Source organism: Nonomuraea sp. ATR24 (assembly GCF_041950485.1).
Taxonomy (GTDB): Bacteria; Actinomycetota; Actinomycetes; order Streptosporangiales; family Streptosporangiaceae; genus Nonomuraea; species Nonomuraea ceibae.
The window spans coordinates 1-57671 of record NZ_JBGNUU010000007.1; the positions used below are offsets into that span (position 1 = coordinate 1).

The following is a 57671-nucleotide window of genomic DNA, read 5'->3' on the forward strand; positions in this document are numbered from 1 at the left end:
CGGCCTTGAACTCCGGCGTGAACGAGCGGCGAGGACGCGGCTTCTTCTTCCCCATGCTCTCCATCATGGACATCCTTCCGGGGACGAACCCCTGATCTCGGATGTCCGTCAAACCGGATCAAGCCCATAGATCATCTGCCGGATGCCGCAGTTGATGGCGTAGGCGTAGATGACCAGCATGAGCCGCTCAGCCGGCACCTCGGGGCTCATGTGGCCGGTGCCGGTCGCCGCGGTCACCTTGGCCAGGCAGTCGGTGCGAAGGATCGCCTCCTTGAGGATGTCGATCAGCGGGACTTCACTCCAGCGGCGGGCCACCTCGTATTTGATCCGGCGCAGGTTGTGCGTGGCTCGGGGGACGGCGCTGTTCCTGATGCTCCCTTGGTATGCGGTGAGTCCGGGCTTGATCAGACGGCGGAGGCTGAGGCTTGCAGGCACATCAAGGCGTCGCCGTATGTGATTTCCTAGGACCGCTTCGATGACCTGGTGCTGCGCCTCCAATCCCAATCCGGCTCTCTGTCGAAGCGGTTGCGCACCTCGTCGAACGCGATGATTCTTCCATGATTAGTGTCGAGAAAGCCGTCCTGTTCGGAAATGACGGTCAGCACCAATTTCCTTATGCAGGACACCGATTGATACTCGATGAGAATGGCGCCCAGGTCTTCGCTGGATATGGCCAGATCCTGGAGCTCGCCGTCGTCATAGTCGTCAAGGACGTCGCCAGACAAGTCTATGTTGAACAGGCAGTCCCCGGCGGACAGACGATCGAATATATCTTTTTCTTCATACGTGCCGTACGACTTGAGTCGAGCCGCGATGGCATCCATGACAGCGGTGGTGCCGAGCAGCACTATGGTGGGACGCACGACGGCTCCTGACGACGGAATTCTAAGAATATCCTTTGCGTGCCTAGATTATCATGAACTGGCACGCAAAGGACATCCTTCTAGCTGGGAGTAGAAGCGGCTAGGGTTTGATGACGGACATTAAAGTATCCATGTCCCTTGTCACCAAGAATCCGTTCCTCTCAAGTCCTCGCACCACATGCTTACCAGCCTGCGGCAGATAGATGATGATGGGGTAGTCGGTGAGTTTCTGCGTGGCCAGAGCCTGTTTCAAGGCGCCTTTTCCGCTTCCCGTCTTGACCTGGATGACCGCGTTTTTGGTGACGATGTCGAAGTCCGTGAGCACGCTGCCGTCGGCGCCGACTACATCTATGCCTTGCGCAACCACATGGCCAGGGTGGCGCTTTTCGATCTCTGCCACCAAGTCTGGAACGAGAGGATCGTCGCCCTTGCCGACGATGTGGCGTCCAGCCGTACCTGCCTTCGCGGCCTTGAATCCGGCCCGTACCGATGATCCTACTTTGCCTACTGGGACGACGCTGATTGCAGCCCATATGCAGGAAGCGCCGTCACCTTTCGCGCATTCTACGAAGTCGGCGATGAAGAGCTCGTAGAGGGCGTACGGCTCGGCCTTACCCCATGCGCAGTTCTCATGACCGATTTGTTCGCAGAATCGGAAGTACGCATTGATGTCCTGCCCGGGCGCCGGGCTAGGCGTGGGGTGGGGATTTTCGGCGTCAGTGGCCTTTGGTCCAGTGGATGACGGTGTAGGGGAGGGTTGGGCAGTCGGGGTGGGAGTCGTCGGGTCGCCTGCCGGGCGGTATGCAGGATACTCAGGCCGTACATCCGGTTTGATGTCGCCGCTCGCGGAGCGGCGACCGGTGTTGCAGAATTCACCGGGCGTGCATCCGCTGTGGCCGTCGAGTTCGATGATGTTGATGGGGTTGCCGCCGGTGAAGGCGTAGCGGTTGGAAGTCCAGGGGTCGGTGCCGAGGGAGAGGTCGTTGAGGGCGCCGTTGTAGGTGTCGCGGAGGAGGAAGCGGTTGAGGCCGGGGTTGTAGTCGCGGAACCCCATGTCGTACATGCCGGTGGAGTTGTCCCAGCGCTTGGCGTTGAAGCGGTAGGGGTTGTACTCCTCCTTGGCGGTGGGGTCGACGGGGTCGGGTTTGTCGACGCCGGTGAAGAGTTTGTCGTCGTTCTTGCCGTAGGCGGTGTAGCCGTAGGTGGCGCGGGTGTCGCCGGTCTCGCTGGTGATCTGCTCGACGTCGGTGTGCGGGTTGTAGCCGTAGTAGGAGGACTCCTCGCGGCCTTCCTCGGCGACCTTCACCTGCGAGAGGCGTTCGCCCCAGGGCGAGTATTGGAAGGACTTGGTGAGCTTGCCGGCCACCTCTTCGTCCAGGACCTCGGCGGACATGCCGAGGTAGGAGTAGGTGATGGTCTTGGCGGAGGCGGTGCCTTCCTTCTCCGTCTTCGACGTGGTGCGATCCAGCGGGTCGTAGGTGTACTTGGTCACCGTCGAGGTGACGCCGTCGCCGCCGAGCTTTTCGTGTTTGACGACGTGGTCGAAGCCGTCGTAGGTGTATTTCTCCCAGACCTTGCCGCCGCCCTGGATGGTGCGCAGCCGGCCGTAGGGGTCGTAGGTGTAGGTCGAGGTCTGCCCGCCGGACACCGACGTCATGAGGCGGTTGCGGTCGTAGGTGAAGGTGGTCTTCTTGCCGAGGACTTCTTCTTCCCAGACGTTGCTGTTGGCGTCGTGGGAGTAGGTCTCGGTTTCCGCGGTGCCGCCGGCGACGGGGGTTTTGACGGTCTTGGCGATGCGGTCGCGGGGGTCGTAGGTGTAGGCGTAGACGTGTTCCAGGTAGGCGCCGGGGGAGTCGGCGTTCTGGATTTTGGCGTGGTCGCGGTTGCGGTGCAGGTTGCCCTGGTAGCCGAGGGTGTGTTCGGCGACGACGGTGGCGTTGGGCTTCTTCTCGATCGAGTGCCGCAGGACGCCGGACAGGAAGTAGTCGTAGGTGACGGTGTTGCCGTTGGCCTTGGTCTCGGTCAGGCGTTCGGCGCGGGGGGTGTAGGTGTAGCGGGTGGTCTTGGGGTTGGCGTCGGTGGCGCTCTTCTTGTTGACGACCTCGTCGACCAGGTCACGGACGTCGTAGCGGTAGGTGGCCAGCGTCTTGTCGTGGGTGCGCTGGGTGACGGCGCTGTTCTCGTTGTAGGCGTAGGTGGTGGTGTTCTTGACCGTGCCGTCGAGCTTTTCGACGATGCGGTCGATCTGGTTGAGGTTGGTGTAGGCGATGTCCCACAGGTCGATCTTGGCGGTGGGGGAGTTGTCAGTGATCCGGGTGAGGTTGGCGTTGGCGTCGTAGCTGTAGGCGAAGTCCTTGGCTTCGGTGTCGGACTCGCCGCTGTTGTCGCGCACCAGTTTGACGGCGTCGGCCACGACGGTGCCGTTGGCGTCATCGGTGAGGGTGACGCTGTGGGCCAGACCTGCGGTGAAGGTGTAGGTGCCGAGGTCGACCCAGGTGCCCGGGTTCTGCGTCTGGTCGACGGTGACCTGTGCCTGGCCGCCTGCGTGTTTGATGGTGTAGGTGGCGTTGGTGGCGGTCGCGCCGGCCGGGTAGGCGGCCTGGACCTGGTAGCTGCCCTCGGTGGGGGTGGTCAGGTTCCAGGTGAAGGCCGACTCACCGGTGCCCGCCGGGGCAACGGCGTAGTCGTAGCCGACGAAGCCGGTGGTGGCCGTGGTTTGCGGGCCGACGATGTTGGAGGACGAGTTGCCGCCGGTGGTGGTCCAGGAGCCGACCGTGGTGACCTGGCCGGTGTCGGAGTTGTCGCCCATCACCACGTCGAGGCCGAGGGGGACGCCGTCGTCGGAGTGGGTCTTGAGTTTGCCGTCGGGGTAGTAGGTCCAGTCCAGCGCCCGCTGCGACGAGCCGCCCGCGCTGGTGACGGTGCGGTTGGTCTGCAGGCCGAGCTCGTTGTAGTCGTAGGTGGTCTTGATGTCCCACGGGTCGGTGGTGGTCTTGGACCAGCCGTTGTCCCAGTAGGACATGGTGGAGACGTTGCGGACGGTCTGCCCGTGCGAGGGCGGGTGGGAGATCTCCGTCAGCCGCGACACTGCGTCGTAGGTGTAGAGCACCTTGTCGGGGGTGTTGTAGACCGGGTCGTCGGGGTCGTACGGGTAGATCTGCTCGACGGGCCGGTTGAGCTTGTCGTAGGTGGTCTCGTTGACGAAGTCGGCGGGGTCGTCGGCGGTCTCCACGCCGCGCGGGGTGATGGTCTTGGTCTGGTTGCCGGCCTCGTCGTATTCGAACCTGGTGGTGACGTACTTGATGACGCCGCCGGTCTCGGCGTGCGGGACGCGGGTCTCGATGACGGCGCCGCGCTCGTCGTGGACGGTGATCGTCTTGTTGTTCTCCTGGTCGGTCTGGCCGACGACGAGGCTGTCGAGGTCGAACTCGACGCTGGTGGTGTGGCCGGCCGCGTCGGTGACCTGGGTGACGCGGTGGTTGCGGTCGGGGGTGTAGATCGCCGTGTGGTCGTCTTCGGGCGTGGTGTTCTTGCGCGGGTCGACGACCTTGACGGTGTTGCCGACGTTGTCGTACGTGTAGGTGATCTTGTGCTGGTCGGCGTTGATGACGTCGGTCAGCTGGTAGATCGGGTCGTAGACGTAGGTCGTGGTGAACTCGGCCACGTCCGCGCCGGTCAGGTTGCCCTTGGGCTCGGTCTGCGTCTTGAGGTTGCCGGCCAGGTCCCAGGTGAAGGTGGCCTTGCGGTCGGGGCCGTCGGTGGCGTCCTTGGGCAGGATCGACTCGATGAGCTGGTCGGCGGCGTCGTAGACGGCCGTGGAGACGGCGCCGTTCGGGGCGGTCGACTCAGTGATGTTGTCATTCGGGTCGTAGACCGGGGCCGGGGTGACGATGAACACCGGAGGCGAGGCGTCCTGGTCCTTGGGCACCTTCGACTCGAGAGGCCGTTTGAAGACGTCGTAGGTCTGCGTGGTGGTCTTGCCGAGGGCGTCGGTGACCGAGAGCACGTTGCCGCGCACGTCGTAGACGGTCTTGGTGGTCTTGAGATAGGCGTCGGTGATCGTCTCGGGGTAGCCGGAGGCGTGGTAGTCGCCGAACGTCGTCGGGTTCTCGTTGGCGTCGACGGCCTTGATCAGCTGGCCTAGCGGGTCGTACTCATAAGTGGTGGTGTAGTCGCCCTCGGTGGCCGACTTGACGCCGAGCGGGTCGGTGACCGTCTTCAGGTTGCCGTTGGCGTCGTAGCCGAACTGCCATCTGCGGCCCTCGGGCGATGTCTTCGCGGTCAGGTCGGCGACGTAGCCGTTCAGACCGGTCGCGTACGTGAGCGTGGTGGGCGGGGTGTCGTTGTGGTTGGCCTCGGCGTCGCGCAGTTCCAGCGGGTAGCCGGTCTTCTGGTCGAACGTCCAGGTCGCGTACGCGCCGTTGGCCTCGGTCAGCTTGGTGACGTTGTGGTCGGGGTCCCACTCCAGCGTGGTGGTCTCGTTCTTCGCGTTGGTGATCGACTGTGGCCGGCCGTAGGCGTCGAGCACGTACCTGGTGGGATGCTGCAGCGGGTCGGTGACGGTGGCGTGGATGACGCCGCCCTGCGGGCCGTCCGGGTCGACGTAGTCGAAGCGGGTGACCCCGTCCAGCCGGTCGGTGAGGGTCTCGATCTTCCACTTGTCCTTGGGGTCGACCGGCGCCTCGTAGTACTGCAGGTCGGTGGCGTTGCCGCGCGGGTCCGTGACGGTGACGAGCTTGACGTTCTTGTTGCCCTGGGTGGCGTCGTAGGCGAACCGGAACGTCTTGGCCTTGGCGTCGCCTGCGCCGTCGACCATCTTGGCCATCAGGCCCTTGTCGGTGTAGGCGAAGGTGACCTTGCGGCCGGCGATGTCCGTGATCGACTCGACGGTGTCGATGATGTGCGGGTTGGTCAGCTTGGTGGCTTCGACCTCAGCGCCGTCATCGCCGATGTAGGTGTAGTCCTGGCCCTTCTTGTAGTACGTCAGCGACAGTGTCCGTCGGCCGGCCGCGTCGGTGATGTACTGCAGGAACTTGGTCGGCTTGTTGTTGGACTTACGCCGCTCGTAGGTGAACGACATGGTGTTGCCGTTCTTGTCGACGATCGCCGACTGGAAGCCCTCGTCGTCGAAGAAGAACTGGGTGCGGTCCGGCTTGGTGAACACCCACTGCCGCAACGGGTCCGGCGAGCCGGTCTTCTGCAGATACAGGTGCACGCCGCGCGGGTTCTTGTATGCGCAGTTGGCGGTGCAGGTAGGCGGGTCGCGCAGCCACACGTGCGTGGTGCCGTCGCCGTCGGTCAGCCGCACCTGCGACGGCCAGGGCTGGCCGGGCGGGTGCAGGTGCAGTTGCGAGCCGAGGCGTTGCAGGGTGGAGGTCTGCAGACTCCAGCCGTAGCCCATGGAGGAGGCGGAGGTGTCCAGCGAGTTGTACGTCATCCGGACGAACGTCTGCGCGCCCCGCGACGGGTTGGAGAAGGCGTTGTAACCCCACACCACATTGCCCGCGTACGGGTTGACCAGCGCGGTCGTCCCGGCGCCGGTGTTCTTGCCGGTGTAGGAGTAGAACTTCTCCAGCCCCAGCAGGTCGCTGGTGGGGGAGTCGAGGCGGATCTGCTGCGGCAACTGCGGCAGATGGTGGCTGGCCGACTTCCAGTTGTTGGTGACGGTGTCCTGAAGATCCCACACGACCGTGGCGGCGTCGGCGAGGTTGCCCGAGGTGAGCACCGGCGCCTTGAGCGGCGCCGTCACGGTGATCGTGTCGCGCGGCTCCAGGTCGATCGGCAGCGCGGCGAACTGCTGGGTGTCGCCGGTGACGTCGGTGCCGTCCGGCAGTTTCCAGAAGTAGCCGAGCCGGGTGGTGGCCGCCGGCCAGGTCTCGGTCGTGGTGTTGGTGATGGTCACCTCGACGTTCTGCTGCTCACCGCCGGCCATCCGGGCCGGGGTGGCCGGGGCGTGGTAGGTGAGCGTCGGGTCGGAGTAGACCACCGTCAGCCACGGCCGTACCTCCGGCTCGGCCGCTTCCGAGGAGGTGAACGAGGCGCCGTCGCCGCTGGTCGCACAGGCCTTGCTGCCCTCGCGCTCGGCCCGCATCAGCAGGCCGTGGTTGCCGGCCGGGTCGCTGATCCACTGCTTGACCAGGTCGCTGAACCCGTCCAGCGTCCACCAGCTGGAGTACTCGTAGTCCCACGGGGCCGGGATGAACCCTTCGCCGACCGGCGCGGTCTCGTAGTCGCCGCCGGGCGCGGTCCACGGGACGCCGGGCGCGGCGTTCGTCCACGACGCGGCCGTTTCGTCGAAGCCGCGGGTGAGCCGGTGGAAGCGGATGGTCGGCTCGCCGCCGCGGTGCGCCACCTGGAACACCCGCACGTCCGCCGACAGATCCCTGACCCCTGCCGGGATGACGGAGGTGTCGAACTTCAGCAGCGACCGGGTATTGCCCAAGGCGGTGCCGCCGAAGCCCGCAGACAGGTTCGCCCGCTCGCCCAGCTGGTCGTGCCCTGTGCTCGGCTGGCAGCTGCTCAGGGTGGTGTCGATGGTCGCCGGGATCGTCGCCGAGGAGATGCCCGCGTTCGGCAGGCCCACGGTGATCGGGCCGGACGCCGACGTCTGCCCGTCGGTGCGGACGGCGACCACCCGGTAGGTCGGCCGGGTCCGCGGGGTGGCGGAGGTGTCGGTGTAACTGGTCGCATCACCCGGCAGCGGCGCCACCAGCGTGGCCGGCGAGGGGGTGAAGGCCGCGTCCGTGCTGCGGTGCACCTGGTACTCGGCCACCTCGCCCGGCCCGTCGTACGGCTTCCACACCAGCTCCGCGCCGGTGGCGTGCACCACCAGCGGCCGCCCGAGCTCCACCGACGGCATCCCGTACGTGAGCGTCAGCTTGGGCATCGGGTTCTCCGGGAAGCCCGACCCCCAGTCACCGGCCGCATAGACGGGGCCACCGGCCGCGACCGTCTCGTTGACGGCCTTGACCATGACGCCGTGGTTCGGCACGGTGCCGCTGATCCAGCCACGTGCCAGGTCGGTGATGGTGTAGGTGTGCCAGATGTTGGCCTGTGCCGGCTGGTAGGTGGCGGTGGCCGCCACCGCGCCCATGGCGGTGTTGATTGAGCTCCAGGTAACGGTGGAGGCGTCCCATGCCTGGGTGACCGCCCGGGCCTCCAGCGCCACCGGAGTGTTGTTGCCGGCCAGCGCCTGGTCGTAGTAGAGCCCCAGCTCGGCCTTGTCCAGCACCGCTCCCGGCGGGATCGCGGTCGCCACCTGCGGGAACTGGATCAGCCCGCGGTGCACGGCGGTGCCTGACCGGCCGGCGCCGAGCCGCAGGTCGTAGTCGAAGTTCACGCCCGCCGAGGTGGAGACGATCATCGCGTCGCTGGAGGTCTGCGCGTCCGGAGCCACGACCACGGTCGGATCGATGGTCACCGGCCAGGCCCGCTCGGGCGCGGCCAGCCAGGCCGCGTCCGGTGTGACGGTGATGCTCACCTGGTCGCCCTGCTGGGTCACGCTCTGCGTGACGGCGGACGAGAAGCGCTTGCCGTACGGTGACGCCGGATCGTCCGCCGCATCGATCATGAACGGCTTCGGAATCGTGAACACCGGTGTCTTGCCCGAGGGCGGCAGGAAGTCGATCGACCCGTCAGCCTGAGCCTCGGCCCGCAACCCGTCGGACACGGTGAGGGTGAAGCCATACGACGGGCTGCCCGCCGGGGCCCGCGCCAGGACGATGTTCTCCTTCACCCCGGTCTCGGTGACCTCGTAGACCAGGTCCGCGCCCTCACCCAGCGCACCCCGGTAAGTGACCGTGGAGCCGTCCACCTCCGGCGCCACCTCGCGCGCCGGGCCCGTCACGCCGAGCGTGAGCCGGCGCTCGCCCAGCGTCAGCCGCACCAGCCGATCCGAGCCGGCGCCGAACCGGGAGGAGAACCCCGTCTTGTCGTTGCCGTGCGTGAACCCGTCCTGCGACACCTGCTCCACCCAAGTGTCGACCGGATGCCAGCCGCCGTCGCCGTCGAGGTAGTGCGCCGGAGCGGCCGACACCTCGGCCTGCAGCCGCCCGTCCTCCAGCTCGTAGACCTTGGCGAAACGCGACCGCTTCCCGGTCAGCTCCTTGACCCGCTTGCCCGGCGGCTTCGGCGCCGCCTGCCGCGGGGCGGCCGTGCCTTCGCGGCCCGGCAGGACGACGTTGCCGGTGGGGCGCATCCCACCCTTCGGCTCCTCGGCGAACCAGCCCGCCACCGTGCCACCCAGCCAGGAGGCGAACCGGCTGATCGCCCCAGGCTCAGCCGACGACGCCGCGTACGTCTGCGCCGCGGCGGGAGGCGGCGGCGTCAGCGAAGCCAGCAGGACGAACGCGACCACTGTGGCGACCACGCTCCGTAACCGGCCACGACGCCGCCGGCGCGGCCATAAAGGATCGGGACTTTGATCGGACGACTGCGACATGAGCGCACTCCACTCCCGCACGACCACCGCGAGGAGGCCGCGCATAAAGAGGACCTAAAGATCCGCAGAGCAAAAGCACCCGAATCACGCCATAAACCGGCACAACCGGTCAATGATCACCGAATGTGACCCAGCGCCCTATGCGAACACTCGACCGATAAGCCGTTCGGGAGCGCTTCCATCTGCGATGATCGGTTCGATCGAGTCCGCTCTGGCGCCCTGGCTGCGCGCGTAACAGTCCGTGAACGAGCCAGGTCGCGCTTGACCGACCGCCATCGCGCCGGGAAAGGACTCCCAGCAAACTCACAGCAAACCGACAAATCGGAAGGCGCGGCCGTAAGCATGCCTGACCTGCGCAAAGTCATCTGCCATCCGACAAGCCGCGTCAACACTCTTGACGATCTCCCGCATCCCATGTCTAGATCAATGCGGCCCGTCTGAAGATCCGGAGGTGGAACGTGGCGCCGATCCAGCACACACCCTCGTGACCGTCCACGTCCCGCCGCCGGACCAGCGATCCAGTCGCACGGCGCGATCCCTCAAAACCGCCGTCGTCCTGGCCGGCCTCGTCCACCTGGCTCTCGCCGCCATCCTGCTGACCATCCCCGGCAGCAGCACCACCCTGGACCCGCTCCACCTCCCCGGCGACAACGCCACCACCCCGGCCCACGCCGCCCTGGCCCGCAACCGCACCATGGCAACGCCGACCACCCGGGCGGCCCCCATCGCCTTCGCGCCGCCCCCAAGCGCCCGACCGACCGTCGAGCAGACCACTGAACCGGCTCCGGTCAAGACGCAGCGACGCACGCACACCCCACCACCCAAATACACCCCGTCCCCTACGCGAACTCATCCGACGAAGGCCAGTCATCGGCAAGCGGCTGGGCCGCTCAATGAGTTGTCACGCACTCACCGTCCCTCTCCTACTGCCAGTGCCCGTAAGTCCCTGAAGCCTCACGCCAAGCACACACCCCCTGGCCAGACCCGAGAACCCTCGGCGAAGACGCCTCCCGGCCAGGCGAAAGAGCCGCCTGGTCAGTCCGTGGGAGAAATCAAGAGGCCGACGGACGGGTCGGCTGTCGGTGCCGATGTCCACCAAAGCAGGCAGCGCGGGAATCCCAACCCTGGCCGGCACGGCTAAGCTGGCGCAGCCACAGCGTGAAATAGCGCCGCGCCGCTGCCGACGCAGCCCACGGTCTACCTGCACGGGACCGAGGACAACAGCGTCGTCCTCGACCAGGCCGACCTCGACGCCATCGGCAGGCTGCTGTCCGAAGGCTCCCAGACGGCCTTCATCCAGGGGGCCGGGCACCTTGTCCCGGCCGAGAAGCCTGCCGAGTACAACGCGCGAGTCCTGGAGTTCCTGAAGAAGTGGCCACACGTCGCCGGCCTGCGGAACGTGGCTCGCTGGCCAAATGCCGGCCCGCCGCCAGCGGCGAAACAGGCTGTACACGGCCAGCCAGGAGCCGTACCACTCCGTTACGTCCCGCCACGGCGCGCCGACCGGACCCGCCAGCGGCTCCCGTTGATCAGCTGGCGCTTGCTCCACTGCGATGGCCGACCTGGCCTCTTGGGCGCGGGCAGCGACGGCTCCAGCCGCGCCCACTGCGCATCGGTGAGATCGAACCGCAGCGTAACCGCTAAGGCAGCCGTACACTCCTACCTCGGCTACACCCGCTTCACCCGCGCCGCGGACCGGCTCAGGGCGGCGGGCCTGCCGGTGGCGGTGGAGCTCCTGCCCTTCGAGCTCGCCCCAGCCGACGCGCGCCCGCTGCTGACGGTCCTGGAACAGACCTTCGGCCCGCAAGCGGCCGCCGGAGCGCTCGCCTTTGCCGAACGCGCAGCCCGCGAGGGCCTGCGGCTGGAGTACGGCAAGGCGATCGCCACCGACACCTTCGACGCCCACGGCCTCATCGCCGACGCCCGCGATAGGGCAAGGCCAAGCTCATGGCCGAACGCCTGTTTCGCGCCCACTTCGCCGACGGGCTGCACATCGGCGACCCCGCCACGCGCGCCCGGCTGGCCGCCGAGGTCGGCATCACCACCGGCCACGTGCCTTCCCTGGAAGTGCGCGCCCGGCTCGACCGCGTGCGCCGCCTCGGCATCACCGGCGTGCCGGTCTTCCTCATCGAGAACCTGCCCCGCTCACCGGATCCCAGACCGAGACCACCTTGCTGGCGGCCCTGCGACAGGCCGCAAGTACGGGGGGAGAACACCATGACCGCTGACCCGCTGAGGCTGGCCGTCATCGTCGGCAGCGTCCGCGACGGCCGTTTCGGCCCAACCGTGGCCGGCTGGTTCGCCGGTCAGGCCGAAGCCCGCCCGGACCTCGACGCCGACGTGATCGACCTGGTCGACGTGCCGATCGGCGGAGCGGCCCGTCGAGGTCCGCACCTACGCCGGTACCGGAGGCCCTGGGCGGGCTGACGCCGCGGCCGGGCCGCCCGTGACCACATGACCCTCAAGCCGCTACCGCCGAATCCGGCCCTGGTAACACAGCAGTATCGGCGGCTGCTCAGGGCTGGAAAGGCACCGAACGGCCCCCATACCGTCAACCTATTGAGCGATGCCAAGACGGACGTAGCGCCACTACCCGCACTCCTAACCAAGTATCCCGTCGCGAATGGCTCGCAGTACGGCGTTGGTGCGATCACGGGCTCCGAGCTTCATCAGGATGGAGGAAATGTAGTTCTTCACCGTGCCCTCGGCCAAGCGCACCAGTTCGGCGATCTGACTGTTGGAGTAGCCTTCGGCCACCAGTCGCAATACCTCGAGCTCACGGTCTGTGAGGTCGTCGACGACGACCCCGGCGGCACCGCTGGGCTGTGCTCCGGACCGGATGAACCGCACTAGCCGATCGGTAATGGAGGGGCCGATCAAAGTACCGCCGGAGGCGAGCGACTCAACGGCCCGGGAAAGCTGTTCGACTGTGACGTCCTTGAGGAGATAACCCTTGGCCCCGGCGCGCATGGCGTCGAGAACCAGGGCGTCGTCGTCGAAGGTGGTCAGCACCAGAACAGGAATCTCGATCCCCTGCTCGTACTGCTTCTTGAGAAACCAGAGCCCGTCATGCACCGGCATCTGGAGGTCGAGCAGGACGACATCCGGGCTGTGGGCAGAGCATGCCTGAAGTGCCTCGGCACCGTCGGATGCCTCACCGATCACTTCGATGCCAGCCAGCTCAAGCAGGGTGCGGATACCGTGGCGGACCAGGGTCTGGTCATCAACCACCAGTACGCGCGGAGCGGTGTCTGTCACTTCTGCAGTCGCCGATCATGTGTCGCCGGCAGCCGAGCCTCGACGGTGAACTGTGGTGTGGTGCGGATGGTCAGGTGTCCGCCGAACGGCTTCAGGCGCTCTTTCAGTCCGGTGAGGCCGTTTCCCATGGTGATGCTACCTGGCGTGGTGCCGTCATTGATGCCGGTCAGGGTCAGCGTGCCATCCTCCAATTTCACCGTGAGTGCCAGTTCAGCGGCCCCGGCATGCTTGAGGGTATTGGTGATGATCTCTTGGGCTACTCGCACCAGAACTGTTGATCTCTCTTCGTCGGCTTCCACCTCGGCGTCAACCTCTACGTGTATCTCCAGGCTGGGCACGGCGCGGGCCAGCCGTTCCAAGTCCTGCTGCACGTCAGCCTGGCTGGGCACCCGCAGCTCCCCGACTGTGCTGCGCACATCGGCGAGCACGTCCTTGGCCATACCTCCGGCGCGCCGGAGGTGTTCCAGCACGGCGGGGCCTTCGCCGTGCTGGGCGGCCTCCTTCTCCAGGCGGTGCTGGGCAGCGGCCAGCTCCAGGTTGAGCACAGTGAGCTGGTGGCCGAGCGAATCGTGGAGCTCTCGGGAGATGCGCAGCCGTTCGGAGGAGGCTGCGGAGTCTTCCAGCAGCACTCCTGCTGCTTCCAGTTCCAGGGTCTTCTGCTCCATTTCGGCCCGGAGCAGGGCTTCTCGCGACATCGCATAGGCGGTGGAGACTACGGCCAGATGAACGATGAGATAGAAGACCCCGGACGCGATCGTTTTGACGAGATCCGCGCCGGCAGACCAAGCATACGCAGAGGTCACCGCGCAGTTCAGCACCACCACACAGAGCACCCACCCCATGGGCATCAGGTAGGTGCCCATGGCGGCAATCACGATCAGCAGCGTCACGGCCATGCTGCCGCTGGACGACACGGTCATCAGCAGCACCCAGGAGGTGAGCACAGCACACCCGTACAACAGCAGCTGGCCGGTGCGGCCGGGCAATCGGCTGACCGACAGGTTCGTGGCGGCGAACCACACCGCCAGGGTGGCGGACCATGTCCAGGCCGGCATCGCGAGTTCGTCCATGGCCAGGGTGAGCACGCCAATGACCAGGCTGAGTCCCACAATCGCATGTCGAGCAAAGTCGTCGGCGCGGCGTCCGCCCTTGTGGCCGACGGCCACAGTGGCCGGGGTGTGGGTCATGGCGACCGAGCCTACCTGTGCCCGGTGGACGGCCAAGGTGCCGAAAGTCATGGCCGAAGTCATGACCGTCGGCACCTGCCTGCGGCAGCTCAGGCGCAGAAGACTGATCAGCATGAGCAGCGCAACCAGGCCTTTGGCCATCGATGCCCAGCATCTGGTCAAGCGGTACAAGAACAAGACGGCAGTCGACGACATCAGCCTGCAGGTGCCTGTAGGGGAAACCTTCGGTTTGCTGGGCACCAACGGGGCCGGCAAGACCACGACCGTGGAGATGATCGCCGGGCTGCGCCGGCCCACGAAGGGCAGTGTGCGGATTCTAGGCCTGGATCCCTTCAGCAACGAGGCCGAAGTACGTCAGGTGCTCGGCGTGCAGCTGCAGGAGGCCAACCTGCATGATGCCCTGACCGCTCGTGAGCTGGTAGACCTCTACCGTAGCTTTTACCCCCATCCCCTGGATGCCGACCAGGCCCTCGCCATGGTTGAGCTACAGGACAAGGCCAAGACCAGATTCAGCAGGCTCTCCGGGGGACAGAAACAGAGGCTCTCCATCGCCCTGGCGCTGATCGGTCAGCCTCAGGTAGTCATCCTCGATGAGCTCACCACCGGGCTGGACCCCAAGGCGCGACGCCGGGTGTGGTCGACGATCGAGTCGTTGAAGGATCAGACGGTGATCCTGATCAGCCACGCCATGGACGAGGTGGAACGGCTCTGTGACCAGGTGTTGATCATCGACGCCGGACGCATCATCGCTCGGGGCAGCCCGGCGGAACTCAAAGCACAGGCCACGGCCGCCACCTTGGAAGATGCCTTCGTGCAGCTGACCGGCAAAGCGCTTCTGGACGAGGAGGAAGATTACCGATGACCGCTACCACCACGACGACACCTGCTGTCCACGCTCGTCGGCCAGGGCTCCGAGCGGGGCTGCGGATGATCCAGGCCGAGGCAAGGATGATCACCCGGGACCCCGCGAACGTCATCATCCCACTAGCTGTTCCCGTGCTGCTCCTGGTGATGAACGGCCTCTCGCTGGAAAACCCCGACGAAGAGATCCGGCCCGGTGTCACCGTTCTGGACTTCCACACGGTGCCAGTGGTCCTGGCCCTGGTAGTGACCATGATCGCGGTGATGAACTTCCCCGGCTACCTAGCCACCTATCGCAAGAGCAAAGTACTCCGCCGACTGGCGGTCACCCCGGCATCTCCTGCGATGGTGCTGGTGGCCCAGACGGTGGTCAGTTTCCTCCAGATGCTCTTCGGCATCGCCATCGCCCTCGGAATCGCGATTCAGTTCTTCGACGCCGCCCTGCCCAGTGACGTGCTGGTGGCTGTGTTGGTCCTGCTAGCTCTGTGTCTGGCGATGTACTCCGTGGGCATGATCGTGGCATCAGTGGCTCCAACACCCAACGCGGCAGTCGCCATTGGCCTGGTCGGCTTCTTCGGTATGGCTGCACTCGGCGGCATGTTCGGCCCCATGGAGAACCTGCCCGAGCGGCTGGCCGAAGTCGGCTCCTGGCTCCCCTTCGGTGCTGCCGTCGAAGCCTTCCAGTCCACATGGATGGGCGAGAGCGTGGCCTGGGAGAACTGGGCCAGCATCGGGGTCACCACTGTGTTCGGCGTCGCTGTGGCTTCCGCACTCTTCCGCTGGGAATGATCACGGCGTACCGTTGCTTGGTCCGGGAGTTGCAGATCCGCCCACTGATTGCCCGGCGTGACCCGACAGCGCAAGCCGCTGCGCCGTGAGTTCGACGGCGAAGCGTGCGCTCCCGGCCACCGTGCTCCCGCGTCCGGCGACGTCAGTCCTATCTGCGGGGCGGCTGTCCTGCCCCGCGCACCGAGTGTCTGTTCAAAGGCCGCCTCGGCCGCCGCTCAACGACCTCGAAACCCTGCACCGGCTTCTGTCCCGAGGGTGACGTGCCGCGCCCCTGGGACGCCGCTCCGCCATTCGGTGTCCGTCATGCGCAGTACGCGGCGTCCGATCCAGCCGTAGGCGGCCAGGTGCAGCAGGGCGCCGGTGGACTGGGCGACGGGCGTCTGGTCCATGGTCAGGAACGGCACGAGGGTGCCGGCCAGTGCGGCGGCCGGGACCCACCAGGGCACGGACTTGACCTTGGCCAGGGTCACCAGCAGCGCGGTCAGGGCGAGGTGCAGCGCGAATCCGGGCAGGAGCATTCCGTACACGAAGCCCGGCAGGTTGTTGGCCTGCTGGGTGACCGCTTCGGCCTGGGCGTCGGGCAGGGTCTGGGCCAGGGCCAGGTCGTAGAAGTCGGTGGTGAACAAGGTCAGCCCGAGTCCGGCGCCGATCAGCCCGGTCGCGGTGGCGATCCCGCTTGTCATGGGGGCGCGCCGGCGCAGGAGGTGTCCCAGGGCCAGGACGACCGGGATGAGGCTGAGCGCCGCCCAGATGTAGAGCAGGGCGCTGACCTGGACCGCCGTCGCGTTCGTACGGAAGACGGCCGGATCGTGCTCGGCCCCCGGCGGAGAGGTGAGGAAGGCCAGGAACTCCAGCACCGGCCAGGCGAACAGGGCGATTGCGGCGGCCACCCGCCGGAACGCGTCAGGATCCTTCATCATGCGCAGCCAACCGTCAACCGGTCCCGGACCGCGCGGGGCACTGGTCTCGAGGTCCGGGCGGAATGTCCCGGGCACCGGGCCGGGCTCAACGGCGCGGCGGGACGCCGCTCTGCGCGGCGAGCAGTTCGGCGTAAACGCCGGGCACGGCCATCAACTGTTCGTGGGTGCCGCGCTGCACGACGCGCCCGGCGTCGAGGACCAGGATGAGGTCGGCGTCCCTGACCGTGCTGAGGCGGTGAGCGATGACGATCCTGGTTTGCGGCAGCCGAGCCAGGCGGGCTTCGATGGCGGCCTCGGTGGCGCTGTCGAGGTTGCTGGTGGCCTCGTCGAGGAGAAGCACCCGGGGCCGGGACAGTACGGCGCGGGCCAGCGCCAGTCGTTGCCGCTGGCCGCCGGACAGGCTGCCGCCCTCGGTCAGCACGGTGTCGTACTTCATGGGCATGGACATGACGTCGTCGTGCAGCGCGGCCAGCTTTGCCGCCGCGACGATGCGCTCCAGTGGGGCGTCGGGGTCGTTGAGCGCGATGTTCTCGCGGATGGTGCCGTTGAACAGGGACGGGTCCTGGGTGACGACGCCGAACCGGCGGCGCAGGGTGTGCAGGTTGAGCTCGCTCGCGGGTACGCCGTCGTAGCGGATCTCGCCCTCCACCGGGGTGTGCAGCGCCAGCAGTACCCGGGCCAGCGTGCTCTTGCCCGAACCTGACGCGCCGACCAGCGCGACCTTCTGGCCGGGACTGATCGACACCGTCACGCCACGTAGCGTCCAGGGACCGCGGGGGTCGTGGCGGAAGCCGACGCCGTCCAGCTCGATGCGGCCGCGCAGGCGCCGCACCTCGATGCCCTCCCGGGCGCCGGCGACGCCATTGCCGCCGTGGCCCGGCTGGCGGTCGATGCCGGTGTCGAGCGCCTGGTTCTGCTGTCCGCCCGCAACCAGGATGAGGCCATCCGGTGCGAGGACGCCGTGACGAGCCTCCCGGTCGAGTGGACCATCCTTGCCCCGGCCTCCTTCAATCAGAACTTCGACGAGGGCGTGTTCCTCGAACCGCTGCGTCAGGGCGTGCTGGCACTGCCCGCAGGCGACAACGCCGACCCATTCATCGACGCCGACGACATCGCCGATGTCGCGGTGGCGGCCCTCACGGAGAACGGCCACGTGGGTGAGCGCTACGAGCTGACGGGCCCCCGGCTGTGGACCTTCGCCGACGCCGTCGGCGAGATCGCCCGGGCGATCGCCGGGAGCTCCGCTACGAGCCGATCACCCGAGACCAGTTCGCCGACGCGATCGTCGGCGACGGTGCCCCACGCGAGTTCGCCGAGCCGCTGGCCACGCTCATCTCCGAGTTCTTCGACGGCCGCAACAGCTCGCTGGCCGACGGTGTCGAACGTGCCCTCGGCCGCAAGCCCCGCGACTTCGCGGATTGGGTGGCCGAGATCGCCCCCACGGGCGTGTGGAACGCGCCCTGACGCGGGTGAACGCGCCCAGTCGCTGACCGGCACGGGACAGACCTCGTGCCGGTGCTCCCCTCTCTTCCGGGCGACTGCAGTTCCACATGTTCGGCGCCTTCGATGAGTTCCTCCGTGAGCTCATCGTCGAGGGCACCCTGGAAGGCCTGGCCTCGGCCCGCGCCCCCGGTCGCGTCGGCGGCCGCCCACCGGCCCTGGACGCTCGCGGGATCGGGATGGCCCGAACCCTGTACGACACCAAGGGTGCCGACGGCAGGCGCCGCTACACCGTCGCCCAGATTGCTGGGCGGCTCGGCGTCAGCCGAGCCACGATCTACCGTCACCTGGACCCGGACAAGCCGGACTCGCGTAGGAGGAGCACGGTGAGAGCCGAGAGTCAGCTTGCCTTCGCACCAACAGCGTGCTGGCGAACAACGCCTCCGAAGAGGATGTCGCCTGGGCTGTTGCCGCTGGCACATGGATTGCCTGGGCCAGTAGTTCGGCCCTTCTGGCGGCAGCACGCCTGCCTCAGCGAGGGCGGTCGAGCTTCACGAGGCGATGCCTAGCACCAGTGGAGCTGCGGAGAGCAGCACCAGCACCGCGGGGATGGGCGCTCCCTTGATGTCACCAGCCCGCAGGTGTGCGCCCAGGGCGCCGACGAAGTAGAGCACGACACCCATCGCGGCGGCGATGCCGAGTGGGCGGAAGTAGATGCCGACCAGGAGCCCGAGCGCGCCCGCGATCTCCAGGGCGGCCAGCGCGGGGAACCACCGCAGCCCTACCCCGAGGCGGGTCATGGTGGCCGTCACCTCCGGATCCTTGATGAGCTTGGATCGGCCGGAGATCACCAGGAGTAGTGACAGCAAGATCGCGAAGACGGTATAGGCGATGAACATCATTTCTCCACAGATTGTGAGATGCGGTTGTCGGATCAGCTCTGCCGTGACAGGGATGAGGATCGGGTTTCGAGGTCAGGGCTGGAGTGGTGATCAGCCATGGGTCGTCGCCGGGCCGGGTTTAGCAAGATCCAGATGGCAAGTGCGATGGCGGCGCAGATGACGGCGACAAAAGACAGGGCCAGCTGCCAGGCGTCGGTGAACAGGGCTGCATGGAGAGCTCGGTCTGGGCCGGTGAGGTCTCCCGCGGCGATCTGGGCGGCGGGCTGTGTGGCCCCGAGCCAGGACTGGAGCAGGGTGATCAGGCCGGTGCCGAAGCCCGTCATGATCAGCGTGGAGCCGCCGGCGCGGATGGTGTTGAGCAGGCCGGTGGCCATGCCAATCTGGTCGGGTTGGACCTGGTTGAGCGCTTGGGCGTCGGCGAGGCCGGCCCCCAGTCCCAGGCCGATGCCGATGGTGGCGAGCGGGCCGAGAAGTCCGAGGGCGGCGATGGCAGGGTGGAGCACGATGAGCCACGCGTTGCCGGCCGCGATCAGCAGCAGGCTGAGGGTGATGATGATCCGTGGTGAGACGCCGCGGTTGATCAGCTTGCCGGCGACCTGCGGCAGGAGCAGGACCGGGGCGGTCAGCATCAGCATGGTCAGGCCTGCGGACCGGGCCGAGGCTCCGGTTGCGCCCTGCAGGTAGACGGGCAGGTAGATTTCCACTCCTGCGGGCCCGGCCGAGACGAACAGGCTGGCCAGCGACCAGGCCATGAACCTTCGGTCGCGCAGCACGCTCAGATCGAGCACCGGGTGGGGGCTACGGTGTTCGATCAGAGTGAAGGCCACCAGCAGGAGCGCCCCGGCCGCGATGGGCCCAAGCACCCGCACCTCGCCCCAGCCCGCCTCGGCCGCCTGGTTGATCCCGAACATGATCAGCGCGAGCGCGCCGATGAGGGTGAGGATGCCGGGCAGGTCAATCCCGCGCCGATCAGCCGCCCGTGATTCGGACATGAACCACGTTCCTGCCCACAGCAGGATGCCGGCGGCGGCGAAGACGGCGAACGTGGTCCGCCAGCCGAGCGAATCCACCAGGACACCGGACAGGGTGGGGCCCGCGGCCAAGCCGATGCCGGCGGTGGTGCCCATGGCCGCGAACGCCCGGGTGCGGGCGGTCCCGGTGAAGGTGGCGCCGAGGATCGCGCCGCCACCGGCCATCACCCCGGCCGCGCCGACCCCGGACAAGGTTCTGGCAGCGTTGAGCAGGATGATGTCGCCGGCCAGGGCACTGATCCCGGCGCCGGCGGTGTAGAGGGCGGCGCCGATCGCGAAGATGCGACGACGCCCGAACAGGTCACCCAGTGAGCCGGCCACCAGCATCAAGGACGAGGCGGCCAGGAAGTAACCGACGAGCACCCACTGCAGGGCCGGTCCGGAGACGTGCAGGTCGGCGCCGATTCGCGGTAGCGCGACGGTCGTACCGGACATCAGCATCGGCAGGGTGAGGAAACCCAGCAGCACTGCGGCCAAGGTCACAGCGGGACGGCCCTGACGTCTGCGAGCCACCAGGCTCATGGGAGCCGTCTTCCGTCGAGTCGGGCGGAGGACTCGCCGAATACCGCCGGGCCGGCCTGGGCGAGAAAGTCGTCGGGGAAACCGGGGGTGAAGTCAATGGCCGACTCCAGGCGGCTTACGGAGTCGTTGGGCAGGGTGAGGTCCAGGGCGCCGAGGGTGTCGTTGAGTTGCTCGGCGGTTCTGGCGCCCAGGATCGGGTGTACGGCTTGCGAGCGTGCACGGGTCCAGGCGATGGCCACTTGTGCGGGGGAGGCGCCGATCTCGTCGGCGACCTCCTGCACTGCTTGGGCGACGGTGTGGTCTCGGGCTCCGAGCGAGCGCGGGTTGATCCGGGTGACCTGGCGCGGTCCCGTCGCCGAGGTGAACGTGCCAGACAGAACACCGTGGGCGAGCGGTCCCCAGGCGGCCACCGTCAGGCCGAACGCCTGGGCCATGGGGAGCAGCTCTCGTTCGATGTCGCGATTGAGCAGGCTGTAGGGAGCTTGGAGGGCTGCGAACGGGGTCCAGCCGCGCCAATCGGCCAGTGTGTTGGCGTGGGCGATGACCCAGGCCGGGGCGTCGGACATGCCGACGTAGAGGATCTTTCCGGCGCGTACGTCGTCGTCCAGCGCCCGCGCGGTCTCTTCGATCGGAGTGTGCCTGTCCCACAGGTTCACCCAGTACAGGTCGAGGTAGTCGGTGCCCAGCCGGCGCAGGCTGGCTTCCAGCGACAGGGCGAGGTTCTTGCGGTGGCTGCCGGCGGCGTTGGGGTCGCCGCCGTCGCGCGAGACCGAGTACTTGCTGGCCACCACGAACCGGTCGCGGCGACCCACCAATAGTTCGCCGAGGATGGTCTCGCTCCGGCCGCCGGAGTAGAAGTTCGCGGTATCGATGACGTTGCCGCCCGCTTCGCCGTACAGGTCGAAGATGCGGCGGGCTTCCTGCGGCGAGGCGCCGATCTGCTCCTCGCCGAACGTCATCGCGCCGAGGAAGACTTCGGAGACCCGCAGTCCGGTACGGCCCAGCAGCCGGTAGCGCATGTTCACGCTGCCGCTGTCTGACCGGCTGCTTCACGCAGCGGCTTGAGTGCCCGCGACCAGGCGATGACCTCGTCGAGCAACTCGTTCAGGGTCGGCTCCTGGTGCCGGCCGGGGGCGATGGTGCCGGGCTCGGCCGGGTCGGTGATCTCGAAGTCGGTGAAGGCCGACAGCGCGACCTGGGTGCGCACGTTGGCCACCTGGAGCTCGGTCATGACCTGCCGCAGGTGCTCCACGGCACGCACGCCGCCGTGGACGCCGTGGCTGACGAAACCGGCGGCCTTGTTGTTCCACTCGGCGAACAGGAAGTCGATGGCGTTCTTCAGCGCGGCCGGGGCCGAGCGGTTGTACTCGGGGGTGATGAAGACGAACCCGTCGAACGACGCGATCGTCTGGGCCCATTGGTTGGTGTGGGCGTGGTGGTAGTCGCCGAACAGGGCGGGAAGGGGCTCGTCAAGTACCGACAGCCCGTATTCGGCCAGGTCGACGACCTCGAACGTTGCCTCCCCAGCGGTGACAGCGGGGTGACGGTCGGCGACCTCGGCGACCCAGCGGGCCGCGACCGCGGTCCGGCGACGGGGGCGGGTGCTGCCGATGACAATGGCGATCCTGATCATGTTTGTCACTCCTCATTGCGGACCGTGGTGGCCCGACATGAGGTAAAGTACAACGTGCATGGCAAAAAGTAAAACGACGACTGTAAAATACTGGAGGATCCGAGATGAACAGGCAAAACACGACAAAGGCGCGCCCTCGCGGCGGACTGACCGGTAAGCGGCAGGCGATCCTGGACGGCGCCCTGACGGTGTTCGCCCGCGACGGCTTCACGCGCGCCAGCATCGACGAGATCTCGGCTGAAGCCGGAGTGTCCACCCGGACCATCTACAACCACTTCACCGACAAGGCCGCGTTGTTCCTGGCCGTGATACAGGAGAGCGCCACCCGGGCGGCCGACGTGCAGATCGCCATCATCGACCGTCACCTGCGCAAGGTCACCGATGTGGAGGCCGACCTCATCGAGTTCGGGCTGGACTGGGTGACCCCGAGGCCCGACAGCGCCGCCCACTTCTCTCTGGTCGGACAGATCAACGCCGAAGCGGGCCACGTTCCTCAGGAAGCGATCGACACCTGGCAGCAGACCGGGCCGCGCCGCGTCCGCCGTGAACTGGGCGGTCACCTGCGACAGATGGCCGACCGGGGGCTGCTGCGGATCGACGACCCCGACCGTGCGGCCCTACACCTGTTGCTGCTGATCTCAGCCGGACTGCCCGCGCATCACGCCGCTCTGCCCACCGATGAGCTCACCAAGACAGTCGCTGCAGGCATCCACACCTTCCTGCACGGTCACCTCCGCCGAGACGGGTAGATGGTCGACGAAGCCGGCCTGTGCGATCGATTCGGGGGCCGGGGTGCAAACAGTCCGCAGTGCGCTATTCCGGTTCGTGGTGCCGCACACCCGGATCCGACCAGGTCGACGGGATTTCCGCCGCCAAGCTGTGATCTATGCCTGATCGCCTGTACTGCCTGGACCGGTGTTCTCGCCGAGAGATAGCCGCTTGGCCACATCGAGCCGTACCTCGGGTGCCACCGGAATACGGCAGAAACGGGCCGCGGAGAGAAGTTCGGCCTGGTTAGGCTCGGCGGTTGGGATCGCGACGGGCTTGCCAGCGTGTGAGGGCGTCGGGTGAGACCCGGGTGTAGCGGGCCAGGCTGGCTACAGAGGCATGGCCGGAGTAGGCCAGGAGCGTGCCGGTGTTGGCGCCGTTCTCGGCGGCGTGGGTGAGCGCGGAGTGCCGTAGGTCGCCTTCGCAGGTCCACCGCGGCGTGACATCGAGAAAGACCTCGCGTCGCTCGTTGGGGAAGCCCGTATTGCTGGTCTTTCCGTAGCCGGTCGTGGCTACCTCGCCGGTCGGCACCGCGCCCTGGCTGGGCAGCGCGGGTGCGATGAGGGGCTCCGACAGCAAGACGGGCTGGTCAAGCGCAGGATCGCGAGATCGCCGTCCATTGCCGGGACGCGCCTTCACTCGGTTCGGGCACCGGCCTCGAGCACGGTGAGGTCGCGGACCGCATACCGGTGATGCTCGGCCTCTTCCTTGCACACCACCGTGAGGCAGCGGCGCACGACGTACTCCCGGTCCGGATATGGGTCCGCCGGCTTGCGACCACACACCCGATCGAGCTCGGCCTCGGTGAGCTCGTCGACGACCCGGCGCATCGTGGTCATGCGGGCGAGCCGCGGCGCGAGTACCTCGTCGAGCGTCGGGGTGGCATCGAGGGCGAGCCCGAGCTTCGCCGATGCTTCGGCCGGCATCCAGCCGCTAGGAAGGCCCAGCGGGTGGTACGGCGCCTCCTCCTCGAGCACGGCGTTGCCGATCCAGGCATCGCCGGCCATCAGCAGATGCCGCTGCGTCTCGACGAACGACCACTCGCCGTCGACCTGCTCGTGCAGCTTCGCCTCGGGTAGGCGCCTGGCGCGGTCGAGCGTCTCCTCCCATTGCTTCTCGATGGCATCCCAAGCAGCCCGGTATTCGGCGGCGGACGTGGCCTCACGGGCCAGCACCCGGTTGGGATGCAGCCGGTCGAGCTCGGCCTCGACGTAGGCGGTCACGTCGACGTCGTTGACAACGACACGCTCGAAGCCGCCACCGAGGGAGACGTTGCCCCCATAGCAGTCCACGATCTTCAGGCCGGTGACGTCGCAATCGCGAATCTCGAGGCCGGAGAGGTCGCTCAGGTGGATGCGGGCACCACGGAACTGGTCACTTTGGGTGTACTCAGCAGGCATTGGGAAAGTTTCCCGTATCCGTCCCGCCCGTGCCAATGAATGGCACAACGCGCCGCCCACAACGCGGCGACATCCAGGTCCGTCTGGGTCTCCTCCACCGCCTGCAGCCGCTCGATCAACACCCGGGAAGCCCTCGCCAGGATCCGGGAGGCTCCCTCCAATTTCGGCAGCATGGCCAGGCGCTCCTTGTCGGTCCCGCGCCGGGCCGGGTTGATCAGCTTGGTGGACATCAGCAGCGCGAACAGATCCAGCGCGTCGTCGATGGCCATCGCTTCCAGGTTGCACACCAGCGCGGTGTGCTTGGGCTCGCTGGGCCGTCCCAGGTTGGAGGTCTCGCTGTTCATCGCCTGCCGAGCCAGTGCCGACAGCCTGTTCGGCGGCACATGCGCGAGCTTGAGCCGTCCCAGGTCGAAGGCGGAGATCTCCTCTACCCGATGCAGCGCCTTGGCCAGGCTGCTGCCGGAGTTGCGAGTCGGTGGTTTCCGCAGCCGCTCCAGATCCGACCATCGCTTGCCTACCGGGATCTCCAGCAGTGCGAGTAGCTGGCCGGGCAACGCCGGATCCACCTGGCGGGTGGCCTTGGCGACCGTCGCGTGCAGCAGGCTCTCCGCTGCCTTGCGGACCTCGGAGACCTGCCGGGCCAGCACATGGACGCCGGGTAAGAGCACCCGATGCCGGCGCAGCCAGCCCACCGCGTGGTCGAACAGAGCGACCGGTCCCTCGGCGTGGATCCACGCCCGGCCGTGGAGGAAGGTCCGGAATTCCCGGCCCATCTCGTGATCCTCGTACACCTTGTAGCCGTAGGCGTCGCGAATCTCCCACGCATGCTCGTAGGCCGTCTGCGTGCGGCGGGTACACGCTTTCACCCACGAGGGATCGGCGATGTCGAGTTGCTCGGCCAGGTACTCCACCACCGGCCACGGCACCTCCAGCGGATCCTCAAGAACAGCCCGACGTAGCGAACCGTCGTCAGGTGGAGAGCGAACCCGAGCTGGTGCGAGCGCGTGCGGCGCAACGCGATCAAGTCCCGGTCGACATCGTCCAGATAGAAGAACCGCTCCAGCTCCGACCGCATCGGCACCTCGGCGAACGTCCCATACGCCGCAGCCTGCTCATCCGTCAGAAACTCAACCGGCATGAAGCGGACGATAGCTACCTGATCGGCTGGCTCGTCCGCATCGCGATCGAACTGTAGTGCTCACGACCAGCGGAAAACGCCAAGATCATTCTCACCGCTCATGGCCGTACCGCTGTTCCTCAACTCCGGATACGCATCACCGCAACTCTTCCGGCTGGCCCTGGTCCGGCGGGACGTCAGTGCAGGTCAGGTGACTCTGAGGCTGCCGAGCATCCGTACATTTCCGATTATGGGTTGCGGGCCGGAGAGGCGGGCGGTCTTGTCGACGTATCGCTCGGCGTCGAAGACCTGATGGAGTGGGGGCGGCGAAGAGAACGGATAGGGCAGGACCGACGGAACCTTGATCAGGTAGAGGCGCCCGGTGGTCATGCCGACCATCGGGCCGGCACCGGTGGTGGTGGGTGGGGTGGCCGCGAAAGCGGCGGACGGCGCGAGACCCACCAGAGCGACCGCTCCGGCCGACACCACGGCGGGCAGCACCTTGCGTCGCGCCACTTCCGCCATGACGTTGATCAGCATTTCGTCGATCTGCTTCTGTCCGGCGATCTCGGCCAGTTCCGCGGCGGTCGCCCTGGAGGCGAGGGCGGATCTGAGCCACGCGGGCGCCGAGGCCAGCGACGTACCGGCCGTCTCACCCGTGACGAGGACGGCATCGGGTACGGCGGCCGCGGCGACGCTCGCTGCGCCGGGCGTCTGGGCCATGATGGTGGCCGGCATGCCGAGGGCCGCCCCTTCCGCGGTGACGATCTCCGCGGTGGTGACCGCCCCCGCGAGCGCCGTGCCCTCCGCCGCCGCGACCGCGGGAAGCGCCACACCGCCGGCGGAGACTATGAGCGCGGCGGTCACTACGATGGCGACGGAAACGATGACGAGAGTCTCCGTCGGATGATCGAGGGCCCACCGGCCCACTGCGACGGCCATGTCGGGCAGCCCTCTGACCAGCTCCGCGCCGGTGATGCTGAAGGTCGGGAGCAAGCCGGCCATCGACTTTCCGGCCGCCGCGCGGGCTTGCCCTCCGGTGCCGAGCATTCTGATCTGAGAGGCGAGGCGCGCGCGTTTCGGCCCTTCGATCGCGTTGGCGTAGTAGGCCTCGTCGCAGCAGAGGAAATACCGTTCTCCCGGAGCTCCGATGAGCCGGGAGTACATGGAGTCGCGGATGGCGGCGAGGCCGTCGCGCATCTCGTCCACGATGGAGTCCGCGACGATGGACAGGAAGGGGGTCTTGGACAGGTCCTTGCCCGCGACGACCGGCGAGGTCTGCCGCGGGGGAGTGGCCTTGGGGTCGGCGGGTTGCAGCGATTCGGTGATGGCCTTGGTGGCGCTCTTGGCCTCCGCGGAGGCACCGAGCGTGTTGACCTCCAGCAACATTCTCACGGCGAAGTTGGCCACGCGATCGGCCTCGTCCTGGGTGAGCCGTTCAGGGCCGTCCAGGGTGACGCAGATCCTGTACAGCAGGACGCCGGGGTGCCTGCGCTGGACCTCGATGTCGATCGAGGCGATGGCGATCTTGAGCGGGGCCAGCCACAGGTTCATCAGGTAGCGCCAGACGGCGATGAACTTGCACTCCAGGGGGATCTCCTTGACGACCAGGAACGGATAGGTCGTGCCACGGCTGTAAATCCCGCTGATCCGGTGCCGTACGTAACTGGCCTCGACGTCGACCAGCTTCTGCAGCGCGTCTGCTTCCCCTCTATGGTTGCGCGGCTTGATCTCGTAGATCTCCGACCGGCCGCCCCCGGGAGGCGGCGGACCGATCGGCGGAGCCTTGGTCACCGTCGTGAACCCGAAGCTGAAGAACCGGGAGACTCGTGGACCGTTGAACGTGGAGATGTCCGGGCGCGGCAGGTTCCGGTCGGCGCGCAGGGCCTCGAAGGTGACCTTCCCCTTGTGGCGGGTCGACAGGACGGCGGCGTAGGAGATCTCCCCCACGTCCCACCAGTCCTGCACGCCCGGAACGTGCTGCCTGAACAACTGGACGGGCTGGCCCAGCGTCTCGCTCAGATAGTCGAGGAAGATCGGCCCTTCGATGATCTTCAGAGCGAACGTGCTGGCCTGCGTCGAGCTCAGCGTGTTGCTCGGGACCATGCAGACGCGCCGTCTCATGACCACACGCCTCCTGGTGCCGGGCGTGCGGCGATCACGCCGTGGTGTCGAGCTTGCTGTTCAGCTCGATGTCGATGCCGCTCGTCGGTGTGTAGTCGTACCAGGTGCCGACCAGCGAGGCTGCCGCGCCGGCGGAGATGTCGGCATCGGCCCCTGTTCCGCCTTCATCACCGTCGGCGCCGAAGGAGAACAGGTCGTAGTCGTTGCTCGAGCCTGGCATGGTGTACTTGAGCGCCTTCCCCCACGCGTCGATGAAGGGCCCGCCCGAAAGACTGGACAGCGCGCTGGGATAGCTCCCGTTGGCCTTGTAGAACTCCTCCAGTTTCAGGATCACCTGCTCCATCGTCGCCCAGGTCTTACGCTGCTGAGGAAGCAGCAGCGGGCGGGCGTGCGTCTCAGGGTTGGCCGGAGGGATGCCCATGTAGTTGGTCCGGGCATGATTGGCTATCTCCTGCGCGATCGGCAGGTAAGGGGTGGACCCGGTGCCGCCGAGACTGCCCGAGTCGATCAGCTTCGTGAACTGCTCCTCGAAGCCCGGACGGACCGGAATGACGATGCGCGCGTATCCGGAGCGCAGGAAGTCGCGGTGGTTGACGTCCGGGTGCTCGAACAGCATCTTCTCCCGCGCCAGGTCGTCCGATCCCCAGAAGTACGGATACAGGAAGTAGAGCAGGTTCTCCCACTCCACCGCATGGTGCACGAACTTGACGACGTCACCCATCTCTTTGAGATTCGCCCAGTCCGCCGGCGTCAGCTGATGCTGGTCGGCGCCCCCGGTCTGGTCGTCGGGCAAGTCTTTCTGCTCGTCGCCGACGATCTTCTTCAGAAGCACGCTCGTCTTCGCCGGGGAGACCCGGTAGTCGGGGCCCAGCAGCCAGGTGATGACCTGCCGGATCAGCTCCTCGCGCTCCAGCCTGCGCAGCGTCAAGGTGTCCTTGCTCGTCAGATCGGCCCACAGGCGGTCACGCTGCTCCTGCAGGCGGGCGATCTCTTCGCGGTAGGCGTTGAACGCGGCGTCACGCATCGCCGACCACGCCTGCTGCCGCCAGGACGCGAACGCCTCCGGCGTGCGGTTCGCTCCGGCCCTGACCGTCAAGTGAATGAGCTCCGACGGAAGGTAGAGGATCTCCAGCACCTTCTTCTTCGAGCCGCCGCGCGCCTCGGACGTGAAGAGGAACGTGCCGCTGTGAGGAAAGGAACCGGGCGTGACCTGCATCACGACGGGCGGCGGGATCTGCATGGCGGGATTGTCGTGCTCGCCCGTCCAGCTTCCCGTACCCGCGACCTCGGAGCCCACGGTGTAGCCGTCCGGGGCGATGAATTCGAACACTTCGAGATTGACGCCGGGATCGGGCGGGTCGGGATTGTGGAGCTTCCTGGAATCACTCAAAGCCGTTTTAGCCGGCGGGGGCGGATCGACCGCCGCACTCCATTTCGTCGCCTCCGCGCTCCAGTTGGCGTCGGTCAGCTGGTCGAGGGTGAGCGGGAAGACGAACGGCTTCCTGATCTGCGCGTCGAGCTCGCGAACCTGGCGGTACAGCGCCCAGAGCCGAGCTCCGGGATTGGGCACCATGATGTCGAAGGTCAGCCGCAGCCCGTACCGGAACAGATCGGTGCGCCACTTGCGCATCATGCGGTAGAAATCGATGCGCAGCGCCTTGGTATCGCTCGGATTGGTGATGGTGCGGAAAGAGCTGTCCTCCACGCCCGACTTCTTCTCGAGCTTGAGCGAGATCTTGTGCTCCTGCCGGGAGCGGGAGGATGCCTTCTCCGTCACCTCGCGGGAGCGCTGCGTGCTCGTCTTGAGCGCTTCACGATTGTCCGACGTACTGGTCAGCCCCGTGGTGACCGTCATGGACACCGGTCCATAGCTTCCTGACGCGACGGCCTGGAAGTTGAAGGCGCTGGCGTGCTTGCTCTCGTTCTCGGCGGAGAGCGAGGCGTCGGTCTTCTCCGCTACGCCGCGTTCGCTGTAACTCTCGAAGAAGTCCTGGACGATGTTCTCGTACTCTTCGCCGGTCGTGGACCATTCCTTGTGAGAGACGGTAATGGTCTCCTTGGGTGCCAGCGGGATGGTGAACATCAATTCCCCGCGTTCGATGCCCGCCGGGTACATTTCGATGCGTTCGAGGTGGAGACGCCCGACAGGCGCCACCTTGAAGGTCTGCTCGAAGGCGTCGATCTGCAGGCTCCCCCCTCCGCCGAGGTCGCCGCTCACCGCGCTGCGCGCGACCGCCAAGAGTGCGGAGATCGGGATCGCGGCGGCGGTCGGCGCCATCCGGGAGAAGACATCAGGCGCCAGGGACGCACGCGACAGCTCCCGCTTCACGTTGACGACCTGCTGCAGGTGCGACCGGTCGTAGCCCTCGCCGGCGTCCTGCCGCTGCTGGGCCTCGTCCTCCTGCCGCATCAGCTTCTCAACGCCGGCTTCAAGCTCGTCCGGCGTCAGGGGGATCTGGTCGATGAAGTTCAGTTTCTCCAACGCCCGGCCGGGCCGCCGGTCCTCCTCGGCGAACTCCGTGGCGCTGAGCTTGATCTGGGTGTAGTTGGCCGAGCGAAGGATCCGTTTGCTGTTGGAGAGCTCCATGGCCTGCCTCGAGTGCCAGCGAGCGCCACTGCGCCCGACAGTCCTGCGGAGATCTGGCGGCGCCGATGCGAGCCCGTCCCCTGCGTTCAACATCCCGTGCTGTGCCCTGGCGGTGCCGCCGGGTAACCCGAGGGCTTCGTACATGGCCGGCGGCCTGCCGAATCTTTGCCGCGAGCCGTCACCGGTCTTTAGCTGATCAGGCAGTGCGGAATGAACGCGGCCTGATCGCGAACGCCGGGCCGTCCTCCACGATGCGCTGGGTGACCAGCGACGCCACCCGCCCGATCATCGTGGGCAGGCCCTCGACGTCGCGGATCTCGTACGACGGCCAGTTCGGTCTCGGGGAGCCGCCGGGCTTCATCGGCTCCGGTCAGGCGCGTACGCGGCTGGGAGGCGTCCAGCGCCGTGGCACGGAGGCTGCCGAGGAACAGTTGTCGGTCGATGTTCAGCTCGCCGCCGATGACGGGCAGCGGCCGGGACAGCGTGATGACGCCGGGGCCTCCACCTGGGCGTGAGGACCGCAAACGCGGGGTGGTGGGAGCCGCATGCCGGGCACATGATTATGATCATGGTCATGGCGGAAATGATCTACTATTCCGCTGCGTAGCTGCCCGACCCCCCGAAGGGATGCTTCATGTCCACCAAGCTCACCCGCGCCGCCGCGACCTCGTTCGCGGCGGTCGCTCTGGCTACGGCGACGGGATTCGCGCTGGCGGCGCCCGCCGGCGCCACGACCGCGTCGGTCACCTCGGCCGCCGCTTCCACCTGGATCAAGTACGGCGACTACTCGTCCGAGGCCAAGTGCGTAGCCAAGGGCAAGGCGCTGAGGAGCAGCGGCGCCTACCTGTCCTACTACTGCACGTACACCGGTTTCTTCACGCTGATGGTGCTGACCCGGTAGCTACCTGATCACCTGCGGCCCGGGGGCATTCCTCCGGGCCCTTCGTCATGTACGGGCCTTCGAGGAGGCTGAGTGCAGAGATCAGTGGGGATCGCTCAAGAACGAGTACCACGGGCCCCACAGGCCCGAGGTGTCGCCCGGCCTCCTGTCAGGGCTCCAGATGTACGCGAGGTGGCTGTCGCTGAGGGGGGAGACGACCGTGTCGCGCCAGACCGGCCCTCTCCATGTCCGCGTGGTGGCCATTCCGCCCTTCCGTCGATTTTGTTTCACAGATAAACTAAAAGGGGCTCTGGCGTAATGACGGCTGACCTTCCGGGGCGAACAAGGAAGCCATGACCAGCGACGACTTCGTTCCGCCGGCGCTGCGCCGGCTGTGGCGGCTGCCGGAGTCCTCGCGGCTGGGGCGGCCCGCAGCCCTCGACGTCGACCTGGTCGTCGCCGCCGCCGTGGAGATCGCCGACCGCGACGGGCTCGGCGGCGTGACGATCCCCAAGGTGGCCAAGAGCCTCGGCTTCACCGGCATGTCGCTCTACCGATACGTCGGCTCCAAGGACGAGCTGCTGACGCTCATGGCCGACGCCGCCGCCGGCCCTGGCTGACCCGCGTGCCCACCTCCGGACCGCCCTCCGGGCCCAACCAGATCGCTCCGGCACCGGGCTCGACTGGGCGCACAAGGTCGGCGTCCTGACCCTGATCAACGGCTACGTGGTCCAGTCGGTGCGGCAGCACGGCGAGCTGGCCGAAGGCAGGCCCGCAGGCCAGGGACAGGCCGGCGCCGAACGCGACTACGGCCGCGCGCTGGCCCGGCTCGTCGACCCCGGGTGCTTTCCCGAGACGGCCCGGCTGTTCGCCTCCGCGCTGTTCGAGACGCTGCCGGCGGACACCCTCGACGCGGCGGTCGCCGACCTGGACTTCACGCTCGGGCTGGATCTCATCCTCGACGGCGTCGCCGTCCGGATCGGGCCGTCCTGACGCCGCGGAATCCCCGTCACGATCGCGGATGACCAATATCATGGACGAGAGGTGTGCCGGCGACCTGAGGGATCCGCAGGATGAGACCGCTCCCGTCCACGTGCTTACTCGTCGGTGCCGTGCTGCTCACCGCCTGTTCCGGCCCGCCGCCGGTCCCGGACGCCGAGCCGCCGACGCCGCCCGCGTCCGCCACCAGCGCCGCCGCGCCACAGACCACCCAGGCACGGACGTTCACCCGGGAGGGCGTCGTCTACCCCGGGACCGTGATGGACCTGACGGTCGAAGCCGTCGAGAGGCACCCGTCGCTGACCACGCTGAAGATGGAGCTCAGCAGCGACTCCGGCGACTTCCAAGGCCCGCACTTCGGCCACGGGACACTGCCCGACCACTTCGCCGAGTTCTGGCTGCTCGACCCGGTCGGCAAAAAGCTCTACTGGACCCTGCGGGAGAACGACGGCGACGGCAAGGCGTTCGGCACCAGGCACGTCACCTCCGGCGGAGACTCGGAGACCTGGCGCGAGGGCACCCGCTACCCGGTCGAGGTGTACTTCCCGCCGCTTCCCCCCGAGGTCGAGAAGGTCACCGTGATCGGCGCCGACGGGCTCGCCGAACTGACCGGCATTCCCGTCACGGCCGCGACGGCGGCGCCGGTCGCCAAGCCGCGGGACGACGGCGACGCGGCGCCCGGCCAGGAGTTCCAGTGGCCGGTCACCCCGCCTGCGGGTGAGATCTGGTCGCAGGTGGAGGACCTTCAGGAGTTCGTCGAGACCGAGCAGCGCTCGACCACCCAGGCCGGCGCGGACGAGACCGTCGCGCTGCGCACCGACGTGCTGTTCGCCTTCGACAAGGCCACCTTGTCCGCCAAGGCCACCGCCGTGCTCGACGAGGTGGCCCGGGAGACCGGCGAACGCGCCGAGCCGCCGCTCCTCATCGAAGGGCACACCGACAGCAAGGGCTCCGCCTCCTACAACCAGACGCTCTCCGAACGGCGCGCGCGAGCCGTACGCGACCACCTGGCGGCCCGGCTCGGCGACGCGTACGACTACCGGGCCACCGGCAAGGGCGAGAGCGAGCCCACGGCCGCGAACCAGCGGCCGGACGGAAGCGACAACCCGGACGGCAGGACCCGCAACCGGCGGGTGGAGATCTCCTACAAGATCAAACAGGAGGCGCCCACCACGCCGTCGGACTCGACGCCCGCCGAGTTCCGCGACGACCTCGGACCCGTGATCGGGTCGATCACCCGGGGCGAGCTCAAGGTGGACGTGCACCCGTTCTACCGCGACGGCGCCTACCTGGTGGGCAGCTTCGAGGTGCGCAACCTGAACCAGGACGTGGCCGCGGTGCCTCAGCCGCAGCCGTTCAGCGGGGTGTTCAAGCACGAGTGGGTGACCCACTCGGCGTACGGGATGTTCACCGTGGTCGACGAGAGCCGCCGCGCGCGTCACTACCCGGTGCGCAGCAGCGAGTCCTTCTTCGTGGAGAACGCGGTCACCGCCATCGGCCCCGGCGGCACGCAGCGCGTCTTCGTCTACTTCCCGGCGCCCCCCGACGACGTCAAGTCGGTGACGTTCGAGGTCAAGGACCAGGTGCAGAACTTCGGCAAGGTGACCGACGTCCCCGTGCTCGCCGCCCCCTGACCCCGCAGGACTGACCGCCGCAGGATGCCACCGTCGCAAGCCTCACCAGACCGTGATCGCTGTAGTCCGGCATGGCGGAATCCCAGTCGTGATTGGTCGGCACGAAATTGAACCCCATATCGCGCAAGGTGTGAAGTTCTGGCGCTGACGGCCTGATACTGAAAGGCCGAACTGCCGAAATTCAGTCGCGCGACTTCGAGGTGCTCGGGTAGCTCGTCAAGAACATGTGGTATTCGAATGGCGATGGTCCGCCCAGGCGCAATGCCCCCGGCATGCGCGTCGTCAGCCGCACACGCGGCCCTGGTAGCGATACTGCCGGCCGCCCCGCGACTGCTCGCAATAGCCCTCGGAAAGCGCTGTCGCCGTCATACGGCCGGGCGGCAACGTGGCGTAGACGGCGTCGTTCTCATCGGTTTCGTTGACGACCCTGAACAACTCGCCGGGGCCGATCTGGCAGGCGGACAGGGTGAGCAGAATCAGGAACCCCGCCGCTAAACCGCACACGTGCTGGCCCGCTCATTCGAGCGACCTCCTCCTGGACGGCGGTCACGGTGTCTTGGGAGTGAAGAAGGCCGTAACCGGCACATCGACGAATCGCGGGTACTGATTGTTGGGGAAGTAGTAGCCACGCGTCCAGCAACTCACCTTCACGGTGCTGGTACCGACCGTGTATGGAATGGAGACCTTGCCAGGGTCGTGCGGCTGGATCCTCGCACCGTGGACGGTGGCGTACTTGGGGCTGGTCTGTGTCTCCGACGGCGTGTAGAGGTCGGTCTGCTGCGTCCCGAATCCCCAGGGAGTCAGGGACCGGCACCACGACTATCTTGCCTGGAGCCTGAGACGCTCTCGACCTCTGGTGCTCGCCGCACCGCGGAGCCGGCCGGGCGAGCACCCGGCCCGCGCCTCGAGAATCGGGAAGCAGGCACCGGCACCGACCACGGGCAAGGGCGATGCCGGACTCGGGGTAGCCCCACCCCGCGTACGCCCGCCGCTGACGTCGGCCAGTTCGGACAGCCCGCCGGCGGCCAGCCGGGTCGCGCAGTTCCCCACCTGTTCAACAACGCGCTCGCGTCTGGCCTGCCGGTGCGCCCACGTCCGGCCCGGCGACATCGCCTGGCCTGCTCCGTACTGCCGGGCCGCCCCGATCTTCGGGACGGCCCGGCAGGCTCACGAGTCCTCGCAGGAGTTCAGCGTCTCGGTGTCGCAGAAGTCGTTGTCCGCTCCGCCGAATCCCTGGTCGAACCCGGCGTTGCCGACCAGGATGTCGTTGCCGCCCCTGCCGTGCAGGATGTCGTCGTGGTCGTCGCCCGAAACGAAGTCCTTCCCCGCGCCGCCGAAGAACGTGTCGGCCCCGGGCCCCATGAAGACCCTCGACGGCAGTGCAGTGTTGTTGCTCAGGGTGTCGTCGCCGCCTTGCAGGTTGGCCTGGATGTTGGTGACGCCCCCGCTCGGGCACTGCACCGTGTGGGTGTCGACCTGCTGGCAGACGCCCGCGGTGATCAGCGCGTCCTTGCTGTTCCTCACCACGAGGAAGCCGTTCTGGACGCTGATGGAGACATTGTCGCCGACGTTCGCCGAGTTGACGGAGAGCCGGCCGCCGCTCGACGTCACGTTGGTGAAGGCGTGCGCCGGTGCCGACAGGGCCAGCAGCGGTGCCGCCACCAGTGCCCCCAGGGTGAGCGTGCGCAGTGCGTTCCTCATCTTGCTCCTTAGGTGTGTTCCGGGCCCCGGCGATGAGTAGACACCGAGTACGCGGGGGAGGTCCGCGTAACAATGAGCACTGCAAGGCCGTACTTCTGCCTTGCACCCCCGGATCGGACGGCGGCTGCAGGCCGCGCTGTGCAGGGCCGATAATGGGTCGGCGGGTTCTGCGGTCGGCGGGGCGACGGTGTGATCGCGGCGGTCACCACCGCGGCCACCCTCGGCCCGCTGCTGGTGTCCGGCCCGAAGGCGTGGTGGATCGTCGCCCTGGGCGTGGTCGCCTCCGCGCCCGTCTACTGGCGCAGGCGCGCACCCATGACGGTGGCGCTGCTGGTCGGCGCCGCGATGAGCGTCATGGTCTTCTGGGAGAAGCCGTTCCTGCCGTTCGGCCCGCTGGTCGCCGTCCACACCATCGCCGACCGCAGCCCCGCGCGGCAGCGGCTGGCCGCGATCCCCGCGATCGTCACCGCCGTCGGGGTGTCCCTGGCGCTGCCGGGCCGCGTACGCGCTCGGCACCAGCGCGCGGGCGAGCCGGTCGCGTACCGCGGAACTGGCCTGCGGTGCGCCCTCGCGCTGTCTCTTGAGAGGTCATGGCGCAACGCTAGAAATCATCCGCTCCTGGGCGCGTCCGCCCGGGAGCGCGATCGCCTACCACCAGAAGCTGACTCGGCTACCTCAACCGGCTGACGCCCATCGCCCAGTACCGCTTCGCGTCCGACCTATGACGAGCGCGGCCCGTACCCAGATCGCGGTGCTCGCCGGACGGACCGTCCGCGGCAGGATGGCGGTCAGCGCCTCGCCTCGCCTCGCCGGGCTTGACCAGGCCCTGCTCGTAGGCGAAGACCACCGCTGCCACCCGATCACGTAACCCTGCCTTGGTCAGCACCCGGGACAGGTGCGTCTTCACCGTGGCCTCGGACAGGTGCAGCGCTTGGGCGATCTCCGCGTTCGAGCGACCGCGCCCGACGTGGGCCAGCACCTCCCGCTCACGGTCGGTGAGGCGTTCCAGGGCTCGCCCGCCTCCGGGCGGCATCGTCAGGAAGCGCTCGATGAGCCGCCGGGTCACCGCCGGCGCGAGCAGCGCCTGCCCGGCGGCGACCGTTCGTACGGCCTCGGCGAGCTGGCCGGGCGGGGCGTCCTTCAGCAGGAAGCCGCCGGCGCCCACCCGCAGCGCCTCGTAGACGTACTGGTCGAGATCGAACGTCGTGAGCACCAGCACCGTGGGGGCATCGGTTCGGGCGCGGATGCGCCGGGTGGCCTCGATACCGTCCAACACGGGCATCCGGATGTCCATCAGCACCACGTCGGGCCGTAGGCGAGAGGCCCCGGTGACCGCTTCGGCTCCGTCCGCGGCCATGCCCGCCACCTCGATGTCGGGTTGAACGCCGAGCATGGCCGACAGTCCGGAGCGCGCCAGCGCGTGGTCGTCGGCGATCAGGACCCGGATCATGGGGGCTCCACAGGCAGGTGCAGGCGGACGGCGTAGCCGCCGTCCGCGGCGGGACCGGATTCAAGTGTTCCACCGTAGAGGCGGGCGCGCTCCCGCATTCCGACCAGGCCGTGCCCGGGCGGAGCCGAGGCCGGTGGCGCGTGTCCGGGGCCGGGCGGCGCGTTGACGACCTCCAGGTCGAGCTGCCCGATTCCGTACGTGACGCGGACTTCGGTGTCGGCCGGACCGGCATGGCGCCGGACGTTGGTGAGCGCCTCCTGGATGATCCGGTAGACGGCCAGCTCCAGCCCGGCAGGCAGCGTGCGTCGCCCTCCTTGCTCGATCAGTCGCACCGGCAATCCGCCCGTGCGCGCCTGTTCCACGAGCTCGGGGAGCCGGTCGAGGGTGGGCTGCGGCGTGAGGGCGTCGTCGCCGTCGTCGCGCAGAGCCTCCAGCAGGTGGCGCATCTCGGTCAGGGCTTCGCGGGCCATGTCGGCCACCAAGTCCATGTGGTCGCGTGCCCGTTCCGGTTCGCCCACGGCCAGCTCACGCGCGGCTCCGGCGTTCACCGCGATGATCGACAGGGAGTGCGCGACCACGTCGTGAAGCTCCCGCGCGATCCGCAGCCGCTCGGCGGCGACCGCCTCCAGAGCCTCCTCACGGGTACGTTCGTGGGCGTCGCGCAACTGGACCTCCCGGCGGCGCAGCAGCCGCCCGGCCATCCACGCGCCGGTGACGAAGAAGACCATGACCACGGCGGAGCCGGCGTCCGGCCGGGTGTCGTAGAACTGCAGGACGATCGCGCCGGCCATGCCCCCGACAGCGCCGCACCACGCCCCGAGCGCCACCGGCAGCGACCGTGTGTGCAGCGCGGCGGAGAAGGCGGCCACGAGCATCGCCGGGAACGGCGCGACCGTTGCGGGCGGGCCGTCGGCAGTGGCGGCCCGCAGCAGCAGCGCGGCCACGATGACAGCGAGAACGAGCAGCGGTACGTGCCGCCGTACCGCCAGCGGAACCGTCGTCACCAGGGCGAAGGCGATCCCGGCCCAGAGCGGGTCCGGGCCCGGTGGCAGCACCTCGGCGACAGCCCAGACGGCCAGCAGTACGGCGAGCGCCAGGTCCGAGCGGGGCGGGCGCCGGGGCACCTGGGCCAGCCGTGCGAGGGGGTCCACCCGCAGAACGGTACTGCCGGGCCGGGCCATGAGCGTCAGCCGGTTGAGGTAGCCGGGTCAGCCTCCGGTGGTAGGCGATCGCGCCGCCGGGCGGACGCGCCCGGAACCGGATGATCTCTAGCGTTGCGTCGTGACATCGGAAGAAAACGATCAAACATCGTAAGAGGTGAGCAATGAGCATTCGCTTGGACGATCTCGACAAGGCCGCCGAGCTGCCCGAGGACGCCCTGGACGACATCGTCGGGGGCCGGGGCATGCAAGGGCCGTCGTGCGCCTATCTGGCCAGCAGTCATGAGGGCCGGACCGTCGACAGGCTGGACATCCAGGTGTGACGGCAACGCCTGAAGCCATAGTGCGGTAAGGGCGGCGTGCCCGTGCTTACCTGGCACGCCGCCCTCCGACGACAAGGAAATCCGTTGATCCTCATCCTCAGCGCCGAGAACGACGATTCGGTGAGGATGGTCGTTCCTGAACTCGTCAAGCGCGGTGCCGAGTTCCTGTGGTGGGATCCGGGCGGCTACCCCGCCCGCACTACGATGAGCTCGCGCCTGACCGGCGGGTCATGGCGGCACACGCTGCGCATCGACGGCCGCGCGTACGACTGCTCGCGGTTCACCGCGATCTGGAACCGCCATCCCACCCACCCGCAGGCCCCCGAGCCGGTCACTGACGCGAACCACCGGAAGTACGTCGAGAAGATCGCGACCATCCTGCTGCGCGGGTGGGAGCACACCGTCGAGGCGCGTCCGGGCCGAGCGGGACCCGTCGATCCAGGAGGAGCTGATCGACCACTGCCTCCTCGGCGCCCTGATTCGAGGGGGTCTGGGCGTTGTGGGCGGAAGGCCCGGAGGACCGCCTCGCCGTACCGGCAAGCGCCCCCGACCCCGTCACCGCCCTCACCCGGGCGCTCGCCGGCCGCGACCGGATCACCGTCACCACCGCCGACGGCCCCGCCCTCGACCTGCCCGAACCGCTGCGCACCGCCCCCGCCGGAACCGTCGTCGGGCCGGTCCCGTACGGGAGGAGTCACCTGCTCGGCGTCGTCCGCGAACGCCGTCCCGCCGACCCCGCCGACCCGCGCACCCTCGCCGCCGGTCGCGCGGGCCTTGCGGAGTACCTGGCCGGACTGCGGGCCAAGGCCGCGTCGAATGGCACTGGCTGTGACCGCGCCTGATCGCCGTGGCCCGTCGTTCGCACTGCTCTGGCTCGCGGTGGCGGTGCCGGCGGCGGGCGGGGTGGTGGCGGTACTGATCGCGGGCGTCCGGTGAGCCGGCTGCGGGTGGTGCTCCAAAACACGCAGACCGAGTGCGGGGCGGCATGCCTGGCCATGGTCCTGGGCCATCACGGCCACCGGACGACGGTCACCGAGCTGTCGGAGCGCCTCGGCGTCGGCCGGGACGGCCTCAGCGCCCGCGCCGTCGTGGCGGGCGCCCGCGAGCACGGAATGGCCGCCAAGGCGCTCCGGCTCGCCCCCGGCGAGGTCGCCCGCGCGCCGCTCCCGGCCATCGCCCACTGGGAATCCAACCACTTCGTGGTGGTCGAGCGCTGGGCCGCCGGCCGCGTCGACCTCGTCGACCCCGGCCAGGGGCGGCGACGGCTGACCCAGGCGGAGTTCGTGGCGGGCTTCACCGGCGTCCTGCTCCTCTTCGAACCGGGCGCGGGATTCCGGCGCGGCCCGTCGCCGGCCGACGCCTGGCGGCGACAGTTCGTACGGACGCTGCTGGCCCGCCGGCGCGGCCTGCTCGCGCAGGTCATCGCGGCCTCGCTGGTGCTGCAGTTGGCCGGCCTGGCCCTGCCGCTGTTCTCCGAGCTGCTGCTGGACACGGTACTGCCGCAGCGCGCCGCCGCCCTGCTGCCGCTGCTCGGCGCGGCGGTACTGATCGCGGGGGCGGCCCAGCTCGTGCTCGGCTACCTGCGGGCGGCGCTGCTGGTGACCGTACGCGCCGGTGCCGACCGCGAGCTGAGCGAGGGGGTGGTCGGCCATCTGGTAGCCCTGCCCTACACGTACTTCACCCGGCGGGGCACCGGCGACCTGGTCACCCGCGCCTCCAGCGTCTCGACCCTGCGCGAACTGCTCACCGGCCAGATCATCACCGCGGTCCTCGACGGGCCACTCGCCATCGGGTATCTGATGCTGATCTTCGTCCGCGACCCGGTCTTCGGGGCGGCGCTCACGGGCGTGGTGCTGCTCCAGTCGCTGCTGTTGCTGGCCATGTCCCGGCGCGTACACCTGCTGACCCAGCGGGAGCTGGCGGCCCTGGCCAAGTCGCAGGGCGCCCTCATCCAGACGCTCAGCGGCATCGAGACGCTCAAAGCGTCGGGCGCGGAGCGCAGGGCTGTCGAGCAGTGGTCGGGTCACTTCGCCCAGCAGCTCGACGCGGACGTACGGGTCGGCCTCACCCATGGCTTCCTGGACGCCGTCGTGTCGGCGATCCGCGTGGTCACACCGCTCGGGCTGTTGTGGATCGGCGCCTGGCGGGTGCTCGACGGTGAACTGTCCGTCGGCGCGCTGGTCGCGCTCAACGCCATCGCCCTGGCCGCGCTGACCCCGCTCGGCTCGCTGATGACCTCACTGCAGAGTCTCCAGCTCGCCGGCGCCCACTTCGACCGGCTCTCCGACATCCTCATCTCCACCCCGGAGGCCGGCGAGGGCATCGAGGTGTTGCGGCTGCGCGGCCGTATCGAGCTGCGCGACATCGGCTTCCGGCACGACCGGCACGGCCCGTGGTCTCTCCGAGGCATATCGCTGTCGATCAGCCCCGGCCAGAAGGTCGCGCTGGTCGGCGCGTCGGGTTCGGGTAAGAGCACGCTGGCCCGGGTACTGCTGGCGCTGCACACCCCGGTGGAGGGCGAGATCCGCTACGACGGCGTACCCGCGAGCGAACTCGACCCGCGCAGCCTGCGCCGGCAGTTCGGCGTCGTCACCCAGGACCCGTCCCTGTTCAACGGCACCATCCGCGAGAACATCGCGCTCAACGACCCCGACGCCCCCCTGGAGCGCATCGTCGCGGCGGCAGAGCTGGCCGCGCTGCACGACGACGTCATGTCCATGCCCATGAAGTACGACACCATGCTGACCGAGGGCGGCAGCCTGTCCGGCGGCCAGCGGCAACGACTGGCGCTGGCCCGCGCCGTACTGTCCCGGCCCAGGGTGCTTCTCCTCGACGAGGCCACCAGCAACCTCGACAGCGCCACCGAGGCCGCCATCGAAGCCCGCCTGGCTCGGCTGCCGCAGACCAGGATCGTCATCGCTCACCGGCTCAGCACGGTCAGGGACGCCGACCTCATCCTGGTCCTGGACGCGGGCCGAATCGTCCAGCGCGGCACCCACGACCAACTGATCAGCGTGCCCGGGAAGTACGCCGAACTCGTCGCGACCCAGGCCGATATGTCACGTGGTCCGGGCCATTGAACCATCGCCTGTTCCGGCGGAGTCTCAGACCTCGACGGCGCCGTAGACGCGGCCACCCGTACGGGCCCAGCTCAGGCACCGCCGTGACCGCGATGCTGTTTACCGGTCTGGAGCCAATATGAACATGACGTGGTCGGCACTCTCGCCGGAGCATCTCACTCAGATAGCTGGTCTTGCGGGCCGATGCACGGCACGTGATGGAGGAGAGCAGGAGGCTTGGGGCGATCTTCTGGGGCGACGCTATGGCCTGGACATGATCAGCGTCGGCGTGTTCGGCGAGGACCGGTTGCTGGCTCCTGGATGCGTGCGTCTGGTGGCCTGCGCCAGAGCTTCGGCGAAGACGTGATGCGCCTCGACCTGCACGCTCTTCCCCCGACCGCGATCCCCGCCGGCATCACCGTCCAGCCCTGGGAGGAAGACACGCGCCACCTCTTCTTTCAGGCGTACCAGCGGTCTTTCGCCGACCGGCCCGGATTTCCCGGCTGGTCACAGCAGCAATGGATCGACTGGACCGTCGACGACGCCTTCCGCCCCCACTGCTCGCTGGTGGCACGCCGGCACGATGGAGATCTTCTCGGCTTCGTGACCTGCGCTCAAGGTTTCCTGATCCAGATCGGCACGCTTCCCGCACGGCGCGGTCAGGGGATCGGCCGGATGCTCGCGCTGGCCGCGCTGGAGAGGCTCCGCGCAGCCGGAGACACGCATGTCCTCCTCGACATCAACGTCAACAACCCCGCGTCGGCCGCACTGTTCAGCGGACTGGGATTCACCCCCATCGCCCGACGCGCACGCTACGAGTAACCCTCTGGCAGCGCGCAGGCGCATGAGCGCGGCAACACTGGAGGACACGGTCGGTCGCCTCGCGCTTGGCCGTCCGTTCCTCCGCCCCCGATGCCAGAATCGACTCCCATGAAGCTCCATTGTGCTTACTGGCCACCTGATGAGGATCAGCTACTGACAGAAGAATGAGAACTCTCACTTGGCCCAGGCAAACTGATGCGGCACGGGGCTTCTCCGAGGCGCCCCGTCCCTCTCGGGCTCGATGAGCGAGGGTCGCGACGTGTGCATGTCGCTGGCGGCTGGGGCAGAGTGAGCGTTCGCCCACATCGCGTTATATCGCATTAGAGTGGCAACCCTGGGGGCCGGTCGAGGCACGTCCGAAGGGATGACCGCGATGGATGTCAACACGTCAGGCACCACGGGTTCCGTCTCCTCCTCAGATGGAACCACCATCGGTTACCAGCGGCTCGGCAGCGGCCCGCCGATCGTCCTCGTTCACGGCGGCATGGAGTCGGCGGGGAGCCACGTGCAGCTGGCCGAGGAACTGGCCGGCGAGTTCACCGTCTACCTGCCCGACCGGCGCGGCCGCGGGCTGAGCGGCCCCCATGGGGCCGACTACGGCCTGCGCAGGGAGGTCGAGGACCTCGAAGCGCTGCTCGCCGCGACAGGCGCCAAGGCGCTGTTCGGCCTGAGCTCGGGCGCCATCATCTGCCTGCAGGCGGCGCTCGACCTGCCGACAGTACGCAAGGTGGCCGTCTACGAGCCGCCGCTGTCGATCAACGGGTCGCTGGCCACCGACTGGCTACCCCGCTTCGACCGGGAGATCGAGGCGGGCGACCACGCCGAAGCGCTGGTCATCGCGACGAAGGAGACTCAGCTGTTCCGGCACGCCCCGCCCGGATGGCTGCTCAAGCCCATCGTCCGGCTCATGCTCGGCGACATGCTGCGACTCGTCCCGACCTTTCACTACGACGCCCAACTCATCATCGAGACGACAGACCAGTGGCGGCGCTTCGCCGGCATCAAAGCCGACGTCCTGCTCATGGGCGGCGGCAAGAGCCCGGCCTATCTGAAGGGCGCGCTCGACGAGCTGAAACGCCTGCTGCCCGACGCGGAACGCGTCGAGTTCGCCAAGCTCAACCACGGCGGCTCGGGCAACAGGAACAGAGGCGGCAATCCGCCCCTGGTGGCCAGGGAACTGCACAGGTTCTTCACGAGCCCACCACGACCGAACACCGACGGACGCTGATCACGATCAATGTGGCACGATCAGGCTCGTCACGGCCCCGACGGGAGCCCGGGCGTGCGGTTGTGGTGGTCACAGCCCAGCGCCCGCATTCCGTGTGCATCAGCTTCGCTGAGCCGGTCGGCAGGCCCGCGGCTCAGCGAAGCTGAGGCATTCTGGGCAGGCTTGTTACACCCGGCATCATTTCTTGAGTCAGGACACCGGAGAGGCCCCCTCGGAGCGCCTCGATCTCGAAGGAGTCGTATGAGCCGTGACGACGTGCTCGTGCCCACCGCGGTGTGGCGTCCCGGAGCGGGCGCGACGCTTGCCGATGCGGGCGGTCGTGGCGGCGGGGGAGTGGTCGGCGGGGTCGATCAGGCGGCCGAGCCGCCGTTGCCGCCGCCCGCGCCGCTGGTGGATTCGGTCGGTGACATCGCCGGGCTGCGTCCCCGGCGGCGGCCGAGGGACGGCGGTGAGGTGCCCGGCGCCGACGTTGACCTCATCGACGCGTTGCCGCGCACCGACGACGTGCCTACCCCCGGTCAGCGGGCCAGTTGGCCGACGGTGGCCGCGTGGCTGCGCGCGGGCAGGACCGCCGCGACCCGCCGCGCCCGGCTGGCCGACCTGGCCAAGTTCGTACGCTGGTGGGCCGCTGCCGCGCCCGGCGCCGGGCTGTGGCAGGTCAGCGAGGACGTCCTGGTCGCTTATGCCGAGCAGCTGGGCACCGGCGGCGGCCATGCGGCGGTGCTCGGCCGGGGCGGTGGCCCGCTGGCCGCCGCGACGGTCAAACGGCACATTTCCACGCTGAAATCGCTGTACGGCTATGCGGTGCGCCGCCGGGTGATCAGCCACAGCCCCGCTACGTTCGTGGAGACGCCCGAGGTCGGCAAGGTCGGCACCACCCCCGCACTGGCCCTCGACGAGGCCGCCGCCCTCGTACGCGGTGCGCAGCAGATCGCCCCGCGTCATCCGGTCGACGCCGCGGCGGTGATGCTGCTGGCCACCCTCGGGCTGCGTGCCGCTGAGCTGGAGGGGCTGACTGCGGGGCGGATCGAGCGTTCGGCGGGGCACTGGGTGATCGCCTTCCGGCTCAAGGGTGGCCGGCAGGTCGTCGTGCCGCTGGCCGCCGAGGTGATGGAGCTGCTCCGGCCGCTGCTGGACGGCCGCCGCACCGACCAGCTGCTCCTGCTACGCGCCGACGGCCGCAGCTTCGACCGCTGGCGGCAGCAGACCGCGCTGCGCCGGGCCGCCCGCGCCGCAGGTCTGGACATCGCGAAGCTGACCCCGCACATGCTCCGCGCCACCGCCGCCACCCTGCTGCGGGCCGCAGGTGTCGCCGTCGAAGACGTCCAGGAACTGCTCGGGCACGCCTCCCCGGTCACCACCCAGCGCTACGACCGCGGCCAGAGCGCACTGGACGGCCACGCCGCCTACCGGCTCACCGACCTGCTCACCGGACAACCCGCCACCGGCCCCGGGGAGGCCACCGAGGTCACGGTGGCCGTCGATGAGACGAACGGGGAGGATGCCACAGCGCGCGCTCGCCGGCCCCGGCCTCCGCGTCATCGGGGAGCACAGCCACTGGCAGGAAAACGCCGCAAGACCGGCGACCCCTCGCGACGTAAACGCTGAGCAGGCTGTGTCGGCCGGCCGCAGCGCACTCCTGGCACGAGTCCTCTGCCCGCGCCAAGGCCGGAACTCCTGCTGTCTCGGCTCGACCCGAAACCCGGCCGCTGCCCGTCTTGGTGACCGAGATGTTACGGACGGGCACCGACAGTTTCGGCGTAGGGGATCAGCGCGCTGGTGAGCAGCCCGGCCCGCGCGCACGCGGCAGCGTTTTCGTCCAGGTGGTTTCGTGTCGGTCAGGCGTGAGCCATACCCGACGAGCAACGGGAGCTTCCCATGGGGATATCTCGGGAGCGCGGCCTGCGCCATAATCGGGCGGGGCGCTTCGCTGCCGGACATGGCAGCCGTCGTGGCAGACGGGCCCGCCGCCGGTTGACCAGTACGCGGTATTGCCTGACCTGGCGGCCGGGCTGAGAGGATCCTCGATCCGTTCTACCGCCATGAGTTCGAAGGAGGCGCGAGGCGGGTGAGCGGGCAACCTTGGGACAGGGGACGTGCAGGAACTCCGCCACGCTCGCTGGGGGGTCACGCAGCACTGAAGCCGGCGCCAAGGGGTCGGTCCACACCTCGGCCGCCACCGTCCGGTCATGGTCCACGGCGCGCGACCTCCACTTCGCCGAGTCCGTCACGATGCCCATCATCCAACCAACGAAGAGCGCTGACGACGCTGAACATCCCGCCGCATGGCCTGGCCGCTGACTTCCACACAGCAGGACACGTGGTCCCGCGTCCATTTCACGTCTGGTTCTGTCGATGACAGGTGACAGCGATCGTTTCCGCTGCAAGGTGATGTCGCTGGGAAGTAACAGCGCCCCGAGGACTGGTGGTGCGAGCATTGATGTGCTTCGCGGGATGAGGTGGCGCTGGTGCAGCCCAAGTCCAAGGTCGAGTTGTATACGGCGGTCCGCCGCGATTCTCGAGGCCGTGCTTCAATCCGCCGGCCAGGCGATTGAGGGGAACATTTGTCCAAGCCACCGGCGCGTACCGGCGGCGACAGTGGGCTCATGAACGTTTCCGACGGGCGGTCACGGCCGGTCGACCGCGCGCTCCACGACGTACGGGTGGGCTGAATGACAAGCAGGAATGCCATGCGGATTCTCATCTCCGGCGCCAGCATCGCCGGTCCGGTCCTGGCGTACTGGCTGACCAGGCACGGCTTCTCCGTCACCGTCGTCGAGCGCGCGCCGGCTTTGCGCAAGACCGGCGGCCACGCGGTCGACCTGTTCCGGCCCGCGATGAACATCTCGCAGCAGATGGGCCTGATCGCGCGCGTCGAGGAGCGGGCCACCGGCACCAACCGGATGACCATTCACCAGGAGGGCGCCCGGCGCCCTGTCCGGGTGAACCTGTCCAAGATCTTCAACGCCACCTCCGACCGGCACCTGGAGATCATGCGCGACGACCTGAGCGAGATCTACTATGACGCCACCCGCGACCACGTCGAGTACCTCTTCGGCGACTCGATCACCGCGATCTCGCCCGACGGCGAGGTACAGTTCGAGCGCGCCACGCCGCGCCGCTTCAACATCGTCGTCGGCGCGGACGGGCTGCACTCCAACGTGCGCCGCCTCATTTTCGGCGAGGAGCCCCGCTTCGGCGCCTTCATCGGCGCCTACTTCGGGGTGCTGACCCTGCCTCACGCCTTCGGCCTCGACGGAGAGCTCCTCATGCACGTCGGCGTGGGCCGCACCGCCGGCATGTACGGCGCGCGACACCTCGACGAGGCACGGGCGTTGCTCCTGTTCCGTAGTGAACACGAGCTCGACTACCACCACCACGACGTGCCCCGGCAGAAGGAGCTGCTGCGCGGCGCGTTCGACGGCATGCACCCCGAGGTGGACCGCTGGCTGGACGAGCTGGACCGTACGCCGGCCTTCTACTTCGACTCGATCACCCAGGTCCGCATGGACACCTGGTCGCGCGGCCGGGTGACGCTCGTCGGCGACGCCGGCTACTGTCCCGGCCCGGCCGTCGGCGGCAGTACCAGCCTGGCCGTCGTCGGCGCGTACGTACTGGCCGGGGAACTGGCGCGAGCGGGCGGCGATCACCAGCGCGCCTTCCCCGCCTACGAGCACGCGATGGCCGGGCACGTGCGCGGCAGCCACGCGGCCGCGCTCAGCGCGGCCAAAACCCTGGTCCCCGCCTCCCGCCTCGGCGTACGAGGACTGGCCCAGGGCGCCCGCCTGATCTCCGCCCTGCCCGCCCGGCCCCGGCGCGCACTTCTCCGCCTGGCCAGCAAGAGCGCACGCCTGCACAACGCCATGACCCTCGACGACTACTCGCCGTCGCTCGCCGCATCAGCAGGCCGGAGCGACCTCGCGGGCTGCTAGGACGTGGAGTAGCCCGCCGCACGGCACCGGGCTGCTGTTGGACGACGACGTGGCGCCTGCGGGAATGGTAGCTTTCGGCCCGGCGATCGCCGGGGGAGGGTTGAGATCCTATGGAGGAAGTCTTCCCCGCTACCGGCGGCCGGCCGGGGCCGGTCGAGCGCATGGGCGGGAGCTGCCAGGCCAGGCCCTGGTCGATGAGGTTGAGCAGGACACGGCAGGCTGCCGGTGGCCTCATGCAGGCCGTCGAGGTCAGTCGATGCCGTCGATGATGCGGAAGTCGCGCTCGAAGCCGTCAGGGAGGGCCACCAGCGCCTTCTGGTACGCCTCACTCTCGTATGCCGCGACAGCCTGTTCAAAGCTGGCGAACTCGATGAGAACGACGCGTTGCGCAATTCCGGCCTCGTGGGCGACGACTCGACCGCCCTGGGACGGGAGGAGGGATATGGTGCGCCCGCCTCCAGCCTGGACAGCCGGACCGGCCAGCTTGTCGTAGGCAGTCAGCCCCTCAGGGTCGGAAATAGCGGGGTAGACACTGACCCAGTAGCCCTTGGCCATGGAAACCTCCTGTGTTGGGCCGGACACGTCCGACTTCGCATTGACATGCAGATCGATCGATCCCGGCGATGGGTACTGCGGCCGGTTGAATCGTCATATGCGCAGGTTAGGGCTTGGTGCGCGGCCGAGGGAAAGACCGGTACGGGATAGACTCAGAACGGATCGTTATCAATCGGCGGGGAGGGCACGTGGCGCCGGATACGGTGAGCCTGCGCTACTTCCTGGTACTGGCGCAGGAGCTGAACTTCACCCGCGCGGCTGCACGGATCGGTATCGCACAGCCCGCACTCAGCGCCCGGATGCGCCGGTTGGAGGCGGAACTCGGTACGGCCCTGCTGGTCCGCAACACGCGTAGCGTCGCATTGACCACGGCCGGTGCGGCTTTGGCGGAGTCTGCACCGCCCGCGCTGGCGGCGCTGGACCGGGCATGGGACACCGCCCGGAGCGCGGCGGCCGGTGAGCTGGGCACGCTGCGCATCGGATACAGCCTCAGCGCCGGGGCCGAGACGGTACCGGCCCTGGTGGACAGGCTGGTTCGCGGCAACAGCGGGCTCGAGGTCGGCGCGGTACCGATGGCGACACCGGAGATCTCCCTCGCGGTCGCCGATGGCCGAATCGATGCCGGGATCACCCGTGGTGAACAGCCGGGCCGTGGCGTGCGCCGGTTCCTGCTGCGGCGTATGCGCGTCGGGGTCCAGCTGGCGCAGCACCATCCGCTGGCCGAACACCCGGAGATCGAGATCGCCGACGCGGCCGCGTATCCGCTGCGACTCCCGGATCGTGCGGCCAACCCCGTGGTCCACGATCAGCTGTCCGCACTGTTCCGAGACATCCGGCCACACCCTCGATTCCACACGCCCGCTGTCTCCTTCGACATGTCTCAACGCGACCTGCTCGACGGGGTCACCCTCGCCCCGGCCGGAGAAGCCGCGGTCGCGGCAGCACCGCCCGGTGTCACCTGGCGACCGCTGCGGGGAGCGCCCAGCCTGACGATCCACCTGGTCCTCCCGCGCGAGCAATCGCCGCTGCACCGCCGCATCCGTGCCGTCGCCAAAACGCTGGCGCACGAGCTGCACTGGCTGCCGGACTGACGCGCACGAGGTCAAGCAAGACGGACGCCTGCGGTGGCGAGGCCGAAGACCTTGCGCCCGGCGGACTGGCTTAATGCCCGATCCGACCTCAGAACACCGGCGGATCAGCATCCGATGACGGCCCCGGGGTCGTGTCCGAGTCGTACACCGCGGCGACGTCCTCGCCCAGCCCGAGCTCTCGGCGGCTGGGCCACCGCTGCCTCCGGGACATCATCTAGCTAGATGTCGCGGCGGGACAGCAGCCGGCGGATGGTGGTCTTGGCGACCGCGCGGGTCCGTTCGCGCTTTCCTTGCGGCGTTCGGCGTCGGCCGGGGTGGCGAGGTAGGCGTCGGCGGCAACGTACAGGAGATTATGGGGAGTGAGGAACGCGGCCCGACTTCGCGCCTCGCACGCTCGGGGTCGTGGCCTTTCAGGCTGCTCTTACACAGGAACCGTAGAACGGTACCCATGAACGAGTCCGTGCTCGCGAAAGTCCTGGTCGTTGACGACGAGCCCAACATCCGGGAGCTGTTGTCCGAGGCGCTGAGTCTCAACGGTTTCGACGTGCGAACCGCGTCCAGTGGACGGGCGGCGCTGAAAGCGGTGGCGTCCGAGCGGCCCGACATCATCGTGCTGGATGTGATGCTGCCTGACCTGGACGGCTTCACGGTCGCTCGCAGGTTGCGGGAGGCGCAGGACAGTCCGTTGGTGCTCTTCCTCACCGCCAAGGATGCCGTGTCGGACCGGATTTCCGGCCTGACCGCGGGCGGGGACGACTACGTCACCAAGCCGTTCAGCTTGGAGGAGGTGGTTCTGCGGCTGCGGGCGATCCTGCGCAGGGTCCGGCCCGTGCCGGAGGAGGTCGACGACCGGGTTCTCCGCTATGCGGATCTGGAGCTCGACGAGGAGGCTCATCTGGTGCGGCGGGCGGGGCGGGCCATCCATCTCTCGCCGACGGAGTTCAGCCTCCTGCACTATCTGATGATCAACGCCGAGCGGGTCGTCAGCAAGGGACAGATTCTGGAGCGGGTGTGGGACTTCGACATCGACGGTGACAGCCGGATCGTCGAGTCCAACATCAGTTACCTTCGGCGGAAGATCGACGCGGAAGGCCGGCCGTTGATCCACACGTTGCGTGGGCTGGGGTATCGCCTGCAGGATTCCTCATGAGGCTGGGTCGGCGTTCGTGGTCGCTGCGGCATCGGCTGCTGGCCGCCTTGCTGGGCCTGTGCGCTGCCGGTCTGGCCGTCTTCGCCGTGGCGGGTGTGCTGCTCCTGGATCGGGTGCTGCTCGCTCGGGTGGACACCCAGTTGACCGAACTGGTCCTCACCCTCGGCCGGCGCCCTCCGCCCACGGCGCCGCCTCCTCGGCGTCTCGGAGACATGGAGCTGCCGACACAGTTCCGGATGACTTTCTACGACGCCTACGGAAACGTGGTGCGGCGGATGCCGCCCGACCTCTCCGACGGCCCCGCCCTGACGGCCCAGGAAGCCGCAGCGCTACCGGCTCGCCCCGTCACGGTGGCCGGCAGGACCGGCTCGGAGGAGTGGCGTGTGCTCGTGGCGAGCGTGCCGGGCGGCGGGCGGGTGGCCGTGTCGATGTCGCTGGCAGCCAACCGGGAAACCGTGCGGCAGTTGCTGGTCATCGAGCTGGCCGCCGGCGTCCTGGTGCTGTCGCTGCTGGGCGCGGTCGCCTGGTTCGTGGTGCGGCTGGGCCTGCGTCCGCTGAACCGGATCGAGCGTACAGCGGAGGCGATCGCGGAGGGGGACACCGATCGCAGGGTCGACGACACCGATCCGCGCACCGAGACCGGCCGGCTGGGCCGGACCCTGAACGTGATGCTGGAGCGCCTGGCCCTCGCGCTGCGCGAGCGGGAGCAGTCCGAGCGGAGGCTGCGTCACTTCGTCGCCGACGCCTCGCACGAGTTGCGTACGCCGCTCACGTCCATCCGCGGCTTCGCCGAGCTGTACCACCACGGGCACAGGACGCGGGACCCGGCGGCCGAGCGGCTCTTCGGCCGGATCGAGGGCGAGGCCGAACGGATGGGCGTACTGGTCGAGGACATGCTTCTGCTGGCCCGCCTGGATCAGGAACCCACGCTGGAGCCCACTGTGGTGGACCTCCGGGTCCTCGCGGGTGATGTGGTGCACGCCGCCCAGGCCCGTGACCGCGAGCGCCCCATCCATCTGCACATCTCCGACGACCCGGTGCTCGTACGCGGCGACGAACACCGCCTGCACCAGGTCATCGCCAACCTGGTGGGAAACGCGATCACCCACACGGCGGCGGGCACCGCGGTGCGCGTCACGGTCAGGCGACGGACCGCCGGCGACGCCGCACCCTACGGGGTCGTGCATGCGGGAACAGGACCTACCGCGGATACGGAAGCGGCCTTGGTCGAGGTGCGCGACGAGGGACAGGGCATCGCCCCTGACGATCTGCCCCATGTGTTCGACCGGTTCTATCGCGCGGACCCGAGCCGCTCGCGCGCGTACGGCGGCACCGGGCTGGGGCTGGCCATCGCCGCCGCGCTGGTGCAGGCGCACGCGGGCAGGATCGAGGCGCGCAGCGCGCCCGGCGCGGGAGCGACGTTCCGCGTCCTGTTGCCTTTGTACCGGCCTCAGGACGGCTGAGCCTGCCGCGAATTCGCATATCAGCCAGGCCAAAACGGCAGGGGATGGGAACAGATTGTTCGTCTCTGATTGGCGGGCGATTCACACACTATTCCCAGCTTCGTGCTGTCAGATGTGCTCTGACACCGAAGGAGGGACATGCTGCGAAGATTCCGCAAGCGAGACGTCTTCCAAGGTCAGACCGGAGAATGCACCGCTTCGAGCGTCTTGCCGGAAGGCGATGCCGGCCATCGGCTGCGCGCCCCGAGCAAACTGCACGCGTTCAACCGGTACGAGATCAAATACCTGATCGACGCGGACCGGGTCGACGAACTGCGCGAGGAACTGGAGAACCGGCTCGACCGCGACCGGCACTGCCCGGACGAGGGCTACAACATCTGGAGCGTCTACTACGACACCCGGCAGCTTCGCTTCTACTGGGAGAAGATCGAGGGCCTGAAGTTCCGCAGGAAGCTGCGGGTGCGCCACTACGGCGACCGGTTCGCGGCGGCGCCGGACACCCCGGTGTTCGTCGAGATCAAGCAGCGCGTCAACCGGGTCACCCAGAAGCGCCGGGTACGCCTGCCGTACGCTGACGCGCTGCGGCTGTGCGACGGGCGGCAGATGGTCGACCACGAGCCGTCCCAGCGGGCCTTCCTGGAAGAGGTGCTCGACCTGGTCTCCCGGCTGGAGCTGCGCGCCACCGCGATGACCGGTTACACCCGCCACGCCTACATGGGGCGAGATGCCGACGTTGGGCTGCGCGTCACCTTCGACCGCCGCATCAGAGGCCGGGACCGCGACTTCCACTTCGGCGCCGACGCGGAGAACCGGCTCATCGTCCCCGCCCGCAAAGCGATCATGGAAGTCAAGGCGAACGAGCGGGTCCCGTACTGGCTCACCGACCTGACCGCCAAGCGGAGCCTGCAGGTGGTGCGGGTGTCCAAGTACTGCCAGAGCGTCGAGGCCTACGGGCTGGCGCCGCGCTCCGTCTTCCACCTTCCCGGCAACGATCACATGCCCGGCAACGATCATCTTCCCGGCCGCGAGCGGTCGATGGCTCACATGGAGGTCTGACCCCTGATGGACTTCTCCTTCCAGGATCTGTCCGGCACGTTCAGCGTGGCCGACATCGCGATCGCGATGTCGCTGTCGTTCGTGCTGAGCGCGATGATCGGCTGGGTGTACCGGGCGACGCACCGCAACGTCTCCTACAGCCAGTCGTACGTGCAGACGCTCGTCATCCTCGGCATGCTCATCTCGCTGATCATGCTCGTCGTCGGCTCGAACATCGCGCGGGCGTTCGCCCTGGTCGGCGCGCTGTCCGTGGTGCGGTTCCGCAACGCGATCAAGGAGACCCGCGACGTCGGGTTCATCTTCCTGGTCATGGGCGTCGGCATGGCCGTCGGCACTCGTTTCTACCTGCTGGCGATCGTCGCGGCGGTGGCGATCTCGCTGATCATCATGCTCATGCAGCGGTTCGACTGGTTCGCGCTCAACGTGCGCCGCCAGGTGGTCAAGGTGCAGGTGCCGGCCGACGAGGACTTCACCGCCACGGTCCAGGACGTGCTGGTGCGGCACACCGACGAGTTCGAACTGGTCAGCATGGAATCGATCCGCGGCGGCGCGCTCACCGAGCTCATGTACACCGTGAGGATCAAGAAGGGCAGTGAGCCCGCCGACCTCATCTCGGCTCTGCGCGAGCGCAACCACGGCCAGTCCGTCACCGTGCTCACCGGGTACGACCAGACCGACCTGTAGGCGGCCATGACCCATCCCACCAACCGGCGACGGCTACGCCACCGAATCCCGATCAAGCTCCGGCACAATTGGAAGCTCGTCGCGCTGTGCACCGCCTTCCTGGCCGCGTGCTGGGGCGTGTTCGGCAGCGGGACGATCCGCCCGTACGTGACCACCGCCCGGACCGCTTCGGCCGACACCGTCACGACGAACCTCACCGGGACCAAGGACCTGTTCGACACCACGGTCGGGCACGAGGTGAAGCTGACCTTCACCGACGCGGCGTACCAGGACATGCTGACCGAGTACTACGCCAGTGGCGAGAAGAAGTACGTCGAGGCGGATCTGACCATCGACGGGACCCGCATCCCCAGCGTAGGCGTCCGGCTCAAAGGCAACTCCACGCTCATGGGCCTGACCTGGAACGGCAAGTCCCGCAGCAGCGGCCGGGGCGGCTTCCCCTGCGGACGGCCAGCCGAGGGCTTCGAACCTCCCGAGGGTATCCAGCCGCCGGACGGGTTTCAGCCGCCTGGCGGTGAGCAGCCACAGGGAAACGGACAGCCGATGACGAACGGGCGGCCGGGCGGCGGGATGTTCGGCGCTCAGCTCAAGGCGGAGGAGCCCGAGAAGCTGCCCTGGCTGATCAGCTTCGACGAGTTCGTCGAGGGCCGCCGCTACCAGGGCCACACGCAGGTGGCTGTGCGACCCGCTGCGACGGGCTCGACGACGATGCTCAGCGAGGCGCTCGGCATCTCGGTCGTCGGCGCCGCCGGCGAGCCGACGCAGCGCTCCACGTACAGCTCCTTCAACGTGAACGGGCGTTCCTCCACGCCGCGCCTGCTGGTGGAGTACCTCGACGAGGGCTACGCCGAGGACCTGGGCGACGGCGTCCTGTACAAGTCGCTGGCCACCGGCTCCTTCACCTACAAGGGCGAGGACCAGACCCAATACGTCAACGACTTCAAGCAGATCAACAAGATCGGCGGCAAGGACCTTCAGCCTGTCATCGACCTGGTCAAATGGGTGAACGAAGCTTCCGACGCCGAGTTCACCGCCGGCCTCGCCGACCGGCTGGACGTGGAGTCGTTCGCCCGCTATCTGGCCCTGCAGAACCTGATGGTCAACTTCGACGACATGGCCGGGCCGGGCAAGAACTACTACCTCTGGTACGACTCGGGCAGCAAGAAGTTCACCGTCATCACGTGGGATCTCAACCTCGCCTTCAACGGCGATGCCACGGCGGGCGTCCACGACAGCATCAGCATGGGATTCGGCCGTGGCCGCCCTCGCCAGAACGGCCAGCCCCCGCAGGGCGACCGGCCAAGGAGCGGCATGACCATGGGCCACCCCCTGAAGGAGAAGTTCCTCAAGAACGCCACCTTCAAGAAGGTCTACGAGGAGCAGTACAGAAACCTGTACAACAAACTCCTGGCCGATGGCAGCGCCACCAAGCTGCTCGACAACCTGGTCAGCTCTTACCAACTGAACAATGGAGCCGACACGGCCGCGATCGAAACCGACGCGAACACACTGCGGACGTTCCTGCAGACGCGGACCGAGAGCCTGGGCGCGGACAAGGCGATCAACGGAACCTGATCACCGGCGCTCCTCAAGGGCGCGGGGACAGCATGCGGCCCCGCGCCCTCGGCCTGTGAACCGTAAGTCGGCACCGGAGTGAGGCTTCCCTTGCAGGAGATAGCACAAAGGCGCAGGTGCCGATCACATTGCTGTGCCGGCGGCCGACGGCTGGATCGGTCATCCTTGCGCCTCGTAGGCCAGCCGCTCCCACTGCTTCCAATCCGCGAGCCGCCGTTCGTGGATGGCGGTGACGATCCCCGGTGCGGCGGCCCCGAAGAGCACCCGCAGCGGCGGTTCAGCGGCATCCACCACTTCCAGCAGGGCTCGGGCTGCGGCGTCGGGGTGGCCCGGTGGCTGCACGCTGCGGCGTGCGGCGGCCGCCTCGCGTACGCCGTCGTACTCCGGCAGCGCCGGGGAGCGGCGGGCCGACGCGCCCGCCCAGTCGGTGGCGAACCCGCCCGGCTCGACCAGGGTGACCTTGACGCCGAAGGCGGCGACTTCGAGCGCGAGCGATTCGCTGATCCCCTCAAGTGCCCACTTGGAGGCGTGGTAGGCGCCCAGGTTCGTGAAGGCGCCCACGCCACCGATGGAGGAGATTTGCACGATGTGGCCACCTCCCTGAGCACGCATCAGCGGCACTGCCGCCTGAGTCACCCAGACCACACCGAACAGGTTGGTCTCCATCTGATCGCGGAGGTCGTCTTCCGACAGCTCCTCCACCATGCCGAAGTGGCCGTATCCGGCGTTGTTGACGACCACGTCGAGCCGGCCGAACTCCGCGTGGGCGTGCCGGACCGCTGCGGTGACGCCGGCGCGGTCGGTCACGTCGAGCCGGAGCGGCAGCAGGTCCGCCTCGTACTCGGCCGCCAGGTCGTCGAGGGCCGCGAGGTTCCGCGCGGTCGCCACCACGTGGTCGCCGCGTTGCAGTGCCGCGGCGGTGAACGCGCGCCCGAAGCCTCGGGAAGCGCCGGTGATGAACCAGGTCTTACTCATCTTGCCGTCCTTCGGAGAGATGTCCGTCAGCGCTGCGCGGACGGACGGAGAACGATCTCGTTGACGTCGACGTCGGAGGGCTGGGCGAGGGCGTACGCGATGGCGTTCGCGATGTCCTCGGAGCGGATCGAGGCGGCTCGGTACGTGCGCATGACCTCAGCGGCGAGCGGGTCGGTGATATGGTCGGCCAGCTCGGTGTCGACCACGCCGGGGGAAACGGTGGTCACCCGGATGCCCGGCTCGGATTCCAGCCGCAGCCCCTCGGTGAGCGCCCACGCGGCGTACTTGGTCGCGGAGTAGATCGCGGAGGTCTCCACGACCTGGTGGGCGCCGATCGAGGCGACCGTGACGAAATGGCCGCTTCCCTGGCGGCGGAAGATCGGCAGGGCAGCGGCGATGCCGTGGAGAAGGCCGCGCACGTTGACGTTCAGCATCTGGTCCCACTCCTCGACCAGGAGTGCGTCCAGCCGGGACAGGAGCATGACTCCGGCGTTCGCGACCAGCACATCGAGTCTGCCGTACGCGTTCACGACCTCCTCGATCACCTCATGGAAGCCGGGACTGTCGGTGACGTCGAGCGGGCGGGCCTCGGCGGAGTGGCCGGCCGCGCACAGGCCGGCGGCGAGCGCCTTGATCCGGTCGGTGCGGCGGGCGGTGAGGACCACGTGGTGTCCGGCGGTCGCGAGTGTGCGGGCGGTGGCCGCGCCGATGCCGCTGCTCGCGCCGGTCACCAGTACGACCTTCTGTTCCGGTGTCTCTGTCATGCTTCGAGACTCGGGCAGTCCGCTTGTCCCGCTACAGGCCGCCGTGTGCATGGGAGTACCGCACCCACCCTTGGCCGCCCGTTCCCTCCTACCCTGAACGTATGACCGAGCGGCACCTAGGTGACTTCCTGCGCGGCAGGCGGGCACGCGTACGCCCCGAAGACGCCGGCCTGCCCGCCGGGCCACGGCGGCGGGTGCCCGGGCTGCGGCGTGAGGAGGTCGCACTGCTGGCCGGTGTGAGCGCGGACTACTACGTACGGCTGGAACAGGGGCGGGAACGGAACCCGTCACCGCAGGTGCTGAACGCGCTGGCGACCGCACTCCGCCTCGACGGCGACGCCCACGCGCATCTCTTCCGGCTCGCCGGGCTGACCCCGCGGCCCGCGCGGTCCACCCCCGAGCGCGCGGATCCCGAGCTGCTGCAACTGCTGGACGGCTGGCCGGACAACCCGGCGCTGGTGCTCGGGCGAGCGTATGACGTGCTCGCCGGAAACCGGCTCGGCTACGCGCTCTTCGAAGAGTTCCGTGGCGGGGCGAACCTGCTGGACAAGCTGTTCCGCGATGCGGACGCGCGCTGGTTCTACAAGGACTGGGAGGCAGCCGCGGTCAACACCGTTGCCGGCTTCCGGCTGCTGTACGGGCAGGACCCGCACCATCCGCGCGTACGCGAGGTGCTCGGTTCGATGCTGGCGCACAGTCGCGAGTTCGCCGAACTGTGGCGAGCGAACGAGGCCCGGGGCAAACGCGCCGAGGTGAAGGCCTTCCGCCACCGCGACGTCGGCGAACTCACCCTGCGCATGCATGCCTTCGACGTACGGGCCGCACCGGGGCAGCAGCTCGTCGTCTACCACGCCGAGCCCGGCTCTGCGAGCGCGGACGCGCTCGCCCTGCTCGGCACCCTCGCCGCAACCGCCGACCAATAGGGGCGCCCCCGGACCTCTGACCTGCGGTGCCGCAAGGCCGGCCGGCCGCGGTGGTGGTGCGCGGCGTGCGCGGCATGCTCGCGATGGTGACAGCGGGGAGCCGCCGCCGGGGTCCGCGGTCGGCTCCTTCAGGGACGGACCTGGACGTGAGCAATCAGCGCGGTGCCGGGCGGACCTTCTGAACAGGTAAGCCAAGATCGTCACAGGAGGGCTCTGGCGGTGTCAGCGGCGGGGTTGCCGAGCTCTTCGAGCAGGCGGACCGCCTCCTGGGCGTGAGTACGGGTCAGGGCGGTGTGGCCGAGTGCGTGACGGGCCTTGGCCAGGCCGAGGTGGCCGTGGGCGGCTTCGTGGGGATCGTCGATCTCCGTGGCCAGAGCGAGTGCGGCGTCGTGATCGATGAGGGCC

50 protein-coding genes and 3 pseudogenes (1 of these 53 running past the window's edge) are annotated in these 57671 nt (G+C 68.3%); 28 read left to right on the top strand and 25 right to left on the bottom strand.

Translation table 11 applies throughout. The annotated features are described in order from the left end of the window. Positions 1-108: 108 nt before the first annotated feature. From ACBI99_RS19160 to ACBI99_RS19175, 4 genes are all read right to left on the bottom strand, one after another. Positions 109-498 carry a hypothetical protein gene (locus ACBI99_RS19160; protein ID WP_375072936.1) on the bottom strand — a complete coding sequence of 130 codons (390 nt, stop codon included), beginning with the start codon at positions 496-498 and terminating at the stop codon, positions 109-111. Beyond that, complete coding sequence (locus ACBI99_RS19165; RefSeq protein WP_357593716.1) at positions 462-863, bottom strand: hypothetical protein; 402 nt, start codon at positions 861-863, stop codon at positions 462-464. Before ACBI99_RS19165 ends, ACBI99_RS19160 begins: the two co-directional genes overlap by 37 nt. Before the next feature lie 100 nt (positions 864-963). After that, a complete protein-coding gene (locus tag ACBI99_RS19170; RefSeq protein WP_375072937.1) occupies positions 964-9231 on the bottom strand; it encodes a DNRLRE domain-containing protein in 8268 nt (2755 codons plus the stop codon). A gap of 1551 nt (positions 9232-10782) precedes the next feature. Continuing rightward, positions 10783-10935, bottom strand: coding sequence for a transposase (locus ACBI99_RS19175; RefSeq protein WP_375073141.1), 153 nt, complete (start codon positions 10933-10935; stop codon positions 10783-10785). 315 nt (positions 10936-11250) lie between these two features. Here ACBI99_RS19175 and ACBI99_RS19180 point away from each other — a divergent pair, with 315 nt between their 5' ends. Next, positions 11251-11730 (top strand): NAD(P)H-dependent oxidoreductase, encoded by a 480-nt coding sequence (locus ACBI99_RS19180; RefSeq protein WP_375072938.1) that lies wholly within the window; start codon positions 11251-11253, stop codon positions 11728-11730. A 174-nt stretch (positions 11731-11904) separates the two neighbouring features. Here ACBI99_RS19180 and ACBI99_RS19185 read toward each other — a convergent pair whose 3' ends face one another. Together ACBI99_RS19185 and ACBI99_RS19190 are read right to left on the bottom strand one after the other, a co-directional pair. After that, positions 11905-12561: a response regulator transcription factor gene (locus ACBI99_RS19185; RefSeq protein ID WP_357594133.1), complete on the bottom strand. Its 657-nt coding sequence runs from the start codon at positions 12559-12561 to the stop codon at positions 11905-11907. Beyond that, positions 12558-13799 (bottom strand): sensor histidine kinase, encoded by a 1242-nt coding sequence (locus tag ACBI99_RS19190; RefSeq protein ID WP_375072939.1) that lies wholly within the window; start codon positions 13797-13799, stop codon positions 12558-12560. The genes ACBI99_RS19185 and ACBI99_RS19190 overlap by 4 nt, the downstream gene beginning before the upstream one ends. Between ACBI99_RS19190 and ACBI99_RS19195 the strand changes: the two genes are divergently transcribed. Next, a complete protein-coding gene (locus tag ACBI99_RS19195) occupies positions 13798-14610 on the top strand; it encodes an ABC transporter ATP-binding protein (protein WP_375072940.1) in 813 nt (270 codons plus the stop codon). The genes ACBI99_RS19190 and ACBI99_RS19195 overlap by 2 nt on opposite strands. Next, a complete protein-coding gene (locus tag ACBI99_RS19200) occupies positions 14607-15398 on the top strand; it encodes an ABC transporter permease (protein WP_357594127.1) in 792 nt (263 codons plus the stop codon). The genes ACBI99_RS19195 and ACBI99_RS19200 overlap by 4 nt, the downstream gene beginning before the upstream one ends. A gap of 215 nt (positions 15399-15613) precedes the next feature. Here ACBI99_RS19200 and ACBI99_RS19205 read toward each other — a convergent pair whose 3' ends face one another. Further along, complete coding sequence (locus tag ACBI99_RS19205) at positions 15614-16318, bottom strand: hypothetical protein (RefSeq protein ID WP_375072941.1); 705 nt, start codon at positions 16316-16318, stop codon at positions 15614-15616. 85 nt (positions 16319-16403) lie between these two features. Beyond that, the gene (locus ACBI99_RS19210) at positions 16404-17471 is read right to left on the bottom strand and encodes a peptidase domain-containing ABC transporter (protein WP_375072942.1); all 1068 of its coding nucleotides are present in this window, start codon (positions 17469-17471) and stop codon (positions 16404-16406) included. Between the two features lie 35 nt (positions 17472-17506). Here ACBI99_RS19210 and ACBI99_RS19215 point away from each other — a divergent pair, with 35 nt between their 5' ends. Further along, on the top strand, positions 17507-17782 hold the full coding sequence (locus tag ACBI99_RS19215; protein ID WP_357594078.1) for a hypothetical protein: 276 nt from the start codon (positions 17507-17509) through the stop codon (positions 17780-17782). 86 nt (positions 17783-17868) lie between these two features. Beyond that, on the top strand, positions 17869-18327 hold the full coding sequence (locus tag ACBI99_RS19220; protein ID WP_375072943.1) for a recombinase family protein: 459 nt from the start codon (positions 17869-17871) through the stop codon (positions 18325-18327). Here the strand turns inward: ACBI99_RS19220 and ACBI99_RS19225 are convergent. Genes ACBI99_RS19225 through ACBI99_RS19240 form a run of 4 tightly spaced genes read right to left on the bottom strand, consistent with a single transcriptional unit; the run spans position 18310 to position 21846 of the window. Continuing rightward, on the bottom strand, positions 18310-18660 hold the full coding sequence (locus ACBI99_RS19225; RefSeq protein WP_375072944.1) for a DoxX family protein: 351 nt from the start codon (positions 18658-18660) through the stop codon (positions 18310-18312). The genes ACBI99_RS19220 and ACBI99_RS19225 overlap by 18 nt on opposite strands. A gap of 32 nt (positions 18661-18692) precedes the next feature. Further along, positions 18693-20159 (bottom strand): MFS transporter, encoded by a 1467-nt coding sequence (locus ACBI99_RS19230; RefSeq protein ID WP_357594074.1) that lies wholly within the window; start codon positions 20157-20159, stop codon positions 18693-18695. A gap of 50 nt (positions 20160-20209) precedes the next feature. After that, positions 20210-21232 (bottom strand): aldo/keto reductase, encoded by a 1023-nt coding sequence (locus tag ACBI99_RS19235; RefSeq protein WP_375073142.1) that lies wholly within the window; start codon positions 21230-21232, stop codon positions 20210-20212. Between the two features lie 2 nt (positions 21233-21234). Next, positions 21235-21846 carry an NAD(P)H-dependent oxidoreductase gene (locus ACBI99_RS19240; protein ID WP_357594072.1) on the bottom strand — a complete coding sequence of 204 codons (612 nt, stop codon included), beginning with the start codon at positions 21844-21846 and terminating at the stop codon, positions 21235-21237. A 104-nt stretch (positions 21847-21950) separates the two neighbouring features. On the opposite strand from ACBI99_RS19240, the gene ACBI99_RS19245 reads away from it, so the two are divergent. Further along, positions 21951-22595 carry a TetR/AcrR family transcriptional regulator gene (locus tag ACBI99_RS19245; protein WP_375072945.1) on the top strand — a complete coding sequence of 215 codons (645 nt, stop codon included), beginning with the start codon at positions 21951-21953 and terminating at the stop codon, positions 22593-22595. Positions 22596-22860: 265 nt separating this feature from the next. On the opposite strand, the gene ACBI99_RS19250 is transcribed toward ACBI99_RS19245, so the two are convergent. From ACBI99_RS19250 to ACBI99_RS19260, 3 genes and pseudogenes are all read right to left on the bottom strand, one after another. Then, on the bottom strand, positions 22861-23193 hold the full coding sequence (locus ACBI99_RS19250; RefSeq protein ID WP_375072946.1) for a hypothetical protein: 333 nt from the start codon (positions 23191-23193) through the stop codon (positions 22861-22863). 56 nt (positions 23194-23249) lie between these two features. Next, a complete protein-coding gene (locus ACBI99_RS19255) occupies positions 23250-24014 on the bottom strand; it encodes a DinB family protein (protein ID WP_375072947.1) in 765 nt (254 codons plus the stop codon). Continuing rightward, positions 23960-25089 (bottom strand): annotated as a pseudogene (locus tag ACBI99_RS19260) (DUF4158 domain-containing protein). The gene ACBI99_RS19255 and the pseudogene ACBI99_RS19260 overlap by 55 nt, the downstream one beginning before the upstream one ends. On the opposite strand from ACBI99_RS19260, the gene ACBI99_RS19265 reads away from it, so the two are divergent. Beyond that, positions 24988-25209: a hypothetical protein gene (locus tag ACBI99_RS19265; protein WP_375073149.1), complete on the top strand. Its 222-nt coding sequence runs from the start codon at positions 24988-24990 to the stop codon at positions 25207-25209. The pseudogene ACBI99_RS19260 and the gene ACBI99_RS19265 overlap by 102 nt on opposite strands. A gap of 129 nt (positions 25210-25338) precedes the next feature. Here the strand turns inward: ACBI99_RS19265 and ACBI99_RS19270 are convergent, their stop codons facing one another. Next, a complete protein-coding gene (locus tag ACBI99_RS19270; protein WP_375072948.1) occupies positions 25339-27255 on the bottom strand; it encodes a hypothetical protein in 1917 nt (638 codons plus the stop codon). 34 nt (positions 27256-27289) lie between these two features. Further along, complete coding sequence (locus ACBI99_RS19275; protein ID WP_219507174.1) at positions 27290-29842, bottom strand: type II secretion system protein GspG; 2553 nt, start codon at positions 29840-29842, stop codon at positions 27290-27292. A gap of 203 nt (positions 29843-30045) precedes the next feature. Here ACBI99_RS19275 and ACBI99_RS19280 point away from each other — a divergent pair, with 203 nt between their 5' ends. The 5 genes from ACBI99_RS19280 to ACBI99_RS19300 all read left to right on the top strand — a co-directional run bounded on the left by ACBI99_RS19280 (position 30046) and on the right by ACBI99_RS19300 (position 33355). Next, a complete protein-coding gene (locus tag ACBI99_RS19280; RefSeq protein ID WP_219507172.1) occupies positions 30046-30357 on the top strand; it encodes a hypothetical protein in 312 nt (103 codons plus the stop codon). Between the two features lie 119 nt (positions 30358-30476). After that, a complete protein-coding gene (locus tag ACBI99_RS19285) occupies positions 30477-30743 on the top strand; it encodes a hypothetical protein (RefSeq protein WP_219507171.1) in 267 nt (88 codons plus the stop codon). A 332-nt stretch (positions 30744-31075) separates the two neighbouring features. Beyond that, entirely contained in the window at positions 31076-31342 is a 267-nt protein-coding gene (locus tag ACBI99_RS19290; protein ID WP_375072949.1) for a TetR/AcrR family transcriptional regulator, read from the top strand. A gap of 106 nt (positions 31343-31448) precedes the next feature. Further along, positions 31449-31715: a hypothetical protein gene (locus ACBI99_RS19295; protein ID WP_375072950.1), complete on the top strand. Its 267-nt coding sequence runs from the start codon at positions 31449-31451 to the stop codon at positions 31713-31715. An 80-nt stretch (positions 31716-31795) separates the two neighbouring features. Beyond that, positions 31796-33355, top strand: a complete 1560-nt coding sequence (locus ACBI99_RS19300) for an OmpA family protein (RefSeq protein ID WP_375072951.1) — start codon at positions 31796-31798, stop codon at positions 33353-33355. A 282-nt stretch (positions 33356-33637) separates the two neighbouring features. Here the strand turns inward: ACBI99_RS19300 and ACBI99_RS19305 are convergent, their stop codons facing one another. Continuing rightward, the gene (locus ACBI99_RS19305; RefSeq protein WP_219507168.1) at positions 33638-33859 is read right to left on the bottom strand and encodes a hypothetical protein; all 222 of its coding nucleotides are present in this window, start codon (positions 33857-33859) and stop codon (positions 33638-33640) included. Between the two features lie 663 nt (positions 33860-34522). Beyond that, on the bottom strand, positions 34523-35056 hold the full coding sequence (locus ACBI99_RS19310; RefSeq protein ID WP_219507166.1) for a calcium-binding protein: 534 nt from the start codon (positions 35054-35056) through the stop codon (positions 34523-34525). A 189-nt stretch (positions 35057-35245) separates the two neighbouring features. Between ACBI99_RS19310 and ACBI99_RS19315 the strand changes: the two genes are divergently transcribed. Next, entirely contained in the window at positions 35246-35743 is a 498-nt protein-coding gene (locus tag ACBI99_RS19315) for a hypothetical protein (protein ID WP_375072952.1), read from the top strand. 121 nt (positions 35744-35864) lie between these two features. Here ACBI99_RS19315 and ACBI99_RS19320 read toward each other — a convergent pair. Both ACBI99_RS19320 and ACBI99_RS19325 read right to left on the bottom strand, forming a co-directional pair. Next, positions 35865-36506 (bottom strand): annotated as a pseudogene (locus tag ACBI99_RS19320) (response regulator); the annotation flags it as partial. Then, positions 36503-37657, bottom strand: coding sequence for a sensor histidine kinase (locus ACBI99_RS19325; protein ID WP_375072953.1), 1155 nt, complete (start codon positions 37655-37657; stop codon positions 36503-36505). The pseudogene ACBI99_RS19320 and the gene ACBI99_RS19325, both read right to left, overlap by 4 nt. 173 nt (positions 37658-37830) lie before the next feature. Here ACBI99_RS19325 and ACBI99_RS19330 point away from each other — a divergent pair, with 173 nt between their 5' ends. From ACBI99_RS19330 to ACBI99_RS19365, 8 genes and pseudogenes are all read left to right on the top strand, one after another. Continuing rightward, on the top strand, positions 37831-37989 hold the full coding sequence (locus ACBI99_RS19330) for a hypothetical protein (RefSeq protein ID WP_219507160.1): 159 nt from the start codon (positions 37831-37833) through the stop codon (positions 37987-37989). A gap of 42 nt (positions 37990-38031) precedes the next feature. Next, positions 38032-38358: pseudogene (locus ACBI99_RS19335) on the top strand (MvdC/MvdD family ATP grasp protein); the annotation flags it as partial. A gap of 128 nt (positions 38359-38486) precedes the next feature. After that, entirely contained in the window at positions 38487-38831 is a 345-nt protein-coding gene (locus ACBI99_RS19340) for a hypothetical protein (protein ID WP_375073150.1), read from the top strand. Between the two features lie 108 nt (positions 38832-38939). Then, the gene (locus ACBI99_RS19345; protein WP_375072954.1) at positions 38940-41069 is read left to right on the top strand and encodes a peptidase domain-containing ABC transporter; all 2130 of its coding nucleotides are present in this window, start codon (positions 38940-38942) and stop codon (positions 41067-41069) included. A gap of 345 nt (positions 41070-41414) precedes the next feature. Next, on the top strand, positions 41415-41870 hold the full coding sequence (locus ACBI99_RS19350) for a GNAT family N-acetyltransferase (RefSeq protein WP_375072955.1): 456 nt from the start codon (positions 41415-41417) through the stop codon (positions 41868-41870). 373 nt (positions 41871-42243) lie between these two features. Beyond that, complete coding sequence (locus ACBI99_RS19355) at positions 42244-43098, top strand: alpha/beta fold hydrolase (RefSeq protein WP_219507156.1); 855 nt, start codon at positions 42244-42246, stop codon at positions 43096-43098. Between the two features lie 240 nt (positions 43099-43338). Continuing rightward, complete coding sequence (locus tag ACBI99_RS19360) at positions 43339-44706, top strand: tyrosine-type recombinase/integrase (RefSeq protein WP_375072956.1); 1368 nt, start codon at positions 43339-43341, stop codon at positions 44704-44706. 1082 nt (positions 44707-45788) lie between these two features. Continuing rightward, positions 45789-47030 (top strand): FAD-dependent monooxygenase, encoded by a 1242-nt coding sequence (locus tag ACBI99_RS19365; RefSeq protein WP_375072957.1) that lies wholly within the window; start codon positions 45789-45791, stop codon positions 47028-47030. Between the two features lie 249 nt (positions 47031-47279). Here the strand turns inward: ACBI99_RS19365 and ACBI99_RS19370 are convergent, their stop codons facing one another. Further along, complete coding sequence (locus tag ACBI99_RS19370; protein ID WP_219507153.1) at positions 47280-47585, bottom strand: DUF1330 domain-containing protein; 306 nt, start codon at positions 47583-47585, stop codon at positions 47280-47282. A 188-nt stretch (positions 47586-47773) separates the two neighbouring features. Between ACBI99_RS19370 and ACBI99_RS19375 the strand changes: the two genes are divergently transcribed. The 6 genes from ACBI99_RS19375 (at position 47774) to ACBI99_RS19400 (ending at position 54604) form a co-directional block, all read left to right on the top strand. Further along, on the top strand, positions 47774-48676 hold the full coding sequence (locus ACBI99_RS19375; RefSeq protein ID WP_219507152.1) for a LysR family transcriptional regulator: 903 nt from the start codon (positions 47774-47776) through the stop codon (positions 48674-48676). Between the two features lie 448 nt (positions 48677-49124). After that, positions 49125-49826, top strand: a complete 702-nt coding sequence (locus tag ACBI99_RS19380; RefSeq protein WP_375072958.1) for a response regulator transcription factor — start codon at positions 49125-49127, stop codon at positions 49824-49826. Next, complete coding sequence (locus tag ACBI99_RS19385) at positions 49823-51289, top strand: sensor histidine kinase (protein WP_375072959.1); 1467 nt, start codon at positions 49823-49825, stop codon at positions 51287-51289. The genes ACBI99_RS19380 and ACBI99_RS19385 overlap by 4 nt, the downstream gene beginning before the upstream one ends. 207 nt (positions 51290-51496) lie before the next feature. Continuing rightward, the gene (locus ACBI99_RS19390) at positions 51497-52345 is read left to right on the top strand and encodes a polyphosphate polymerase domain-containing protein (protein WP_375072960.1); all 849 of its coding nucleotides are present in this window, start codon (positions 51497-51499) and stop codon (positions 52343-52345) included. A gap of 6 nt (positions 52346-52351) precedes the next feature. Beyond that, positions 52352-53029: a DUF4956 domain-containing protein gene (locus ACBI99_RS19395; RefSeq protein ID WP_219507136.1), complete on the top strand. Its 678-nt coding sequence runs from the start codon at positions 52352-52354 to the stop codon at positions 53027-53029. Positions 53030-53035: 6 nt separating this feature from the next. Continuing rightward, positions 53036-54604, top strand: a complete 1569-nt coding sequence (locus ACBI99_RS19400; RefSeq protein WP_375072961.1) for a CotH kinase family protein — start codon at positions 53036-53038, stop codon at positions 54602-54604. Positions 54605-54763: 159 nt separating this feature from the next. On the opposite strand, the gene ACBI99_RS19405 is transcribed toward ACBI99_RS19400, so the two are convergent. After that, positions 54764-55579, bottom strand: a complete 816-nt coding sequence (locus ACBI99_RS19405; protein ID WP_375072962.1) for an oxidoreductase — start codon at positions 55577-55579, stop codon at positions 54764-54766. A 26-nt stretch (positions 55580-55605) separates the two neighbouring features. Beyond that, positions 55606-56343 (bottom strand): SDR family oxidoreductase, encoded by a 738-nt coding sequence (locus ACBI99_RS19410; protein ID WP_375072963.1) that lies wholly within the window; start codon positions 56341-56343, stop codon positions 55606-55608. A 101-nt stretch (positions 56344-56444) separates the two neighbouring features. Between ACBI99_RS19410 and ACBI99_RS19415 the strand changes: the two genes are divergently transcribed. Continuing rightward, a complete protein-coding gene (locus ACBI99_RS19415) occupies positions 56445-57266 on the top strand; it encodes a helix-turn-helix domain-containing protein (RefSeq protein WP_375072964.1) in 822 nt (273 codons plus the stop codon). A gap of 200 nt (positions 57267-57466) precedes the next feature. Here ACBI99_RS19415 and ACBI99_RS19420 read toward each other — a convergent pair whose 3' ends face one another. Beyond that, positions 57467-57671: the 3' end of a BTAD domain-containing putative transcriptional regulator gene (locus tag ACBI99_RS19420; protein ID WP_375072965.1), read on the bottom strand. The gene runs 2699 nt beyond the window's last position; the window shows 205 of its 2904 coding nt (coding positions 2700-2904); the start codon falls outside the window, past its right edge; its stop codon occupies positions 57467-57469.

Excerpts from the sequence above, each read along its gene's own strand:
- ACBI99_RS19355 (WP_219507156.1), top strand. The coding sequence starts at position 42,244 with ATGGATGTCAACACGTCAGGCACCACGGGTTCCGTCTCCTCCTCAGAT.
- ACBI99_RS19370 (WP_219507153.1), bottom strand. The coding sequence starts at position 47,585 with ATGGCCAAGGGCTACTGGGTCAGTGTCTACCCCGCTATTTCCGACCCT.
- ACBI99_RS19330 (WP_219507160.1), top strand. The coding sequence starts at position 37,831 with ATGAGCATTCGCTTGGACGATCTCGACAAGGCCGCCGAGCTGCCCGAG.
- ACBI99_RS19385 (WP_375072959.1), top strand. The coding sequence starts at position 49,823 with ATGAGGCTGGGTCGGCGTTCGTGGTCGCTGCGGCATCGGCTGCTGGCC.
- ACBI99_RS19275 (WP_219507174.1), bottom strand. The coding sequence starts at position 29,842 with ATGGAGCTCTCCAACAGCAAACGGATCCTTCGCTCGGCCAACTACACC.
- ACBI99_RS19395 (WP_219507136.1), top strand. The coding sequence starts at position 52,352 with ATGGACTTCTCCTTCCAGGATCTGTCCGGCACGTTCAGCGTGGCCGAC.
- ACBI99_RS19405 (WP_375072962.1), bottom strand. The coding sequence starts at position 55,579 with ATGAGTAAGACCTGGTTCATCACCGGCGCTTCCCGAGGCTTCGGGCGC.
- ACBI99_RS19195 (WP_375072940.1), top strand. The coding sequence starts at position 13,798 with ATGGCCGAAGTCATGACCGTCGGCACCTGCCTGCGGCAGCTCAGGCGC.
- ACBI99_RS19290 (WP_375072949.1), top strand. The coding sequence starts at position 31,076 with ATGACCAGCGACGACTTCGTTCCGCCGGCGCTGCGCCGGCTGTGGCGG.
- ACBI99_RS19245 (WP_375072945.1), top strand. The coding sequence starts at position 21,951 with ATGAACAGGCAAAACACGACAAAGGCGCGCCCTCGCGGCGGACTGACC.
- ACBI99_RS19240 (WP_357594072.1), bottom strand. The coding sequence starts at position 21,846 with ATGATCAGGATCGCCATTGTCATCGGCAGCACCCGCCCCCGTCGCCGG.
- ACBI99_RS19380 (WP_375072958.1), top strand. The coding sequence starts at position 49,125 with ATGAACGAGTCCGTGCTCGCGAAAGTCCTGGTCGTTGACGACGAGCCC.
- ACBI99_RS19410 (WP_375072963.1), bottom strand. The coding sequence starts at position 56,343 with ATGACAGAGACACCGGAACAGAAGGTCGTACTGGTGACCGGCGCGAGC.
- ACBI99_RS19360 (WP_375072956.1), top strand. The coding sequence starts at position 43,339 with ATGAGCCGTGACGACGTGCTCGTGCCCACCGCGGTGTGGCGTCCCGGA.
- ACBI99_RS19205 (WP_375072941.1), bottom strand. The coding sequence starts at position 16,318 with ATGATGAAGGATCCTGACGCGTTCCGGCGGGTGGCCGCCGCAATCGCC.
- ACBI99_RS19365 (WP_375072957.1), top strand. The coding sequence starts at position 45,789 with ATGCGGATTCTCATCTCCGGCGCCAGCATCGCCGGTCCGGTCCTGGCG.
- ACBI99_RS19225 (WP_375072944.1), bottom strand. The coding sequence starts at position 18,660 with ATGATGTTCATCGCCTATACCGTCTTCGCGATCTTGCTGTCACTACTC.
- ACBI99_RS19180 (WP_375072938.1), top strand. The coding sequence starts at position 11,251 with ATGGCCGAACGCCTGTTTCGCGCCCACTTCGCCGACGGGCTGCACATC.
- ACBI99_RS19200 (WP_357594127.1), top strand. The coding sequence starts at position 14,607 with ATGACCGCTACCACCACGACGACACCTGCTGTCCACGCTCGTCGGCCA.
- ACBI99_RS19255 (WP_375072947.1), bottom strand. The coding sequence starts at position 24,014 with ATGCCTGCTGAGTACACCCAAAGTGACCAGTTCCGTGGTGCCCGCATC.
- ACBI99_RS19270 (WP_375072948.1), bottom strand. The coding sequence starts at position 27,255 with ATGAGACGGCGCGTCTGCATGGTCCCGAGCAACACGCTGAGCTCGACG.
- ACBI99_RS19285 (WP_219507171.1), top strand. The coding sequence starts at position 30,477 with ATGTCCACCAAGCTCACCCGCGCCGCCGCGACCTCGTTCGCGGCGGTC.
- ACBI99_RS19300 (WP_375072951.1), top strand. The coding sequence starts at position 31,796 with ATGAGACCGCTCCCGTCCACGTGCTTACTCGTCGGTGCCGTGCTGCTC.
- ACBI99_RS19235 (WP_375073142.1), bottom strand. The coding sequence starts at position 21,232 with ATGCGCTACCGGCTGCTGGGCCGTACCGGACTGCGGGTCTCCGAAGTC.
- ACBI99_RS19310 (WP_219507166.1), bottom strand. The coding sequence starts at position 35,056 with ATGAGGAACGCACTGCGCACGCTCACCCTGGGGGCACTGGTGGCGGCA.
- ACBI99_RS19400 (WP_375072961.1), top strand. The coding sequence starts at position 53,036 with ATGACCCATCCCACCAACCGGCGACGGCTACGCCACCGAATCCCGATC.
- ACBI99_RS19415 (WP_375072964.1), top strand. The coding sequence starts at position 56,445 with ATGACCGAGCGGCACCTAGGTGACTTCCTGCGCGGCAGGCGGGCACGC.
- ACBI99_RS19190 (WP_375072939.1), bottom strand. The coding sequence starts at position 13,799 with ATGACTTTCGGCACCTTGGCCGTCCACCGGGCACAGGTAGGCTCGGTC.
- ACBI99_RS19350 (WP_375072955.1), top strand. The coding sequence starts at position 41,415 with ATGCGCCTCGACCTGCACGCTCTTCCCCCGACCGCGATCCCCGCCGGC.
- ACBI99_RS19220 (WP_375072943.1), top strand. The coding sequence starts at position 17,869 with ATGTTCGGCGCCTTCGATGAGTTCCTCCGTGAGCTCATCGTCGAGGGC.